The organism is Saccharolobus shibatae B12, from assembly GCF_019175345.1.
GTDB lineage: Archaea > Thermoproteota > Thermoprotei_A > Sulfolobales > Sulfolobaceae > Saccharolobus > Saccharolobus shibatae.
Genome location: NZ_CP077717.1, coordinates 1,749,295 through 1,806,965, shown reverse-complemented (window position 1 = coordinate 1,806,965; position 57,671 = coordinate 1,749,295). Strand labels below are relative to the sequence as shown.

Sequence of the window (57,671 nt, the reverse complement as noted above, 5' to 3'; positions counted from 1 at the left end):
GATACCTTAATTTTACCATAATAGTACTACCTTCTCCATACCACATCCATCTCTACAGCTAGTATAGGAAATTTAGAACGACTTTAATTTAAAAGTTACATTTTAATGAGAATGAGTTAATTTTAAATAGGAGCTATTCTAAGTTATATATAGATGAGAAAATGAGTGAAGGAAGAATTCCATTAATAGGAGAGAAATTCCCAGAAATGGAAGTAGTAACTACACATGGTAAGATAAAGTTACCAGAGGACTTCAAGGGGAAATGGTTCGTATTATTCAGCCATCCTGGTGACTTTACGCCAGTATGCACTACAGAGTTCTATTCATTTGCTAAGAAATACGAGGAATTCAAGAAACTGAACACAGAGCTAATAGGACTTTCAGTTGACAGTAACATCTCCCATATTGAATGGGTAATGTGGATAGAGAAGAACCTAAAGGTTGAAGTTCCATTTCCAATAATTGCGGATCCAATGGGTAATGTAGCTAAGAGGTTAGGAATGATTCACGCAGAATCCTCTACAGCCACAGTTAGGGCAGTATTCATAGTTGACGATAAGGGAATTGTGAGATTAATACTGTACTATCCAATGGAGATAGGAAGGAATATTGATGAAATTCTAAGAGCTATTAGAGCATTACAATTAGTTGATAAAGCCGGAGTTGTAACACCAGCGAACTGGCCAAATAATGAACTAATAGGAGACAAGGTCATTAATCCAGCACCCAGAACTATAAAAGATGCCAAAATGAGATTAGGTCAGCCCTTTGATTGGTGGTTCACTTATAAAGAAGTTAAAACGACATAACGCGAATTGATCTTTTTTAAAAAATTATTTTTTCATTCTTTCAAACACATTAGCTATTCTAAGTATCTTGTCCTCTTCAAAGTAGCTTCCTACTATCATTAAACCAACCGGTAAACCATTCGAATACCCCACAGGTACATTCATAGCAGGGTGTCCAGTAACGTCAAAAGGAGCGGTATTACTTATCATTCCTAATGCCATCATGAAATACTCATCAAAACTTGGTTCACTCCTATACCTCATGGCTTTCATAGGAGTTGTTGGCATTATGAGGGCATCATATTTCCTTAATGCTTCATCATAAGCTTCCTTTAACATTATTGATAGATTTCTAGCCTTGGCGTAATACCTATTATTATATTCCCTTATCATGAAATAACCTAGCATTAATACGCCTTTTACCGTATTAGGAAGATCTCTGGCCCTAGATTTCAAGGAGTTCCCAAACAAATCGGCAATTTGGGTCTCAAAGAGTCCTTTTCTCCCCCACCCTAGTCCACTTCCCAATATCATAGTGGCTGTAGCACCCTCAATACCAATGGGAGTCCATATATCCAATCCCATCCTATGTAGGGGTATGGAGACCTCTTCTACCTTAATCCCGTAATCCTCTAACTTCTTAGCGGAATCTGATACTAAATCATCAACGTCCTTTTCCGAGTTCGGCCAATTAAACCCTTCCTTAACTATACCTACTTTCATACCCTTTACCTCGCCATCAATAAGGTTTAAATAAGGTTTAACCGGGGGTTGAGGTAAACTATCTGGTTGTCTTGGATCTAATCCATCTCTTCCCGCTATCACCTCTAAAAGTAATGCTATATCCTTTACCGTATTAGCCATAGGTCCCAAGTGATCCAATGTGGGCTCGATAGAGAAAGCACCAGTATATGGAACTAATCCGTAAGTCGGTTTTAGTCCGTATATCCCAACCCATGAACTAGGGATTCTAATTGAGCCTCCTTGATCTCCTCCAACAGCCATATCACAATAGCCGGAAGCTACTGCTACAGCACTACCGCTTGATGATCCTCCAGCCATATACTCTGGATTTCTCGGATTTAGTACTGGCCAAGGATAAGATGTATGACTACCTCCTGAGAAGCATAGATCCTCACACGTAGTCTTAGCTACGATTTCTCCAGCCTCATCCAGAATCCTTGAAACTACAGTAGCGTCCATATTGGGGACAAAACCTTCTAACATTTTAGATCCGTTAAGCATGGGTATACCCGCTATCATCACATTGTCCTTAATGCAAATCCTTTTTCCCTTTAACTTACCCTCTTCCTTACCCTTTATCGTAGTTATCCACACTAAAGCACCATAAGGATTCTCCTCTTTCATAGGTGGTCGACCTAATGTTCTCTGATATTTAACTCTTGGAGTATAATCTGGTAAGGAGTCTAACCTCTCATAGGATTCCAACTGCAGTTTTAGTAATGACAAAAAGGATTTTAACTCCTCATCCTCTAGATCTAAATTAAATTGCCGTTGCCAACAGTTTCCGTTAGCCGTGAAATTTGTGTCATTTGCAATCATTTAACGTTTTGAGCCCCTTCAACGCCACTAAATAGGCTGAAGCCATATGCCTATCAAAACCCCTCTCCTTCATTATCCTCTCGTGTTCCTCAGAGTTAGTAGTACCCTTAGGGTTAACTAGGATAACGTTAAAGCCTAACCTTAACGCCTTAATAACACCGTGAATCAACAATTGTCTCTTAGCAAATTTTGTAATCTTCCTATTACCCTTCTTACTCTTAGTAAATTTCCTCCTCTTTATGACGAATAAGTCCTCAAAAACTACGTAATCAACACCAATTTTTGCAAGGAACTCTAGTGACTGAGACAGAGCGTTAAGCCTCAAAGCCTTAGCCCTCTCCTTAGGATAATCGTGAGAAACAACTTCAGTGTACCACCAGGTTTTGAAAGTAATAATCTCACCTTGCCTATCAACTACGACTACATTAAGCCTATCACTATTCAAATCAAAACCTGCAAAAAGACCATAACCGGTCGGTTTGGGAGATGAAAAATGTTTCAAGTAGAGCCAGAGAGGGACTTGCATGTGGATCACGGGATAATGCTTGAAAGTTATTATAACACCATAACCCTCCTCCCTCTTGTTTGAAAGCTCTTCCAACTCTTTTACCAACGATAGGTACTCCTTTCCAAAATAAGCTCTGCCCACAATCCACTCCTTACTCCAGGGATCCCTAACCTTAATTAGGACGTGGTCATCCATGACGTGGAACTTCACATTCCTATTTCCCCTATCGCTTTTGTTCCCCCTACTCGCGAACCAGAATCCCTTTATCTTTGCATGAACCATTTCTCCCTTCTCGTCTTCCCTGTCTAACAATCCTTCAACAATTGTATTTGCTTGTTTTAATGCAGTCTCCAAGTAGATATAGTTTGGCATGATGGGGTAGAGGTCTTTTGTAAGTTCTTCAATACTCTTCTCCTCGAGTAGTGGATTTATAGCACTCTTGACTACTTGTGAGTAAGCCCTAGCAATCCTAGTAATCCTCTCCTTATCATGGAATATGACTTTCCCGTTTATCGCCACAAATTGGAAGTTATCTAGTGCTTCTTTCGACCCAATTATCTTATTCGTCGTCTGGTAAGAAAACAACTACCACCACCTTCTTCCCAGCTATTTTTTCTGCCTTTTCCTTTACGCTCTTTGGTATGTATATTGCGTACCTCTTCTCACCGTATTTGTCGCTACCTGCAGAGGATATTACTCCGTGGAAAACTATCTGCTCCATATGTTGTTATTAGCAGAAAAGTTTTTAAGTTTTGCCATACATTTTTTACATGTAGAAGAGAACCCTACGATGAACCCGAGGAGCAATGTGAGGGGGAGGAAGGGTTCAATGAGGCCCCTCGTATCGTGGCTGGGAGGTATGCTCCCTAACCTAGGTACGGGGGGCCGGACAAGGGGTATGAGGGCGAGGGGTTGAATATAAATTCATGAAACTTCGATGAAAGTCCGACCCCTAGAAATCTCTCTTAAATCCTCCAATGTGGGTAACTTAATTCCCATAAAATATTTTAGTAAGGCAATCTTATAAACAAAAGTTTTAAAAGAAGTATTACATGCTTCGCATCTAACAAACCTGAGTTGCAACCGTAGGATGGAGGATAGCTTTATTTCCGCAGTTAATCACCCTTATCTAGCGTTACTCCTCATATACCTATGAGAATAACTTTTGTTAGCTAATATGCATCATCATCTTCAGCTTCTACGAAATCTACAATATCCTATGATTTCAACTCTCACACAATTCCACTTTGCCTATATCAACCCTATACTCCTCAACTGATTGATCTACACTTGATGTTATCCGGCGTGAGAAAAATTGAGAAATTGTTATAATTACAACATCTCATATTATACAATTATATATTATACTGAACTATAAAGAAGGATACAATTTATATTGACAAGGTAATATAGAAATGATTGCACGATTTTGCATAAAAATTTGTCAAAAGCCACAACTACACAGGAGAGAACTCACGTGGTAATCTTAGCTGCTACTATGATCGGAATTTGATCGAAAGATTTATTACTGAACGCCATCGCCGTTTGTAGCTGTGTGAAAGTCAGATGACTATATTCTCGTGGTACGAAACTCTCATAAGCTTAAAGGAAGTCGTTATATAACATTGGACGTTTCTTTTCAATAATCAAACTTGAGTGATAAAAGTTTTCAAGTAAAGATTTAAGTGGCTATGATTTAATTTAAATGTATGATAGATGAGGAAGCATTAAAGGAATGGATTGAGAGGTTCAAAGAGGCTAGAGAGATTAGAAGAAAGTATGCTGACTGGGACTTCATAAAATCACAACCAGTAAAACTAAGAATTGCATTGGAATACTATATAGAAACCGGAGATTATAGAGGAGCTTCACAAATGGCAGGGATGGCCGTAGATGAGTTCGTGGACTTTGCTAAAGACAAGGCAAAAATACCAACAATCTATTGAACTTATAAAATGCTGAAAAATAGCCTTTTGCAGTATACTTAGAATCGATCTTCAAAAATAAATCTATAGTGTTAACAAACATATTGTAGTTTAATTGTATAATTCTTGAGATTAGGGGAAGATTCACGGATCCCATAATGTCGTCATTTAGTTATTTACATTATCTATATTAGAAAAGGCATACAAAACGTTATTTTGCACCTACTGTTTGTAGAGATTTTCAGTAATTAATAAATTTATATCCTAATGACGACACTATGCCCACACTCATATATTGGAAAGCTTAAATATAAGATAAAGTATACAATATTAAGTGTAGAAAATTGGTTTAAAGTTAGAAATTTTTTCATCTAAGTAGAGAAGCCAAAATCTATATGTTATCTTCTTTCTCAACAGCTATTGCTTTTAGAATGCTTGATACTGTTATACAACCATATCTGGGAATTCATTTAGGGTTTACAATATCCCAAATCTCTTTAATTTTCCTAGTTTCAACAATTGTTCAAGGTGTTCTAACTTTAAGCTTAGGTATATTGGCTGATTTTTTCAATGCTTTTAACTTATTAATATACTCATTTATAGCAACGGATATAGGTATTCTTTTTCCTTATATTTTCACATAATTTTCTTATAGTTCTAGCTGCAGTCAGTTTAGCATATATAGGCTTTAATGTAAGAGTACCCTTAATGAGAGTTGTAATTGGGAAGAGAATGAGTAAAGAGGAACTTAGTACCTATTTTACAATAACTCCTTTATTTTCTATAGTATTACCTTTACTTGCAAGTTTTATTGCCCAAGAGAGCTATACAATTGATTTCGTTGTGGCAGTTATCTTTATAATAATTGTAATTCTAATCCTATTCGTAATAAAGTCTATTGTATCACTAACTGAGGAAAAACATACAACTATTACTTCTCATATTCCATTTAAGGAGTATTCTAAATTGATGAGAGAAGATAGAAGTGAATTAATCTTACCCTTGGTGTTAGCTGTGAACAGGTTTATTTTTGGAACAAGTTTTTTGTATATACCACTATATTTTACAGAGATAATAAAGGGAAGTCTACTGGAGTTGGGAATAATGCTTAGTACCGAGACTATAGCCATAAGTTTAGCCTCACCTCCATCGAAGTTCGTTTCAGATAGATTAGGTAACGTGACAACGTTAGCAATGACAAGAATTCTAGCCGCTATAACGTATGCTTTACTTTACTTTATAAAATCTCCCGTGATCTTTATAATAGTAAACTGGGTTGGGACATTATTTATAGCTATGGATAACGTACCAGAAGTAAGCCTATTTTCTAAGATGAAGACAGCTAATTTATCAATGTCATTAATAGATTCCGTATCTACATTATTGGCAATATCCTCCCCTTTGATTGCTCTCATCATCTGGGTAAATATTTCTCCAGCTTCAGTGTTCTTACTTTCCCTCCTAGTAATAATACCTTCAGCAATAATGTTTAAGTATAAACATCTTTAATACCAAGCGTTAAAGAGCTGGGATAGGTGTAAATGTGAAAATAATTAAAAACTCTAATAGTGTTTATTGAAAAACTATGTTATTCCCATTTTAAGATAGATATTAAGCTGATCAATTTAAGATAGAAACTTTATACTCTCTGAGACTTTAAAGGCCGCATAAGTTATGCTTCTAATAGATAGCAGTTGTTCTACTTTAACGTAGCTTAAAGATTTTCATCAAACCTAGTGCATCAACTAAACATATCTCAACTAATCTGAGGAGTTTATCCTCATATTTTTAATTAACTAAACACTAAACTAAAAACCTTATCGGTAGTACCGGGAATTTTGTATTGCCGAGGAAAATTAGAACAACTGCTATAATAGACCTGAGTTTGAAACCATAGAGGACAAAGGCTATTCATAGGGTCGTCATTAAGCTACAAATTCTGGGATTAGCCTTCTCTCCCATAAGACTAGTGCTATGGAGTACTTCATCATGTTTATGCTCCTATTTACAGCCTTCGTTGCCCTCTTGAAACGTACAAGCCTATCCCTTATTGAGGAGTGCCTCGTTAGGGTTAACGATGAGGCTACTGTGTGATTTTTTAACCGGAAGTAAACGTTGTAATCGTCACTAACCCATCTACCGTGGTCGGGCAAGTGAACCTTAATCTCACGAAAAGCATTCTCATCCCTATCATCCACAGAGTAAATTAGGTAAGCTCCTATCTTCGTGTACACGTAACATGTGAAGACCGACTTGAAGAAAGCCCTAGCATTCTTATACAAGTACGTCCACATCTCGTCAACAACCTTAACTCACAATACTACCCCTAACCAAATCCTTAGCCCTACTCCACAATTCAACAAGCTTCTTGTACTTCTGCCCGCCATAACGCTTTATCCAAGTAAATACAGTACCCAAAGGTACATTAAGCACTCTAGATATGGCCCTCATGCTCATGCCATTAGCATACATTCTTAAAGCCTCCTCCCTCAACTTATATGTTTAAAACTCACAATTACCTTCAATGTTGTTATTACGAAAGCCTTGTCCTTAAGAGCCTAAAGTATAATAAGTTAATATTTAAGCGTTATTCGTAAACTTTTATAGTCTTTTTTAAATCTTTCCATAAAGGGATGACGAGGTGTAATAAATTTTGTAATTATTTTTTGAGAATTTTCAACCATTTATCAAAAGTAAGCTTATAAAGTTAGAGATATATTCCAAATTAGAGAAGTATGTATGTACAACCCTTAAACCCAACTGGTAATGTAGGTTTAACTATTCTAGCATCCTTAACGCCAATAATAGTACTACTCGTATTGTTGGCTGGGTTGAGAATAACTGCGTGGTTAGCTACGCTGATAGGTTCGATAATAACTATTTTAGTCGCAACGCTAGTATGGGGAGCTCCCATAGTGCAAATCAGCTATGCATGGCTCATAGGAGCATTAGTAGGAACTTGGGCAATATCTTGGATAGTTTTCTGGGGGCTAACAATCTATAATACGTTAGTGTTAACTGGGAAATTTGACGCATTTAGGGATTGGATAGTAAGGAACTCCACCAATGACGCTAGAGTTCAAGCTATTGTACTGGCGTGGTCTTTAGGAGCGTTATTTGAAGGATTAGTAGGATTTGGATATCCTTGGGCATTTATAGCTCCACTCCTAATATATCTAGGTTTTGATGACCTAAAAGCCCTTCAAGTTTCTGCATTGGCTAATAACGCACCAGTATCCTATGGTGCATTAGGAACACCGATTATTATATTAGCATCAGTTACTGGATTACCATTACTGTTCGTATCATCTTCAGTGGCAAAGGTAGTAGCTATTTTAGCTCTATTACCACCTTGGATATTATTATATCTAGTTGATAGATGGAGGGGGATTAAGGAAGCGTGGCCAATAGCCATACTGGGCTCATTATCCTACATCTTGGGTCAATACCCAGTGGCGAGTTTTGTTGGTCCTTATTTACCTGACATTACGGGGTCCTTAATATCTTTTGTAATATTGCTTTTATTCCTAAGAGTTTGGAGGCCTAAAAGAATATTGAGCTTAAGAAGTGTTCAACCCAATGGTGGGGATAGTAAGAAATACTCTAGAAGAGACGTTATTGAGGCATTATCAGCCTTCATAGTATTGATAATAGTAGTAACACTATGGACTGGTCCTTGGTCACCGCTAACTAAGTTTTCACTAGTCACCTTATCTCAAACAGCTTACTCTTCTCTTCTCCATAAAAACGTGGCAGTGAGTTTCGCCTTTAATCCCTTTGTAGCAGGTACGTCAATTTTAGTATCATGGATAATCATTTCTCTAGTTTTAAGGGCGACACCAAGGATTATGGGACAAGCTATAAAGAGGTCTTTTCATCAATACTGGGGAGGGATACTAACTGGTGTTTTCGTAGTTGGACTTGCATATGTGTTTAATTTCAGTGGAATGGCTTACTCATTAGCTTGGAAAACTAGTGATCTAGGAATAGCGTTTATAATAGTCTCACCCTTATTTGGGTGGATTGGATGTGCACTGTCTGGAAGCAATACTTCAACTAACGCCCTTTTTGGAGCTTTCCAAGTCGCAACTGCACGTTTAACTGGTTTACCCGTAGGATTACCGCCAGCGTTAAACTCTGTGGGTGCTGAGTTAGCTAAACCAGTAGCTCCTCAGACTGCTAGTGCAGGAGTATCTACAACAAAATACGTGCGAAAAGAGGGAGTAGTAATTAGGAAAAATCTGCCTTGGGCTATAGGCATATTGATATATCTAATACTTATAGGAGTACTCTACGCGTTCTTAGCCCCATCTCTATTTGTGCATTAGTATCTATATAAACTACTTCTTTTTTTCCTATTAACTTAATTCCTAATGTTTTTACATATCTAGAGTTGTCTAACTCAATTGCTCCTCACAGATTTTTAAGTAAGAATTAAAAGGTAAAATTGTCATTAACTTTTAAGGAGTACTTAAACATTATTCATAGGATTTCATTTACGCATGAAAATTTGGTTACTTATGATATTGATCCACTGAATTGTGTACATTAATAATAATAAATTTTTAAATTTAATTTTCAAATATAGTACTACTATCTAAGCTAAAGAATTATATTTTTAACATGCTTACTTGCATTTTATGCAAGGAAATTTGATGATAGTTAGTTAAATTTTTAATATATATAGGCTAATTTTAGAAACAAAAGTTAAAACCATTTTTTACGTATAGAATGAATGATGAGCAATAAGTGGTTTGAAACAGGGGGAGTGTTCTCATGCAGTCATCTTATTCGATATCTACTAGTAAAATTATATCAGATTTTCTCTAATATTCTCTACTCCCTTCCGGTAAGCCTCATTCAAGGGAGTAATCTCCCTTGAATAGATTACAGGGTACATGACGTTCAACAAGGCAAGACTATAATCAACCATCCTCTTACTCCTATTACCACCCCTAGTGTCTCTAGCTAACCTAGCAAGGTGGGCCCTACAGTAAGAGTTATAACTCTCCACGGTGTAAGTGTACTTCTTACTCGCAATACGATTATCAAGAACTTGATAAACAGAGTAACCATCAGTGTAAATAACCTCACTCTTAGGGAGAGAATTCAAGAGAAAACGAAAACTCCCGTAATCCCTATCACCAGTAGTAAAGAAAGGAGCACCATCAGCTAGTGCACTCCAAATCCAAATATCCTCCCTCTTGGGACCGTGCCTAACCCTAAGGTAAGTCCAACTCTCGTCAAGTATCGTGACCTTTGCAGTAAAGCCCTTTAGTTGTTCTTGTAATACTAATAGATTAACGTATGCCTCTACTCCTTTTCTCTTTATTAGACTGTAAACTGTGGTTAACGGTTTTCCTTCAACCTTAGCTATTCCCCTCATGCTCATCCCGTTCAAGTACTCCTTCAAGATCCTCTCCTTTTGGTCTCTTCCCAACTTGTGATTAGGTGTTTGGTAAAACGTTCTTTTACACGTTTTGCACTTGTATTTTGTTTTTCCTCTGGACGATCCGTTTTTTATTACCTTGTTTGAGTTACATGATGGACATGTGGGTCTTTCTTCTTTTCTTCTCTTTACCCCCAATTTTTTGGTGTAGTAGTAGAGTGTTGATGGTGGTATCCCGAGTTTTGTAATTTGTACTCCCAGTAAGTATGCTGATATTGCGTAGGCAATGTCTTCTAGATTGTGCTTTCTCGGCTTAAAGTTTAAATTTCTTAGAATCAGAAGTATTAATTGTGCAAGGGTTACGAGATCCATCTCGCTAACCCTCACGTAAATCTCGTAACCCTTGCACATAAATTTTCTCAAGAAACGTATTGTGTGTTCTAATTCCATTATCCCTAGATCGAGAAGATTGTTTGAGAAAAATTCTAACTAAATATAATTTTACTATTCATTATCGAATAAGATGACTGTTTGAGAACACTCCCGAAACAGGATGGTTTAGGTGGATGTTAGTAGTAGCAGCAACTATTTCAATGGCACTTGTTAGTGTGTATGAATACTCATGGACATTATATACGGTACCATTAGGTAAAATATTTCATGTAGCTCCAGGGTCAGCCGCACTAGGACTCACGTTTACAATCTATATTATTGTCCAAGCTCTATCAATGTTTGTTGCAGGTAGGATCGCAGATAGATACGGTCCTAGACTAATTTCCATGTTAGGTGGGATAATCACTGGCATTGGGTACATTACCTCCGCCTTTGCTAATTCCCTACCACTACTATATCTTACCTATGGTTTCGGGAGTATAGGAGTTGGTATAATATACGGCACTGCAATAAGCACTGCAGTAAAATGGTTCCCAGATAAAAGAGGTCTAGCAACTGGAATTATAGAAATAGGTTTCGGTGGTGGATCATTTGCGTTATCCCCCTTAATACAATATATCATCACTTCAATTAGTTACAGTGCCGCATTCATCTACATGGGAATTGCCCAACTAATAGTTATTACTCTGTTAGCGTTCTTCTTTGCCTATCCCCCTCCCCAGTGGTTACCTAAAGGCTTTAATCCTCAGGAATATGAGAGAAAACGTAAGATGATAAAGAGGAGTAAAAATGATTTTAGCGTATCACAAATGGTTAAAACGTGGCAATGGTGGGTAATTTACATATCATTTTTCCTTATTGCCGGATCTGGTCTATCCATAATTGGGCATCTAATACCTTACGGTAGATCGCTGGGATTTAGTATAGCTGCAGTAATCGCGGTGTTCTTATTCCCCTTCGCCAATGGTTTAGGAAGATTTGTAATGGGTACGGTATCTGACTACTTAGGACGACCATATACTATGACGCTGTCTTTTGGAATTAGTGGAATTTCCATGCTTTCAGTAGCGTTCATACCAAAGATTGCACCACTATACCTTACCTTGATTTTCCTCACAGCATTCACATGGGGTCCGCTATTCTCTTTATTCCCTCCATTAGTAGGTGATTATTATGGCCCTAAACACTCTGGAGCTAATTACGGATTAACCTATACTGCAAAGGCATTAGCTGGTATATTTGCCGGTTACGGTGCGTCAATACTGTTCACCTCATATGGCATAAAGGAGACATTGGTCATAACTGGTTTAATGGCAATAGTATCTGCAATCCTAGCCTTAACCTTGAGACCACCAAAGATGCCTACTGCCCAGATAGCAAGTGCTGAGAGTCAAAGAGATAGTGTAGAGTCTAAAACCAAATAATTTCGTGTGATAAACATTTTTATTGTAATTCTTATTGTTTTTTATTTTCTAAAAAATTTCTTAATAGTCAAGTCAAACTTTCTTCCCCATATCTTGCATATTTTGCAAAAGATTCTAGAAACAACCTAATATGTTGCAAAACCTTGTATACGTAAATTAATATAGTTACAAATGAATCTATATATAACAGATTACGAAATATTCTCATATGGGAGTAAAAGATGAAGTGAAGTATGTAGAGATAGTATATAGGGGTATATTCCAGAAAAGATTGGCAAAGTATATTGCAGAAGGAATCGTGTATACTGCAAGGGAAATGGGGAGACCAGCGCTATCTTTTGGAAGATATGGAGATTCTCCAGAAAGGAACGGAGTACCGGCGAAATACTATGTTGGAATAGGAAATGGCGTGAACGAGGAAGACCTAATAGGATACTCAACAAGAGTAGAGCCAGATCTAGTAGATGCCATTATTGTATTAGACGATACCCTATTAAAGGGTGTAGAATCGTGGGCATGGCAAGGGGTACAACCAATCAACCTTAAACTAAAGAATAACGGGACAATGTTAGTAACCTCTACCAAGAGAATTAACGAATTGTTGAAAATGATACCTAAAAAGGACTTCAATTGGACTCTAGGAGTAATAAATACTGAACCATCATTTTCGGGACTATGGGCATTTAAGGATGACTTAACAATGGAGAAAGTCTGGGGAGGATTAGCAAAGTTAAGACCAGATATAATTGATTTAGATCATTTAATTAAATATGTAAGTAAAAAACAAGATGCTAACAAGAGAATATCTGCGGTCAAGGAAGCATATTCGTCAGTAGATTACAGAAGTGTGATGAAAGGTGAGGGAATAGATTTCGTATATAATCCGCCTAGACTACTAACATGGCAGGAGATGTTGGAAGGTACAGTAATTCCAGCAGTTCCTAGAGGAAAGAGAAACGAACTCTTTAAGAGAGGGACTACGAAATTTGAGAGACCTACAGTAGATTTCGACACTTGTATCAAATGTAAGTTATGTTGGATATACTGTCCGGATGAATGTTTTGATGAGACGCCGGATGGATATTACGATATAGCATATGATTACTGTGTAGGATGTGGCATATGCGCTGATGTATGTCCCGTTAAGGATTGCATAGTAATGGTAGATGAATCGATGTTCGCAGATTACAGAAGACCATATGAGATGTGGAAGGAGAATAAGGCAAAGTACAAGGAATGGTTAAAGAATGTAAGGCAAGCTAGGAAAGAAAGGGTTTACGTTCCGGGGTTAGGGAGATGACAGAGGTCAAAAAATTAGTAGAAAAAGAGGTATTAATGAACGGAACACAAGCAGTTGCTCATGCTGCAATGTATGCAGATGTGGACGTAGTTGCAGCTTATCCAATTAGACCATATACTGAAGTTATGGACACGATCTCTAAATTAATAGCAGATGGTGAATTGGATGCAGAGTTCATAGTTGCTGAAGGAGAACACGGACAGTTTGAAACCGTGAAGCATGCCTCTTTAGCTGGAGCGAGGACTTTAGTGGGAAGTAGTGGAGTTGGATGGCTTTACGGAATGGAGGCAATAGTGGTTACGGCAACAGATCGTGCTCCAGTAGTCGCAATAATAGGGAATAGGGCTCTAGATGATCCTGGAGCTTATGGAGTTGAACACAATGATGCGTTAATGGTAAGGGATGTGGGTTGGTTATTGGTATGGGTTGACACTGCTCAAGAGGCTTTCGATACTACGTTAATAGCTTATAGGGTAGCTGAAGATCAAAGGGTGTTACTACCCTTAGGCATATCTATGGATGGTGGATTTCTGACGCACTCAGAACAAATAGTGAGACTACCTCCTAAGGAACTGGTTAAGAACTTCTTACCGCCATATAATAGAGGCAAGTATTTGGTTCACCCCGATAATCCAATTACTGTGGCTCCTCAAGTTAACGAAGATTGGGTTATGGAGATAAGGAGACAACATGAAGAGGCTATGGAGAGGGCTAGGGGCGTAATAGTTGAGGCATATGAGGAATTTAAAAAGGTGTTCGGGAGATATCCAGGTTCAACCAATGAGTTACAAATGCCGGAAAACCCATTTGTAGAGCCGTATATGATTGATGACGCTGAAGTAGTGTTAATTGGAATGGGAACAGTTTCTAAACCGATGAAAGTCGCGATAAAGAATATGAGAAGACAAGGCTATAAGGTGGGAATGTTAAGGATAAGGTGGTTCAGGCCATTCCCAACACAAGATGTCATTAAGTATTTAGCAAATTCTAGGGTGGTGTGTGTTGTTGATAGGGATTACTCAATGGGATCTCCAAACAGAGGAGGGGTCGTCTATCATGAAATTAGATCTTCATTATATGATCTAGATCAGAGGCCCAGAGTTATAAACTTCATAGGAGGATTAGGAGGGAGGGAGATAACTATCCAAGACGTGGAGAAGATAACTAAGATAGGTTACGAGCATAGGGATACTCCCATAACGAAACCCGTCTATTGGGTTGGGGTCAGAGGAGACCCCTGGTAAAATTGAAGGTGATCCCACATGGTTGAAAAGGAAATAGAGGAAAAGGTGTATAAGTCAATTATTAAGACAATAAAAGATACACCACTGGAAGAGTTCTATACATCTGGCCATAGGACTTGTCAAGGATGTGAGTCGGCATTAGTCATGAGGTTTTTGGCTAAAGCTGCCGGACAAAGGACAATAGTTATAGGAGCTACTGGATGCATGTATGTGGCAAATACTACATATTATAGCACGTCATGGATAGTACCATGGGTTCACACGCAATTGGGAGGATCTGGTGCAGCTGCATTAGGTACCGCTGCAGCATTGAGAGCATTAATGAGGAAAGGAAAAATAAAGCAAGAACCTATAAACGTGATAGCCTTCTGTGGAGATCTAGGATGTGCGGATATGGGTTTGTCTGGAGTTTCAAACGCAATGACGTATGACTATAACTTACTCATAGTACTTTATGATAATGAATCTTCGGCTAACACTGATATTCAAGAGACTAGTATGACACCTTATGGAGCACAGACCTCATTCAGTAGGCCAGGTAAGCAAAGAAGGATAATGAAGAAGAGGTGGAAGAAGAGTGTAGTCCCAATGATAATAGCAGGACATAGGAACATTAGATACGCCGCCACTATGACCCCTGCCTATCCACTGGATTCAATAAACAAGATCAGGAAGGCATTAGCAATAGGAGGGCCAACGTTCATTCATTCCTTAGATCCATGCCCAAAGGGATGGGATTACGATCCAAGGTTCTCTCATGAACTGGGAGTATTGGCAGCTGAAACTGGGCTATGGCCATTATATGAGTATATTGATGGGGAGATAGTGTACAATGAGCCCACAAAGAGTATAGTGGAGGGTAGAATGAAGAGAAAACCGGTAAAAGAGTACTTAGAAAAGCAAGGAAGATTCTCACACTTTACAGAGGAAGACATCGAGCACGTACAAAGGATGGTTGACGAGATGTATGACGAATGGGAAATCCCCGGAGTAATGCCAATAAAGTCGTTAAATGTAAAGATAAGTGACAAATAATAATAATGAAGAAAAGAAAGGGATATCTTTTTCTCTTGTTACTTCGATTTTCTCATAGCAATACCGACGGGTCTATCTTATATCTCTCAATTATTCTTGAAATGGAAACAGTCTTAATTCCCTTAATATTGTACAATTTATTGGCTATAAATTGATGTGCGCTTGCATCATCTTTAAAGATCATATGTACGTGTAATCTAGGCCCATTATCTAAACCATATATTCTCACCACTTCTGGTATTTCACCTAGTTCTTGAGCTACCTTTTTTATGGAATAAGGCACAGTCTCTATTTCCATGACTAATGAAACATTTAAACCTAGATTCACTCTGTCTATTATGGCTACATACCCTCTTATTATTTGAGCGTCTTCCAGTCTCTTTATCCTATACCTCACGGTACTTATAGGAATTCCCAGTTCGTCCGACAACTCTTTTAAACTCTTTTTAGCATTATAGCGTAAGATCTCAAGTATTTTTTCATCAGTATCATCAAGTCTTATTATATTAACTCCCATCAATATACATTATACATTATCAAACATATAAGGATTATTGTAAAAATTGCAAGATTATCTACTGATTTATTGCATAAATTAAACTCTTATCTTCTTATAATTAACAATTTTGCAACTTCAAGAAAGAAGTAAATTATCAAAATTCTAAATATTTATCACTTTCTAGTTGATAATTAAAAACATTGGATTATATAGAATAGTTTATACAAATATTAGTTAAGAAATTTTTAAATTTCTTTAAGGCTGATATACTACACTAATGTTTAACGTTTGCCCATTTGATAAAGTTAGTTGTATAACGTAAATGTTACCAGATACAAAAGTGAATGAAGCTTTGAAATCGATTTTAATAGCGTTATAGCCTAAAGAAAGCTGATTAGGCGTAATATTATTCGTTGAATAATTAGTGCCTAATATTGTAGCACTTAAAATTCCTAGTTGATATTGAGAGTAAATGGTAACTTCTGCCATACCATTACTATAAAGCTTACCTATTCCGACTTGTCCTAGAGGTGTGGAAGGTGGAGGTAAATTGGGCTGTTGTCTAGGTAGATTCTCTATTACTTTTTCTAATCCAGCATATATCATGTAGAACCCTATTAAGAGCACTATCAAACCTATTATTGAAAGGATTATAGATAAAATATAGCCTATTAATGCAACTAGACCACCATCTTTTACATCCTTTTCATTATAAATCTCGCCAGTTTTCATAAAAGCTATGAATAGGAGTACATAACCTATAAGACCTATTAACCCACCAATTATGGAAATGATACTTGCCCCTACTACTGATGAAGAGGCTAATGAAGAGACAGAAGATGTGGAAGATATTAATAGCGAAAATATAAACGGTGCTGTGAACACGAGAGCTATCAATACTAATACAGTTCCGATTACTGCTAAAATTATCCCGTTAACACCGTACTTTAAGTCCCTGCCAATTGAAACTAAAGCTTCAAAGCCTTTCCTCATATTAATATATGTCAAAATTAAGAAAGGAATGGTAATTGCTAAACCAACTACTATAGTTACTATCATTGGCAGGAGACTTCTAGACGCAAATAAGACTACAATAATTACTATTGCTAAAGGAATACTGATTAATTGTGATAATATTAAATACCAAACTCCTCTTCTTACCTTTTGTAACCCTAGAATTTCATTATCTTGTTGAGACATATGTTATACTACTTCGTTTAAGTAAAAATATTTTTCCCATATGAACATATTATTTGAAATACCAGTTAAAAGAGAAATCAAAACTTGTGGGTTTGCGATACCAGATCTTACTCCTAACATCACTATCATCCCTTCCAATAGCCCATTTCAAATACTGCATTCCTTTAGTCGCATTAGTGGGATCAACGGGGAACCACACATCATTAACCTTAACCTCAACCCATGCGTGGGCTTCCTTAATAGAATATGGAATTAAACCCACAACGTACCTAGCAGGAATTCCCAATGCTCTTAGAATTCCTAGTGTAACGTGGCTATAGTTTACGCAAACTCCAGATCCCATAATTAAGGAGCCAAATGCCGATTTAACGTTACTATTGTTTTTATCGTACTTAATACTATCCCTAACAAAACTCGTGATTTTATTTAGGAGATCATCAAGTGAGGAATATGGTATGTTAAACCTCCTAAACTTATCAATATTAACATATTTGCTTGAAGAGAGAAAAACATTCTCCTCATTCTCAGATTTCGAGAAAGAATGAATTTCGACCTCATAATTGATACTAATTGAAAAGTAGTCAGAGGGATTACAGTCAAAGGATAAATACTCATTTCTAAATCTATCTTGATTTACACTAACCTTGCAAAATGAGGGGTAATCGACATCAAAAGAAAGGACCTTTTGCCCATTATCCTTATAAGGAATCATATAAAGCTTACCCATTATTTCACTAGGCCTAGAAAAGGAAACTTCAGCGGATAGCTTATATCTAGTCATTGTGGTTGCAAATAAGAAAGAAAAAAGAAAAACTTTACCACCATCTGAAATGATAACGCCGATATTGGGAATGCCAGCCAGCACGATATGATAAGGAAGCTCTACCGAAATCAGCTATTTCTAAATATTCCATATTTCCCTCAACAGTCCTTTTAGCTAATCCAGATGACATATCGAATATAATTCTTAACTCTCTATAGCATTACTTTTCGAATCTATTTTGTACGTGTTAAGGATTGGATCCTTTAAATCTTAGTCGACATTTTCGAAAACATTGTTGATTACTCCTATGACTACAAATCTTCACATGTAAAGCAAGTTTCTCTGCCTTATGTTTTTTAATAACAGTTAAGTTATCTTCAATATGTAAATAATTCGCTGAGACGTTTTTTGCAAAATGAATTCAAGTCCTATCTTAAAGCATTACATGATTTCTTAGAGAGTTATGAGATTGAATAGAATGTAAACATCGTTTCGTCTTAAGGAAATTAGTATATCTGTAATAGTATATTTATCAAATTTCTTTTTAATATTAAATGATTTATTAGATATAGTCTTGCGAAAAAATATATAATTAACCCTTTACCCTTTTCACATATGAAAGCAATACCCTTAATATTACTCTGGCCAATTAGTTTCTTTGTTTCTCCTCAACTCGTTTCTTCAAACGTTAGTTATCTCTTTGTTACTAATAATCTAATAGGAGAAGTGCATCTTTTTCAAAACACAGCACAACTTGTCTTAATGAATTTAAGTGGTTACACGATTAGGTTACCTCTAGAGGGGATAGCACATCTTTACTCTTACTCCAACTACTTGCTGGTTTTCGTAGAACCTTATTTTTATGTAGTCACGAATTTCACTAAATTTGTTAATTTAAGTAGTGGATCTATAAACTCGACGCATACAACTCCAAATTTCATGACATCTTCTCTTTTAAATGATACATTAACAGTTTATGTGATAAATACACTAACCATGAAATATTATAAGCTAAATCTTAAGGAGTTAAGTGTAAATGGAAATAATGATTATGGTAACATTGATGGAATTTATGCTTTTAATGTAGCAAGCAAAATCTTATCAACTACAAATGAAGAAGTTTATGGTTACACAGTAGTTGTACCTAAAGTTGAAATAATCATAAATGTATATAACTTAATAACCAATTCTACTAGAACAATATCATTTGTTACAACGGGTCTACCGCTGTCCTTTGAGAAGGATGGCGAAAATTTTACAGGTAAACCCTATGCTGTTCTCAATCCTAATAATAACTTCCTCTATATCATAACGTCAAATAACAACCTCCAATACATTATTAACGTCATTAATCTAACTTCTGGTGGAGTAAGCCAGTTTAATGTTAGTTTTAATGGGGAGATAGCAGATTTAACTCAAGACTACCTAACGTTCTATAATACCTCTGAAGTAATGCTCTATAATCCTGTAAATAATATTACTATTTCGTATCCGTTCTTATCTTGGGGACTAATAAATATTGCTTGTGTTCCATCTACACCAAATCTTTTTCCACTAATAACTTACACCAATGAAAGCAATAATTCCCTTGTTTCACCAATATTATCTTTTACCAATGGTGGAAAAAACATTTCCATAGCTAATGTTCCCCTTATATTATTTTGTGGAGCGATCACAGAAAATGAATTAATTGATACGAACGCACCTAAAATACCTTTTTCCACCAATCCCAACGAAATTAAATTAAATTCAGTTCCAGTAACTATTAACGGAAATGTTGTGCCGTCAGTATCTGAGATTTACATCTTCGAATCTTCAGTACTTCTAAAAACCTCAAATGGTTATTTAGTTTATAATGATGGAAAATTAATTAATGGTCAGGTAGTTTCCGGCGTGGTTATTTCCAACATGGGCAACGCGGATTATGCCTACGAAAACGTTTTAGGAGTAAACCAACCAATTATTTTAATGAGTACTATCATAATTGGAGGCAAACCTTATTATATACCTGAGGGCAAATACGTTGTTGGAAACATAGGCAATAATGTAGTTCTTTATGGAAATGGAGAGATAAGCGTTATGCAAGTTAATGAATCAGAAAGTGGAATTCAAGTTAATATGCCAGAGTCATGGCTTAATATTGGAATAGTTGTATTCATAACAATCGTATTACTAATAGTGATAATCACGCTTATTAAATTATTAAGAAAAAAAGATGGTAAGTAAAGAAATGAGAAACTTTTATACATATAATCTTTTTTCCTACTAAACGCGATGGAGATTAGAAGAGGAATTCCAAACCAATTTTAGTGGAGATATGCTAGGAATAACGAGAAAAATTTTATCCATTCTAATCTATTATTTGTTATTAAGTTCTAGAAAAATTTAACACATTAACTATAAGACTTTCTTCAAATATTTCTCTATATTTTGTATTAAAAAAAAAAGATAAACTCTCTTCTAGCTTACTAATAGAAATACCATATCATTTATTCACTCTAACTATATAATAAAATAGTAGGGCACTTATTAATGATATTGTACCGTAAATTAGTGGGTAAAGAAGTATAACTAGAAATGGGTTAATTCCAATTAGTTGTCCAATTATTTCTGCTATTTTACTAACGCCGTTTATAGGGTAAATTAGATATAGGGAAAGTGAGGATAAGAATCCTATGAGAAAACCTCCTATCGCTGAATATTTCCTGCTTAATAACCCTAAGGGTACTCCTATAGCTATTGCTGTAAACGGATACAATACAAAAATTTGCAATATATATGCTAATATTATTGACGAAACGATAAGGTAAATTGTATTTGTGCCTTTCATTACTATCACGCCTCTAATGTTATTTTTGCTATTATGATGTAATTATATCCTGAATAGGAAACATATTTGAAGGATAACCATAGGGGTAATTGATTCTCTCTAAACGCACTAACTAGACTCTCTGAAGGACCACCTGGGAATATTCCATAGAATTGTGAAGAGTACGGTGAAGCTATAAACCTAAGCGATGAACCTACTGTTACATAAGGTAAAGGAATTGTGGGAATATAAGGAGTTGATCCAACTGCAAGCGTATGAGGATCTCCAAATATTGGAATAGGTCCAACGGAAAGTGCCTTTAATCCCAATGGGTTGTAAATTTCTAAGAAATGTACTCTTCCCCAGTACCATTGACTTATATTATCTCCTAAATTATGTTCTAATAACGAGATCGCTTTAACAAACGATTGCCTAACTAAGTTAGTGAAGTTCCCATTAACCCAAATGGATGTGGGATCGTATTGTGCAATATATATGTAATCAGGGAAAATATAAGGTATGCTAGCTATATTCAATATGTCTAAACCCATATTATTAAGTATTTTCACAATGCTATTATTCACCATTTCGGCAACAACATAAGTATATATTGTAGGCGCTACCTCGTTTTGGTAAAATGTGAAGTTCCAATTACGTAGATAGTTTAATGCAGTTCCTTGAATACTGCCGTTAACGTTATTGACCATAGCCTTTATTATAAGGGGAGTAAGTAGCGATGCCCAATAATCGGTGACGTTGGATTGTAATTTCATCATATCACTAATATTAACACTTCGCTGATACATTAAATAATGATAGATATCTTCAGCTCTACCACCGGAGCTCCAGAATCCACCAATAAATGGAAATGGGTAATTTATCCAAACAGTGGGTTGATTAGGTGCAAAGGCAAACCCTCTTATAGGATCAAATGTTTGCGGCAAGTATTTGAAGGGTATATAACCAATTGGTTCGTACTTCGTAACAGTACCGTTTAATGGTGTTCTTGCACCCACTACCAATACGCTTTTACCATTAGGTAAAGTCTCATTTATAAGTGGATACAGTCCTGCTACAATTATTCCTGCATGATGCTTACTTACAATTGCCAAGTTCTGTGGAGGAATTACCCAATACTTTGCTGCATTTATTAAATCATTAAAAGACGTTGAATTGTCTAAAAGAAGTATGGAAATGACTGTAAGAATTGGCTCTTTCCACGCAGACCAATACAGACTTATTCCATAGTTCTTATACTTAGCTACTATTGGTCCATTATTAGTATAGTAAACGGTATACGTTCTGCCCATTAATGTGTAATTATACTCATTCATTTGATACCATTTACCATTATAATAATATTGACTTCCATTCACTATTTCCAGATAAGCGTCTGAAGAACTCCCTTCGGGTGTCGTTAATCCCCATGCAGTGTAGGGGGTATGTCCTATTAGCACCCCTGGTATACCAACTAATGACCAACCGGTTACGTTAAATGTGGGGGCTACAAGTTGTAATGGAATCCAGACTGATGGAGCGAATAAAGGTAAATGTGGATCGTTAGCCAGTATAGGACCTTGAGTGGAAAAGTCAGAAGTTATAACCCATGAGTTGCTTGCAAATTTCGGAAACGAGATAAAAGGATCTGAAATGTTCAGTATGGCATACTTCATTAATGGTACTAGATCTTTAAACTCATCTTTATTTATACCAGTAGCCCATGATTGATACCAGTTTAGCGACCATAAATACTGAGGCGAAATCCCTTGATCGGTTAAATTATAACCGTTAACTGTACCGTCACCAGGAATAACAGTAAGATTCCCATCTATGAAATGAGGATAATATGGATTAATTTCATTGATTTCTGTATAGTTGAAGTAAGTGTAAAGTAGTGCCGATTCAAGTTCATCATTAAACCCTGAAGTCAAACTCCAAGCCATGTATTCCCCAAAAGCTAGCGAGTATTCTGGTGACCAATAATAAGGTTTAACATTTAACAACTTGAACTCCAGGGGCAAATCTCTATAGTTTAAACTATCTATATAGTCATTAACACCTTGAGAGAAGGCTTCTAGATATGAGTAAATTGTTGGATAGTTGTGCTTTAAGTATTGAGCACTCATTATTGCGTTCTGTGGTATTCCTATTAAATGCATCGCAATATCCGAGGATAACGCTTTAGCACCAACCCAAGAGCTTAAATTTCCCATAGCTAAAAGGCCAAATAATTCTATTTCAAATAATCTTTGACTAGCTTCGTAATAACCTTCAGCGAGAAAGAGATCATGAAGATTGTTTGCGTAAATGTGAGCTATTCCATTGTTATCTATGTATATATTTACGTTACCACTTAAGCCAGGGATGGAAATGATTTCGTTTAGCGTATTTACGTTACCAGAAGAGTACCAAATCCCGAGAAAAGGATTTAAAATAGATAAAGATGTCGTAAAAATAGAAAGAATCACTAATAGCGTGACCAGTATACCTATCATGACGTAATTATATCCCTTCAACTACTACACCTCCTTTTCTTATTATACTTAAATTATGTAAATTCCATAAAAAAGTTTCCACAATAGTAGTGTTTTGCCTTAACCTTACATTTCGCAAGTTTTCAAATCTCTTTAAGTCCTTTCGAAAGTACTTTTCATCACATTTTATAAAGTACAGTCTCCTTCATAATAGCTAACAGCCTACTCTACTAGATGAGGTTTGTTAAGGATCTTAGGGGATTCTGACCTCCTCACCGTTCTGAAGGGCGATGGTTCCCCGAGGTCTCAAGGGTTACTCCCCCTTACGGGAGCTATACCATTATGGTCCACAATGAAGGAAAGAGGCCTCTTCACCCTATTAACGACCCTTCCCATAGCCTTCCTCAGAATATTCAAAGCACCATTTAAGTCACTGTGCAGTTTATGGTTAAATGGACACGTTATCACTCCCCTAGGTTTCCTCCTCACCTCAACGTTATGATAAGCACATACTCTAGACGTGTTATACTCAACTACTTCATACACCCTCAAGCCGTACTCCTGAGCCTTAAATTCCACGGCATCAATGAGCTTACGGTAAGACCACACATTCACCGTGTACTTGCTACCCCTATCTTGAGAGATGTTATAAGGATAGCCCAAGTAGATTGTGGAAACGCCCAACTTGTGAAGTTCCTCAACAATACCACTTGCTAGAGCTCTGTATAAATGAAGAAACCTCCTTTGCAACTTCTCGAATAGCCTCCTCTTCTCTCCCGTTAACTCCTCATAAGCCTCGTACTCATCCACGCTCCTAGCTTTATCTGCAAGCGATTGAACTTCAGCAATCCTCTTCTCAAAGTAAAAGTAATCCTCCTTTGCCCTAACTCCCTTGTATAACAACCAAGTACCATCATCTACTATTACGCTAGCAAGGATGTTTACACCCAAGTCAATAGAAGCTACCTTATTACCTTGTGGTAAAACTACTTGAATTGACTTCCTTTCACCATGAACTACGTGTTTTGATTGCTTACCTCTCTTAGTAGTCTCAACACCAACATCTACGGGAATGTGTACATACCACTTGTTCACATCCTCATCGTAAATAATCTCTAACCTACCTTGCTTACCGTACCACCTTAACCTACCTTCAAAATCGATCTCCATGTGAAAGTCCTTGAGGATGAGTTTCTTCCTCTTCTCATCTACCTCGTATCTATCTTGTCTGATCACTAGAATCTTCTTCCTCCTCTTGTTTTCCCTATCTTTCCAATACCTTGGTGGCGAGATGTGGGACATGTGTGGTGGTAATTTTCCCTCTTTCTTCAGTCCAAGTAGAGAGAAGAAAGAGTTCCATGCTTCATTGTTCTTTTGCATTACTGCTTGAGCATTTGCCGAACCTAGAATGTGTTTATACTTGTTATAATATTTATTCCAAGTATCCTCAAAGTCTACTTTCTCGCCATGAAAGAATTGTTGTCTTCTGTGGTAGTTTAGCTCGTTAAAGAGTTTGGCTGATGTATCCGCAAGTTTTAACAACTTCTTATGTTGATAACCGTTTGGTAGGAGACGAATGACGTTAGTCCTCCTATTCCCGAACTCGACTTCGTAGGCACCTCCTTCTGGTATTGCGGGAGTAGTAGTCGGCTCCCGCTCCTCATCCTCAGTAGGTTGACCGGAAGGAGGTGTCATTAAGAGAAGGTTGGTGAAGATGTTAAAAAGTTTTCTACAAAGGGGACTATCCATCTCCACCTTTAAAAGGCGGAGTTTTTCCGTCCCCTTTGAATCCCTATCTTTATAAGAATCTGTTAGCCAGCACAGCTATCAATATTATTATGGCCGGTATATCATCGGCTACGTCATCCGCGTGTGAGAACTCGATGAAGGTCCAACCTAATTTCATAACAAACGCTACAATGAATATACCTAGATAGATGTTACTCTGCCTAGACAGCGTTGGTTCATCCTTCCTCCTCATGAGGAAGTAGAGGAGTATACCTATGACGCCCAATATTACTGCTATAATATCGTCCACAGCAAAAAGCGGACTATCGTGAATTTCTGGAGCTATATCAGAGCCGAAAACTAGGAGTATTATGGAGGAGAAGAGGAAGACCCTTCGTCTGGATACCAGCTTTTCCAATCTTTCTGGAGAACCCATATCTCTAATTTGAAGATCCCACTATTTAAATTTTACTCTTACCCAGAACATAAATGTAATGAACAATTTTATCAGTTTAGTATTAATCATTTAACCCAAAAATTGCATAAAATTCGTCATAAAATTTAGCTAATAAGAAATGGAAAATACCACAATTTTTTAAATTTGATACGTTCTTATGTAGTCATTCCAAAAAGTATTTATAAAACTATATTAGATTCTTACTAGTCTGTCGAATCGTCCGATAGTGTAATCACTGGTCTAAAAACCTCCTTTTTGCTTTGCAAGACATTATGAGAACTTATATTTTATAATGTTACTCTGTAGGGAGAATTACTTCACATAATAGTTTATAACTCAATAACTACATTTTATCTTACGATGATAATTTTTAACAACAAGGCATGTTAAAGAGGTATAACATATGGCACATCAAGTCTTTTTCAATTTATTTGATGCTCAATATTACCGTAAACATTATTCTCCTTCATAAATTGATATTATATTATTAGAGTTATTTTATGGGGTAATTTTCGAGTATATCCTTAAAAGATAGGATTTTCTTACGAACACTAAACAGTATAACGAGATAGAGAAATAACAATCTTACGAATGTTATGATTAACATGAAAGAGATATGTTTAAAAATTTTATAAAAATAAGGGGTTCAAAGGGGACGGAAAACCTCACCTTTTAAGGTGGAGATGGATAGTCCCCTTTGTAGTTAAGTTTTTTAACGCGAAATGTTAACTTTTTTCAATATCTATCGTAACGTTTCGTTTTCGTGCCTTTACAGACGAGCAAACCTTGAGGGCGTTAAAAGCCCGGTTGAAGTTAGCATGTGAGATATACAACACGTTACGATGGGCAGACATCTACTTCTACCAAAGAGATGGAAAAGGTCTAACACAAACGGAGTTAAGACAATTAGCCCTAGACTTGAGAAAACAAGACGAGGAGTACAAACAACTATATTCACAAGTGGTACAAGAAATAGCAAATCGTTTTTATGAAGCAAGACAGAGGTTCTTCCAAGAATTAGCACGTTTTCCTAAGGAAAAGAAAATCCACAAGTGGTATTCTCTTGTCTATCCTCAAAGTGGTTGGAAAATACTATCCGCCAGAGAAATAAGGACTGGAAGTAGAAAGAATAAAAAGAAACTGCTTGTGCTAAGTTTGTCCCACTTAGGCATCTTCAAGGTCATTGTCCATAGGGACTTTCCCTTGGACAAGGTGAAGAGGGTGGTAGTTAAGCTAACGAAGTCTGAAAGAGTATACATATCATTTGTAGTGGAAGACTATGTGTTCCAGCAAGTCCCGGAAACAAGCAAGGTAGTGGCAATAGATGTTGGTATAGGGAAGCTTCTAACAACTTCAGATGGTGAGTATTTACCCAACTTCAAGTTTTACGAGAAGGCACTCCGTAAGATCAAGTATTTGCACAAGGAATTGTCCAGGAAGGAGTTCCTTTCCAAGAATTGGTTTAAAGCCAAGGTTAAGTTAGCTAAGGCATATGAACATCTTGCTAATTTGAGGAAGGATTTGTACATGAAGATAGGGAAGTACCTATCGATGAATTACGATGTTGTGGTAATGGAGGATATTAATGTTAAACAACTGGTTGGTAAGTCTCTCAGAAAGCTTAGGATGAGGTTGCATGACGTATCGTTTGGTGAGCTAAGGGATATAATCAAATATCAGATAGGGAAGTATGGAAAGAAATTTTTGTTAGTTAATCCGTTAAACACGTCAAGGACGTGTGCTAGATGTGGATATGTGAAGGAAGATCTGACTTTAGCTGACCGTATCTTTACTTGCCCTAAGTGCGGTTGGATAGCTGACCGTGACTATAATGCTTCTCTAAATATCTTGCGTAGGTCGGGGTGGGAGCTGCCCTTAGTGCCTGTGGAGCTTCACCCTCTACCAGTACTTCAGTACTGGCAAGGTGGAGTTATGAAGCAGGAAGCTTCCTCCTTCAGGAGGGAGTAGCTCACACAAAAAGAATTAATGATGCAATATATCTATTCCTATTTCCTTTAACATTGATTTCACTGAACATCTTATTCAATATGAATAATGGTATTCCTCGCATTTTCTCCTCTACATGATCAATTACTTTTGATAGGTTTTCGTGATCTCCCTTTAAATAGAAGTATACTTCAAGCGTTGGTATCAAATAATTATTAGATGGTAGTTTTTGTAATATATTATCTAAATCTCCAGTAACCGATTTGCCATTTATTCGTATACCTTCTACCATCTTATAGAATTCCTTCTTCATCTCCTCATTTCCCATTAATGCTAACGCTGCCATATAGAGAGTTGCTTCGGGCACATTAGGTATCGTTTTCTCGACTTCTCTGTTTAACAATAATTTCGATATGAGATACGCTATTGATATTCCAGCTTTTAATTTTTTACTGATTACATTAGCCTTTGATCTTAAGTCGACTATATCTTGCAATACAGATTTATAGTCATACTTCGAAGTAATAAGTGTTTTAGCCAATTTTGCCTTATATATTTCAAATAATGTAAATACGTCATCTTCATTCAACTCTTCTTTTTTGATCAAACTATTATAATTGGTCTCAATTAATGTATTTATGTACTCTAACGCATCTTTCTGATCATCCATACCATTATAATTATAAAACATTAACATTGCATAAGTGAAATTTATAATTTCCATACCTGCAGATAATATATCCAATATTTGATCCCTGCTCTCCGCTGGGAAATCTAATACTATATCAAATATAATTGTCATAATATTTTCATCAAGTTTCTTAGCATATCTAATAAATTTATTATACAAATCCTCTAGATAATCATGATAATGAATTATATCCTCTAATACATTCTCTTCTGTTGCATTCTTCTCTATAAGAAAGAATATAAGTAGTGCTGTATAAAGCTCTATGGGATCCTTTATATCTTCCACATTTATCTCGCCATTAATTATTTTATTTAATATAAATATAGGTAGGCTAGCAAATTTAGAATAATTTGAAGCCTCTGCTATCTGATTTATGTGTTCTTCGTTGGTATATATTTTACTCTGCATAATGTTTGTGAAACTCATTTTCAAATAATCACGTATTAGGTTATCGTCTTTCGCCTTCGATACAACATTATATAGCATGTTTTCAAATTTGTTAAACACATCTGAGTCGTCCCCATATATTATGTACCACTTTAGCATTTCAAATGCCTTGCTTAAACACTTTGTATCAACGTTCTGTGAAGATATTAACCTGTAAATTTTTATGTAATTGTTCACTTTAGAACTAAGGAACTCATAGGTTATTTCGACTAATTTATGGGTAATACCTACTGAATTAATTGCCTCTTCCTTAACTATATCTTCGAGACTTTTCAATGAATTACAAACCTCCCGTGATCTTTCACCTAAATCCCAGTTAAACTCATCTATTATGTCGGGATTATAGAGTAGAGTATTTACAATTGGAGAGTAATCACCATACGCTGTTTTTACGAAATCATCTATCTTTGTATCTGGAAGAAACTTAAAAATCAATAAATTATCGAAAAATACTTCTAGTAAATCTTCTTCAAGCCTATTCTCCTTAACCTCTCTTATAAGGTCCTTCCTTACTTTTTGAAATACTTCATTTTCCTTAGCCCTTATTTCTTGATCCTCGCCCATATCATAGTCATTGAAATCGAATGCTGAGAACCAATCTATAAAAGTCTCGTGGGTCTGCCTATTAAAATAGTTCAATACTATTTCACTGACCTTTGTTGGCAAAGGTAAATAGTTTTTACCTAAAATTAGAAGCGGGAGATAATTGTTAATTAATTCTTTATTATTTCCGAAAATAGTATTAATAATATATTTACTCATATCAGATTTATATTCACTCTTAATTTGTTCTTTATTCATCTTATATTTTAATCTATAAAGGTAGTAATAGTGAAGAGGCACGTCAGTTTTCACACCTCTTTTGCGTTTTGCGTTATTCTTTAAATATAGGTAATCGATGAAATCTTTAACGTAATTGTTTGAGTCTATTACATTACATTCTGGAAAAATGGAATAAAAAATATCGTCCGTTAAAACGGCAATGTATCTTTTGTTTTCTGACATTATTTTCTTACTTAAATTTAACAGATCGTAATTATTGTAATCTATAATATCAATATCTTTAGAATTAATCACAGAATATATGTAATTTGCTAGGGTGGATTTCGCAGAGCGTATCGGGCCTATAATGCAGAGGTTATTGTCATTGAGAATAATGGACTTTCCCCATTCAGCCAGATCCACAAAGAATGGGTCTATATCAACTACGCTTACCTTATCTCCTAACGACTTTACATCCCTTTGACTAATTATCTTTTCTGCGCTACCGGGTAGAAGTCTTAATACGGAATCTAGCCTATAATATATTAACTCTTTCCATGTCTCACTTAACTCATTCCATGCCGTTTTAAAATCTATATCCCTAGGTAGGACCAGTCCTAAAGCATATACTATACTATCTTCTCCGCTTATATCTGCTTTAGGAAATGAAGAATATAACCTCTTTAATCCTAATACAATCTCCAAAACTTTATCGAGTTTACCTTGCTTATATAGTTCTATTCCCTCATTCACTAACTTAGGTATTATGGTATAGTAATTGGGCATGGCGATAGTTGAATACATTAAAATTTTGGATATTGCCTTATCATCCCTTATATCATTCTCGTATATTCTCTTAATCGCATCTATACTCCTCATACTTACTACATTTCCTCTAAAATCCAAATAGGGAGATTGGAGAGAGGGTTTATCAGCTATCGATACCTTACCTAATATAAGCTCTATTATGTAATTTCTTCCCTCTATTATAGCCTTAGGGACTTCCTTTATCTTCTGCTTCCATTCATTCAACTCATTAATACTATTAAATTTCTTAGGTAATTCGATTACTTGTATTCCATTTTCATTGCAGTAATCCTGACAAGCCTCCCTAATTAAGGTGGTTTTTCCACTGAAGGGAAGACCTCCTATTAGTACCTTATCTCTATTATAAATCATCTTTTCAATTTGCTTGCTCTTTAAAATTTTCCTCATATTATAGTTAGATCTAAGAACCAGAATTTAATCATATTAGTTCCATTTTAAATAAGACTAAGTTAAATGTACGCTAGACCATTCTACGTTAGAACGTACTTAATAACCAAGTAAGATCATATTTAGCCTTTAGCACTCGATAAATATCAGCTTAATTTAGAAACTCATACTTCATCTTTCAAACAGTGATAGCAATATTGCTAATTCACCATAAATTATATGAGACGCTAATTAAACTTCAACGGTCCCCTTAATTGAGAATAAAATCCTTAACTATTAACTGCAAATATAACCAGTTTCCTAACATCTTCCTTAAGTCTTTTAACTTCCTTTTCGTTTAAACTAAGCTCATGGAATCCTTCCACATGAAGAGTCCATGCACTTTTCCATAGAATTGGTATTTCAGGGTTATTGCTTCGTAATAATTTGGAAGCTTTAAACAAGTTTTCGCTTTCCCATCTTCCTTTGTTCTTAACGTCATTTGTTATTTCTTTTAGGTTATTTTCTATAACGAGAAGCTTTATAGCTTCCTCAGCAGCCTTATAATACTTCTCGCAAGCTTGAACAAGATCACCCTTAGATAAAAACTCCTCAGCTTCATTTAAGAACCTTAATACTAAATCTTTGCTTGGCCTCCTCAATTAGCGTCTTAATGTCTTTCTTATAATTCTCTATTAAATCTTTATCCATAAATTTCCTTGCAGTAAAAAGTGTTACTGCTGATGCCCACATATCTATTATATTATCTCCAAGCTTATAAGACAGTTCAGTTACCGCATCATTTAATGTCTTAGAATCCCACCCGTACTCTTCTGCTTCCTTTGTTATTTCTTTTAGGTTATTTTCTACAACGAGGAGCTTTATAGCTTCCTCAGCAGCCTTATAATACTTCTCGCAAGCTTGAACAAGATCACCCTTAGATAAAAACTCCTCAGCCTCCTCGTAATATACTTCTGCACTAGTACTTATACTCATTGTTAATAAACATTATAAAACACACTTTTAACTCTTTCTGACAAAACGAACAACAAGCCTTGTCGATCCACTATAGCTTGTAAATGACTTCTCTCCCTTTTAACATGATCTTGAATCTCTTGAGGAACCTGTACTTCGCGTAATCTTTCCTTACTTATCTTCTTACCCCTCACGTGCTTTGGGCTAGTCTCATCAGCTTCTTTTAAGGCTATTTTCTCGATTTCCTTGACCGATTTGTTTAATAAGGCGTTTTCAGATAGTATATTGGAGGACGAGCGTGAGGTTCCCCCCGTTGAGACGTGTAAGCTTTTCTATGATCTCACTTCGCTGAGTGAGGTTGTAGAGTGCTTTCTCGTCAATTGGTATGGACTCCATGATATTACCTCACGCTCGTCTCTTATTAGTGTTACCGAAAATGTAGAATCAATTATTCTTATCTGTTTTTAGAGAAATAAATTGAAATTGCAATGGATCCGTGAATCGCCCTCTTAGCGTCATCATTGAGCTATTTATATTTCTATATTAGAATAAGGCATACAAAACATTGTTTTGCACCTACTATTTGTAGAGATTTCCCTTGTTTAATAAATTCATATACTAATGGCAACACTATGACTACACTCCCAAATTCTATAAATAATCATTTAAATTGGTTATTGTATAAATTGTTTAAGAGTAGGCTGTTGTGTTAAATTCTTTAATTTTCTTAGATGTTAAGCTAATTAATTTTGCTTAAAATCAAAATCAGAGGTTGATCTAAAGTAAGTTTAGCGTATTTTGATGGAAGAAGTTGAAGCGATGCGCAAAGCGAATCTGCGTATTATTAACATGAAATTAATAGAATTAACCAATTAACTATTTAATGTACTCTTTTAATTTTTCTCTCAGATCAGAAGGAATTATGGCAACTCTGTAATTTTTACCTTTTATGTTCATTTTTCCTACAAATACAATGCAATAAAATCTTAAAATGCCTAAAGGAGTCTTATTATTGTGATAAAAATAAGTGGTATCATCCATGAATTTCCTCGAAAGTTCACCATATTTTATAACACCACCTTTATTCAGAACTACTCTTAATATTTCTAGAGCTTCGTCAGGTAATTTTTCCAATACTTTTTCTGTTTCTTTAAGGTATACCTCGGCTATTTTGTCTATCTTTTCTTTCTTTACTCTACCTTTAATATTTAATGCATCACAAATCTCATTTATCCATGTTGCAGGATATTTAGCCAAGCACTGCTTCAATGTTGTCCTTTCCGTTACATTTGCACTCTCAATTTCCTTGAGTCTCATATTATCTATCCTTTCCATAGCCTTATCTATAAACGCAGGTGTGAGAAAACCATTTTCATTTAGAATGGGAATGTACTCTACTACACCGAATAGATAATACTTTCCTCCGTAATATATTATATGGCATCTTAGTACGTGAGTGTTCTTGACTTCCTTTATACTTTTCCACGTGGACGGATCTACTTTAACTAGAAATTCCCCTATATCTTTATTGAATAATTCAACAAAATATTCATTATTAATCTTTTGCAAATCCCTTATACTGAAGTCCCCAGAAATTATTTTCATATTCTTAACTTTATCTATGGTTTCCTCATCAAATTTCTGTAAAACTTCTTCAAGAATTGTCATATTAGTTTTGGGATTTCTATAATATAGTCCATACCATATCAGAAAGTCTAAGTAAAAACCATTAGCATCAGTATATTGCTTTAAGGAGAAGTCTGACCTAAAAAATTCCTTAAAAATTTCCTCAATTTCATCTTTTCGCATTGCGGTCATCGCATTCTCAGATTTCTCTAAAACTTCATTAATGACATCTACTAGGAGTACCACATAAAAACTTATTTAGAATCTTTATAAATAATTTTTTGTTCTTTTAAGATTGTGAACACCGTATCATCGTTTACCTATAAATCTTGGAATTAGCTTTCTTGCTATAAGACTAGGGCTATAGAGTACTTTATCGTGTTTAAACTCCCATTAATAACCTTTGTTACTCTGTTGAACCTATTTGCTTGTCACCTCAGTGGAGAGTATTACGGTTCGTTAGGATTAACTAGAGAAACAGAAATGTGGTTCTTCAGCAAAAAGTAAATCATCACTTACCTACCTTCCTCCTACTGGGAATTCACGCAAAACTAGAGAACGAGTAAACCAAATTATGAGAAAAACAAATAAACAAGTAAGATGATCATGAAGAATATATAGTGTCACATGGTTAACATCTACATATTCTCGATTCCCAGGTTTGTTAGAGGCGAGATATGCGATACCTCTTGACTTCACTAAAAGTTCTCTCAGTGATCCTCGTTATACAAAAACAAATAGGTTAATAACGGCACATTTCCACACTCATATGGAGTGAGAAACGCATTAAAGATTTTGTTTTTATTATCACCACTGCTTCGTAAGTTCCTTCAATTTTTTATATAAATCATGTTATTTATTTTTAAATCTTAAACTATTTTAAATTCAGAAAAATTTAACAAGTCTAACGTTTAAATAAATTGAAGGACACAACAAAGATTTCCGTAATTAATCTTTATATATCTTTATGGTATTACACTACATAATGAAAGCTCTTAATGAGAGTAAGATTATAGAGCGATTTGGATATTCTACGTTTGATAAGGGAAAGGAATATTATAACGAAAATAGAGTTTTGTCAGCTTTTATAAACGGTGATCTTTTAGAAGGTGTAGTAGTAGGAACCAACGTATACCGAACAAGTGTCTTACTCTCAGACCTCTCCAATAAATGTAGCTGTCCATTAGGAGGAGATTGTAAACATGTAGTTGCTCTTCTTTTATTCTATTTAAAGAATAGTGATGAAGTTATCGATATACCTAAGCTAAAGGATAAATTAAGAGAGAAAAGTAAAGAAGAGTTAATAGATATAATAATCAAAGCCTTAGGAGGAGAAGAGATATTACCGTTAATAGAACAAAAGGAAAAGAACATTAAAATAAGGTCCATTCTGAGAATTTTCGAACGTGGTGAAGTCGATGAGAGGACTGTGGAAAATATTTCAAATATTATCAGAAATTTTAAAAATAATATTTCTAAGGAAGATCTATTAATGCTATTGGAAAAGAGAGTGTGGACAACAATTTTGTTAATTCAAAACAAATTATATGAACTGTTCGTGTTCTATTAATAGAATGCGACGTAATACCTTTTTAGGGTGAGCACGGGAGTATTAATTGGGTGATACTACGGGAACTAGGTGGAGAGTTCCCGTGCTCACCCAAGTGATATTAGTTTTAATGGAGTATATTAATCTTAAGCCTAGGTTTTACACTAGTGAGGTAATAGCCTCGGCTTTGGCTAGTTACCTCTCGGGTTTGTCTTCTTGGAGGACTTCTTTGCCTCATTCTACCTTATTGTACTACTTGAGGAGGTTGAGCTGCATTAAGTACGTAGTGCCAATTAGTGGTTTTTATGCGGTAGACGAGACTAAAATTATGGTAATTAAGGGGCAGTATTATTACGTGTGGATTGTGAGGGATGTAAAGACGGGTGCAATACCTTTCTTCATGGTGACGAGCTCGAGGAGTGGAGTGCACGTACTGATAGTCTTGACGAGTGTGAAGAATGCGGAAAAGGAGGCTGAGAAAGTGCTCAAAACGAGGATAGATAAGGTAATCTACCTACACGATGGGGCAACAATCTATAATGCATTCACTTGGCTAAACGTGGAGCACAAGAGGGTAACGTTCAACGAGAGGGACTACGCAGAACAAGGGTTTAGGAGCTTAAAACACAGGATATCCTCAATGGATTTTCACTTCCCGTGGAACACTAATAGGTTCACGCTCACGAGGTGGTTATCAGTGTTCTTCCTAGCTTATAACGCGCTTTACGCTCCAGTATATTTGCCAGATAGGGGAGTGATAATAAATGTAAATATTCCAAATGAATGAAATTGTTGTCCACACTCGGAAAAGATAACACTAGACTGTGAGAATTTTGGATGCTTCTATGATGATTACGGAGATTACTATTATAATGAGTCTATCTTCAAGGCTATCGGTGAGGCTCTAGTAGAGAAAGATCTAACATCTGAAGATATTGAGAAGCTGAAAGAGATATTAGATCGAGATCAATACGAGCTAAGTGAGCCATTAATTGACGTTTTAGCTAATAAAGCCGAGGGTGATGAGAAATTCTTTAAATTAATTCAGAAAATTTTACCTCCTACATATAGGGCAGATATCGTTATAAAAAATAAAATGTATGATGAGGCTAAGAAGATGCTTGAAAAAGAAACTCTTGATCCTTCACTAAGAGTAGAGCTATTAAAGCTTATAGATCCAAGAGAAGCAATAAGAGTCGCTGAAGAAAATAAAGAATACACTTTAATAATACAGTATTACATAGAAATGAAAGACTATGATAAGGCTAAGGTATATATCAATAAGGCGATTGAGGAGAACCTCCGAACTGAGGTATTCCATATACTCTCAAAGTATAAGAACTTCATTTTACAAGATAGAGAATTATCTAATAAAATTGTAAGATACTTATTAGATATAGGTGATATATTATCTCTATTGAAGTTTTATGGTAATATTGATGATGATCTAAAGGATCTTTATGCTGAAAAGATATTAGAATCAGGATATGAATTCTATTTTGCAGAGTTTTTAGATGTCATATGCCAGAGAAAGCCAGAGAAAGTAAAAGAGTTTTTGCTTAAATCCGTTGAAAGTATGATCAACAGAGGATCTAGAGAATACGACTACGTAGCCTTTATGCTAACAAATGCGAAGAAATGCATGAGTAAGAAAGACTTCAACGAACTTTTAGATGAGATTGAAATTAAGCATTATAAGAAACGCAAGTTAATTGAAAAATTAAGTGTGCTACGAGATTGAAATATACTAATATTTAACTCAGTGGCTTCATCTTTTTATATATAATATAGCATTGTATAGAGTAAATTTCTTGAAAAGTACTAGATATCCGTCTTCATATATCATGAACTCAACATATTCCTTATTAATTCTTCAAATTATTATATTGCAAATACAAATCTTATGGATTTTTAATTAGATAATCTCGACAAGTTAATATATATCGTAAAAAAGTCTGATCCAATAAACTTTCTCTTCACAATTTTACAGAGGGGCCATTCAGGTTTCCATTGCAAATTCACTATGTTTCAAAAACTATGACGAATTTAATTGTGTAACAACGGTTAATAAAGGGAATAAATGCTTAATCGTGTTAACACTTTCATATTTATATTGTTCATAAATTACAATTAGCAATGGAAACATGAATCGCCCTACTGTGGTTACGCTTTAAGTATAAAACGACACGTTTATTAGATTTTTAGGATTTATATATTATATGATTAGGGAGCCTTATGCTACGTTGCTCAATAATATGATTAAAATAATGAAAGAGGAGTTTAAAGATGACTTGATATCTGTGGTACTTTATGGAAGTGTTGCTAGGGGAGATAATAGAAACGATAGTGATGTGGATATATTGATAGTTATGGACAATTTGCCTAGGGACAGCATGCTTAAAAGAATTAGATTGTTTGAGACCAAGGTTGAGGATAAGTTAAATTTAGATGAGTATTGGAATAAGGGTTATTACGTATCACTTTCTCCAATTCTTAAAACTCCCGAGGAAGCGGGAAAAATTTCACCTCTTTATCTAGACATGGTATACGACGCTGTAATTCTCTATGATAAGGATGAATTCTTTACTAAGATATTGCAAAAATTAAAGGAGAGGCTTACGGAATTAGGTGCTGAGAGAGTAAGAATGGGTAAGAAATGGTATTGGATACTTAAAAAGGATTCGAGATTTGGTGAAACAGTTGAACTTTGATTCCTTAGCATTTTCATATATTTCCCAAGCCGAGGAAAGATTAAATTTAGCTAAGACAGAGTATGAAAGAAATATAACATTGTTGTAAGACTTTGTCAAGAAGCTGTAGAGCTCTCTCTTAAAGCATGTCTCAGGCTGGTTAATATAGAACCGCCCAAATTTCATGATGTAGGTCCAATATTAAAAAATAATTCGGACAAATTTCCACAATGGTTTAAAGAAAAAATAGATGTTTTTGCATCATACTCTAGATCTCTGAGGAAAGAAAGGGAACTATCGATGTATGGTGATGAGGAAACTAATACTCCTCCTGAACTCCTCTATTCAGCTTATGATGGCCAGCAATCAATCAAAATTGCCGAGGAAGTATTAGAATACGCAAAGAAGCTATATGAAGAGAAGAAGAATAGATAAAATTTTTATAGAAAAGATATAAAAATTAGAAGTTATTTTGTAGTCATTATATTCTATATTTATTAGTAAATTTGTATCAGATTATCCTTAATATGCTTAATATTTCCTACGGCGATAACATTGGGTTTGTTAGCTTCTGGTATATAGTCTTTTTCTTCCCACGGTTACAAAATTCATATCTGTTATTAGAGGTGAAGTATGTAGTGCCTAGTAAATACGAAGGTGAAATGAGATTTGTCAATATACAGATTTGTCCAGTTATTTTCATTAAATAGCTCACCTTCAACCTCTTAATAGCACTTGTTCTACTTTAACGCAGCTTAAAGATTTTCATCAAACCTAGTGCACCCCCTAAACGTATTTCAACGAACCGGAGAAGTTCCTCCACACTCTTCAGGCTCTTAAGTTAAAATTAGACCTTTGCAACTCCTACGGGGAATTTACGCAAAACTAGAGAGCGAATAAAAACAAGTATTACAAGAGAAAAAGAAATAAGCAAGGAAGGGAAAAAAACAACATAAGTCCATAATAAACATGGGGACAAAACCCGTGTAGGAGTGTGCAAGTAAATTTTTCTAGGGGCTGAAGGTAGTTAGTATTATGCAAGAAAAACAAGGTATTATAATCACAAGGGTTATATAGGGGTTACATGTTTGGCACATACAGATTCACGGTTCCCCCAGAAGTGCTAGAGGCGAAGCATGTGGAGCCTACTATGAAAAAAGACTCTAGACTTCTAGGTAACTTTAGGATCTATCTGAATCCTCATCACCTGGAAGGATGAGGTTCCCTTTCAGAGTGGTTCATCGTTCCCACCATCGATTCGGGATCTCATTTGGTGGGTTGTAGGGGTAGTCAGAGAACCCTCACTTGAGGAGATCCGTCATTCACGTTGTCTGGATCCCGTGAAAGAAAGTGTGAAGATGATAGATGTCTCTCCCTCAGTCCCATTAAGTCCTCAATCGAATTGAGGAGGAGTGTCATCAACATCACTAAAAGATATCTCGACAAAGAAGTATTTAGATATAAGGGGACTATCTATCTCTTTGGCGAGGCTTTCCGCCTCCTTAACCCCCTACTTTGTAATTACCCCTCTGATCCATAAAACCTTATATTATCCACGGGAGATATTCAAATTATGGAGGAATTGATTAAGAAGGCCGAAGAACTAGGAGTAGACGTTGAAGAAATTCTGATTCAAGCTATATCTAGAAATGATCCAAATGAGGAGATAAAGATTAGGCTGGAGCTTGCTAAGAAGTATATGGCAGAATGTGAGGAGTATATTAAGAAAGGCGATGCTGCTCAAGCCTCCGAAAAAGCTTATAAAGTTGCCGAAGAGCTAGTTAAGGCTTTGGCAGAGAGATTTAATCTTGAGGAATATCAGAGGGCTAAGAAGGAAGGTAGGTGGTACACATATTTGCTAGGTTCAGCTTCTGGCAAACTTTCAGCTAAGTTAGGCACTTGGGTTTTGAATGGATGGGATTCTGGATACTCTCTTCACGTTTGGGGCTTCCACGAAGTTAAGTGGAATGTTATTGATATTCTCCCTAGAGTTGAGATTGTAAGAAAGATGCTGGAGGAGGCAGAAAAAGTATTACACTAAGTCGTTGAATATGACGTTTCAGTCTGATTTCTATATAAAGGAGATATTGACATCATTTTCATATATTAATTGTGGAGAATCTCCATGTAGAGTATCTGCTCAAGACTGTATTTTTAGATACACTATTTAGATATATAATTTGCTAGTTTGTTCGATTGATTTCATAAAAATAAAACGATATAAGAAGAGCTTTTCATTAATTAATATTTATTTTGATCTTCTTCTCAAGCTTACACTTGAATATCAGCAGCTTTACCAAATATGGAATCCACCAAGTGAACCATTCACGCATAAGCCCAAAACTAGACAAGGAGATGGTGGAGCTCTTTGTATACGTTATTGCGTTGATCTACAACTCCTCGATCTATGCCTCAGTCTTATCGCGTGTTCCCGAGAGGCAGTTAGCCCACTAATTTTGTACCGCGAGAGTTGGTCGAGGTAGGGTGGGCTATGTGGAAAATTCTGTTTTTCTCTACTACTGGTTATTTTCTCTTACAGTATAAGTTTAATCTCACGTTATACTGAAAGATATAATTGTATTTCATTCCTTATGGTTCGTAATACAATATTTCTCTTTCTATATTTTTATTCAATTATTTGCGTTTGGAACAGTCTCTCAAGCTTAGGTATAGCATAAATACGTTAAAAAGGCTAAATCTTTCTTAAAGTCTTAATAATCTGCTATAAAATACAAATGGGTTTTTAATATTACTGAATTTTATATCAAGAGAGCATTTTGAAAAGTCTTGTCAAAGGACAATTATTTAAAGAACATTTCACTCAATAACGAACATGGACAACTTCACAAGGATAATCAAGGATAAGACTAGAAGGGAAATATTGATTTATCTCTACAATAAGGGTAAAGCTACGTATTCAGATATTCTACATGATTTGAACCTATCTACAGGAAAATTAAATTATCATCTAAAAATTCTTGAGCCATTAATATTAAAAGAAGAAGAATATTATAAACTCAATGAAAAGGGAAAGCAGTTAGTGGAAATAATGTTGAGCTTAAGTAATGATAAAAGGGAGATTGAATACAGTAGATACTTACCTCAATTTCTAGCTATCGCCTCTCTCATTTTTCTATTTATCTCTGGAGGTTTTTTGGCTCATGAAGTAAATATCTACAATGAACCAGTCATCTCTAACCCTCAAGCATTTTACACTATTTATTCCATTTCGATAATAGCATTACTAGCCTCTTCATTTTTACTTTACACGCAGGAAGCTAAGGGTTTAGAGAACGCGATGTTATTCTTATCAATAATTTTCCCCTATGCAATATACCTTAACTGGCATTTAGTCTATTTAGTTTTACCAGCTTACTTAATTGTAACATCATCCGTTACTTTTCATTATTATATTTACGAGCTAATACCTACGTTGATATATTATTTTGGCATATTACCTAAGTTTATTAACTATAATATAAGGTTGATGACGATTTTATGGGGAATCTTGATTATATTTGGAGCACTAGTAAATTTTTCAGCAGCTTATTTAATAGATCTTTCACCGTTACTTTTAGGCTTATCTATAATGACAAGTAGGGATTCTTTGAAGAACTACAAAATACTCTTTATGATAACTTTAGCAATAATAGTGGGTGGGATATTGTTTAAGATGTTCATTATATACTAATCAACAATTTATCGAATAGCATTCTCTAACAATATCCCTCTTGATATCTTAGTGAGGAGATATCTTAAAAAGTAGAGAAAAGTGATGATTTGTGGATTGTTTCAATTTTTATAACTATATATGCAAAATATATAAACTTCACATTTTATCGGAAACTGTTAGCGACGGCAATAATACCCTAAAAGTACGCAAAAATCTTCTGTGTATTAAGATGAACAACCTTATCTTTTAAAATCTTAGGAAGTATAACAGAGTTCGGCCTTTCATCGTAACTAGTAGTTACTTTTTATCACTACTAGTTACTCAGCCTCATCACTCCTTCTTTCTCCCCGTGCCTAGGTTAGGGAGCCTACCTCCCAGCCACGACATGGGGAGTTTCATCGAGTGCACTCCTCCCTCTCTCAACTGCTCATAGAGTTCATAGTGATACTCTCTGATTAATTAACTATAAAGATTTTAAGGTTTGGGTTATAAACCTAGGGTAACTTGATAAGCATATGTTATCAACTTACCTAATAGCTTTAAGAGGATTAGAAGTAATTAAAAATAACTAAAAGTTAAGTAAATACATTACAGACAAAGTCATTTTACTCTCACTGCATCTCTGAGAAAGAACTTGTATGGTGGTAATTCTTTCTCATCTTCATAAATTACTTTAACGTCAAACAGATATGATGCTTTCTCCCCTAGTTTGCTCTCGACCTCATCGAAGAAGCCTATTAGCGCTTTATTCCTATCTTCACCGCGTTTAATAACTAAGATTAAGTCAATATCACTTGCCCCAGTTATCTTCTCACTAACTACAGAGCCAAACACAAATACTTCTTCAAATCTTTCAAGGTTAAGCTTTCTAAGTGCTTCCCTCCAGTTTCGTAATAACTTTATCTTCTCTAAAGGTTCCATAGTGATTCTACAAGTTTTAGTATTTCCTGCGCAGTAATTAAAGCTATTTCGGCCTCGTCCCTAGACACTGGAGGTAAACCGTACTGTGACTTTCCTCTTACGTTCTCTAGAATAATAAGCTTTTCTCTATTCTCCTTCGTAAAGTCACTTATCCTTTTATCTCCAAGTTTCGCATATATTAATGAAAGTAACTCTCTAATCCCGTGAGTTCGGGGAGGTTCTATTCCTAACTTGAAAAGTAGTCCTTTTAAGGAGAGTTGGGCTGAAACTTCACTGTTTAATGCCGAGGCCTCATAAAAGCTGTGCTCAAATGATAGTTCAGAAGCTTTTAAGTAATCCTTTGCCTTCCTCAAAAATTCCTCAGCAATGTTGTATGACACGGTTAGTACTAATGTAACATAAATATTAAGCTTATTTTCAAACGACCGTTTATTATAATCTTTTTGATAATAATTACAAAGGAGTAAAGGGAATAGTTTTAACAAGATATTGAAAGTAAGCTAGTTAATGAAAGTAACAAGATATATTTTGTATCGACAAAAGTTATATTCTCTTCTCAATCATAGGTACTACACGCTTCGCCTCTTATATAAAATATTTTAGTAAGTTTGAGTAGTATATATTTGACTGGATGAGGTCGTTTCGTCTCTTGGGCTCAAAGCTCGGTTGTTAGCTTGGCCACCTCCAATTCGGACCGGAAGTTGGGCTTGAAGCCCGAATAAAACATAAGGGTATATTTGGAGACCCATTTATCTGTATAACTAAACCATTAGATACTAATGAGAGAAGAGACGCGCCATTTATATAAGTAGTTGAGACTATACTCAATTTTGATGGAATGATTTTTATACCGGAAGCTAACAAACCTAAGTTTGCGACCGTGGGAAGAAAAAGACTATAACAAATCTAATGTTGTAACGATAGGAAACATCCTTTTTCCTTTAGACTAGTAAAGTATACTATTTATTATTAAGATATTTTGGCAAGCTAGGAAAAATCTTTTTAAAATATTTCTAACGTAGAAATTAAAGAGGTTTTCCAATAAGCTTTACCATAATTTGCCATTATCATAAAAATCGATCTCTAACAACGGACTAGAAGCGCGGTAAAAATTTGTTAAAAACTCAAATTCTTTTCATCAAACCTTATACGTTACCATAACTCTTATACTCTGCCCGTTAGATAACGTGAGAATCACGTTATAATTATTCCCAGGTATCATTCCGCTTAATGGATTAAATGCTACAATCACATTATTATTGCCGGGATTTAACGATATGGGAGCTATCGTATTTGAAGTATAAGTTGTTCCTTCTAAAGTAGCGGTTACTATGTTAACGTTACCAGAACTGTAAAGTACGAAGCTGGCTACTCCATTAGGCCTCATTTCTCCTATTCCTATTTGGTAGACATTAACAAACGGTTGACTGGGGACTGTTGGTGAAGGTTGCCCATATCCCCCAATTTGTCCTTGAGGGTATGGTATAACTCCTCCAGTAAGTCTTCTAACTATCTCATCTACGCTAACGTAAACCAATATCCAACCTATAAAAGATATTACCGGAATTATCTCAATAATACCTCCAATCTTAAGTAGATCACTATTATAGAATTTACCTATATTATATAACGCTATACCTATCAATAAAAACGCTATAAAAACCAATATATCACCTATTACCCCGATAGCACCGCCAACAATAATAAACAGTATTAATCCTCTGAGATTAAAGGGAGAAGCGAGACCAAATATTAAGCCTAACACTGCAATTAAAGCACCAATAAATTCGATTATTATTCCAACGGGAAGTATTCTTAATCCAGTAAATCCTAAACCCACGTCCTTTCCTCCGTTTGAAAAGGTTTGAAGTGCCTGCCTTAGTTTCGGTATGCCTAAGACGAATAATAGTATCAGTGAGACTATCGCTGCGATACCAGCCACACTTTTTACAATCCCTATATCTACGAGGAGACTTATCACTATAAACCATAAAGCCGCGTCCTTTAACTGTTGAAGTGCTTGTACATCTGTATTACTCATTAAGACATAATATTTTTTGTAGATAATAAATTCTTTGTAGATAATATTTCTTATAGTCTTTTTCTTAGTAGGTACATATGCTCCGCCTCTAATATAGATGGTGCGATGTTTCCCTCCGAACGATGTTTTCAAAAATCCTCTTTTTTCCGCTACCGTTGGTAAGTTTATATATTTTTATGAAATTTACGTAGTATTACCATCATTCAATTCTCTCTTTTAAAACTTTTTTGTTAACCTTTCCAGTGCTGGTTAGTGGTAAATCATTTACAATAACTATATCATCTGGAATCCACCATTTTGGTATCAAACCTTGAGTTGAAGCACTTCTTAAACGGCCGATTATGTTTTCTTTTAAATTTGATCCATTTCCTTTAACTAGAGCTATAGGTCTTTCTCCCCATTTTTCATCTCTTCTACCTATTACAGCAACTAGATCTACTCCACTTACTTCAGATATTATTGATTCAATTATACTAGGTATTATCCACTCTCCTCCACTCTTTATTAAGTCCTTCTCCCTATCCAAGATTCTTACAGTATGGTACTCATCTATAATCATAGCTATATCTCCAGTTTTGAACCAACCATCCTCGTATGAAGATTTAGTATTCTCAGGATCGTCAAGATACTCACCCGGTAGCCAAGGTGTTTTAACCCATAAATGTCCTATCTCTCCTACTTTAGCCTCTTTACCGTCTGGCTTAACTACTTTCAATTCCACGAAGGGAAGAGGATGAGTATATACTCTCGCGTAATCTTCGATATTTTGTATATTTATATTTGCAGGAATGATAGTAATTGAAATTGCTAACATATCTGTTCCACCATATATTGATGCAAAAGATACTCCACTCTCTTTTAACTTCTTAGCTAGATTGGATGATATTGGAGAACCACCTATCAAAGCCTTTAAACCATTTAGTTGCCCTTGTTTAGCTACGCTTAGTAGCATATACATTATTGTAGGCACAGTGTTAAACCAAGTTACCTTTTCCTTTTCTATTATTTCCAATGTTTTTATTGGCTCAAATTTTCCACTTGTAACATATTTAGCGCCAAGGTAAGTAGCGTGAAATAGTGAGCCCCATGACCATAAATGATAAAATGGTATAAGACCTAATATGACATCGTTATTCTTCAGTGAAGAAGGGCTATTGTAAAGTGATAGCTGGTGCACCATACCTATTGCTCCATGAACCGTTTTATCATTAGTGTACATAACCGCTTTAGGTAATCCTGTTGTACCTGACGTAAATAAGATGGAGTATGGATCACTTCCTTTAACGTAAATTTCGGGTTCTTTAACTAGTTTTCTATTTACCAAATCATCATATGTTATCTTAGTATCATTGGAATCTATGCTAATAATTTTCTCCTTAGTGAAGTCCTTAAATAAGGATATAAAATCTTTTGAAGAGAATAACCATTCTACCTTAGCGTGATTAATTGTATAAAGTAATTGATCATAGGGTAGTCTGACGTTAACCGGATATATTATTGTACCTATTAAGCTAGAGGCGAATAGTAGCTCAACGAATTTAAGGGTATTATAATCTGCAACTCCTATTATACTTCCCTTAGATATCCCAATCGATAGCATTGAGTTAGATATACCTATTATTCTTTCATAAGTCTCTTTATATGACAGTCTAACATTGCGAAAAGGATCTACTATTTCCTTATCTGGTGCTATAGTTACAGCCCTTTTAAGAAGCGAGAATACGGTAAAGCCCTCTTGCATTACCAAAAACCTCTATTTCATCTCTTCTATATTTATAAGCTTACGTATTTCAGATATATAATCTCGTAGAATACTTCTACCCATTAGAAATCTCTCATAGTAAATCTTCGACAACATTGTGAATCGCTCAATACCCAACTTACGACCCATATGGGATAGTAATATCACGGAAATACCATGTCCTAAAGTTGATAGTAAATCTTTTGAGTAAAACTGCATCTCATATTCTCTGTAACTTAGGAGCGTGATGACCTTATCTTTGATGAAATCAAGAGTTTTGGAAGCTATCTCATCCTTTGCTTCATTTACAATCCCTTCTAGGTCCCTTATTAATTGTCTATGTGCTTCCTTCTTTACCATGGCTTCGAGCATCTCTAAAGCCTGAATGTTTCCAGTCCCTTCCCAAATTGGAGTTATAAGTGCTTCTCTGTGAAGTCTTTCTATAGGAAACTCTTCGAGAAATCCAATTCCTCCATGAATCTCCATTGCCATTCTTGATACATGAGATGCTATTTCAGCTGTAATATACTTAGAAATGTGAGTTAATAGACGCGCATAATGGTACTCCTCATTATAAAATGGTGGCATAGCTTTCCAAGATTTTTGGAACTGATCTATTGCCTTAAAAGTTACTATCATACCTCCTTCTATCATAAGCTCCATTTCGAGTAAATCTTTCTGAATTAGGGGGTGTTCAATTAATGCCTTACCAAAAGCTTTTCTGGACTGCGAATAATAATAAGACTCGAGAAAAGACTTCCTCGCTATACCTAAAGCCCCTACAGCATTGGCTAATCTTGATACCATAAGATCCTCAGTTATATAATATATCCCATATTCCTTTTCTCCAATGAGATAAGCCTCTGAACTGTTAAATTCCACCTCTCCAGTTGGCACACTATTTGTTCCACTTTTTCTCTTAAGTCTTCTTATCAAAAAATTCTTCTCCCCTTTATTGTTCTCTTTAGGAACTAGGAATAGGGAAAGACCTTTAGCCCCACTCTTACTTCCCATAGGTCTAGCACTTACCAACGCTAAATCAGCCAACCCGACACCGCTGGCGAAATATTTAGTATTCCCTTTTAATAACCAATACTTACCGTTAAATTCAGCCTCCACTAAATTAGATCCTAGGTCACTTCCACCTTGAATCTCAGTGAACCACGTAGCTCCGAAAAGCAATTCATCCGAATCTCCTATTAGATAGGGAACGTATTTCTTTAGTTCCTCGCTACCGTATTTATAGAGAGCGTATGCTGTCTGATTAGTAATTGTAAGTATGCATGCGATACCTGGATCAGAAACCAGATATATTGAAGCATAATGCTTATGCCAATTTTCCTCTTTATATGGAAATTTATTAATATGGAAATCTTTAATTAATCTTTTAATAGCTGTCCTTAGAGAAGGGTCAATCCATACTTCATCTACTCTCTCCCCATTTACGCTCCACATTACGTGTATGGGTCTAGCTCTCTTATCCACATGCTCCGCAATTTCATATAACTCTCCCCCTGCAAACTCACCTAATTTTGAGAAATCTGCTTTCACATCGAAATATTCTAAAATCTTTTGTAGTGGTTTATCAATAGTAAAATGATTTTTGCCATACGCACTAGATATATATGAGAAGGTACTATTACTCTTACTCATAATCTATATTTATTCTTATACAACTTATAAGCGTATAGTACTTTAAGAATGCTAACTACTCTGCCCTCACGATAGACCCAAAAATCACCTCCTTAAAAATAAATTTCTAATATTAGTAAGCATTTAATCTAATTCGTTTGAATAAGTCTCATTAGATATATTATTGATTAATGAAATTAATGATGATTTTAACATTCTCGTGCTTCTTTGTGGATTGATCCAAAAGTTATCTAAAAACATCCAATTTATTTTCACCACATATCCTTTAATTTTAAATTTAAGAGGGATCAACGAGATTAGCATAAGGAAATTGAAGCAATCCAAAAAGCATATTTCTAGTTAATTGTGGTACGAAACCTTTAGAAAAAGTCGAAGAAGTAGAGATAAGGTGAGTAAAATATTGGAGAACAAGAGAGTAGCTCTTGATTTCCTAGATTAAATATAGTAGTTTCTATAAAATTTGAATACAACTTAAAAATTTATAAGACCCTTAAAACTTACCAACTTGTCTTAATAGTTAAAGTAAATATTAGGCTTTTTAACTTTATTAGCAATATTATTAAAGCATATAAGAAAAAGTCCTAAAAATATAATTATTGATTCTTTTTAAGATTCTTCAATATCGCTATCATAGCAGGAAAATAGAAATTTCTGATTACGAAGGTATCCAGCACTATAGCTATTATAAAAGCTATTCCCAATTGCTCCAAAAACCCTACTGGTATTAATGCCAAAACTCCTAGAGATATTGCTAAAATTATTCCTAATGAAGTTACAATCTTACCGGTCTTAGAAAATGCCTTAGGTATTGCCTCCCTAAGATCCTTAGAAGATTCCTCTTCGACAGTAGAAATAATGAATACACTATAATCACTTCCTAATGACATTAATATGACAAATAATATGACAGGAATTAGATATATTAACTGTTGATGTAGTAGTGTTGTTGAAATAAGATAAAGCAATACGGTAGACCAGCTAATGCTTATTATAACACCGGAAATTGAAATTAATATGTATTTTATAGATTTAAATGAAATCCCTATAACTAAAGCTGCAACAATGGTTATAAGAATTTCTAGAAGAGGATAATACACTCCATTTATTCTCTGCTGATCTATTATACTAGATGTTAACCCTCCCACTATTATATCACTATTCTCCCTTAAGTGTCTAACTAGATTTATGGCACTATCAGAGTAAGGAGAGTAATTCGAATAGAGTACATAATAATAATAATTGCCAATTTTAAAATCGGAAATATTATTATTGACAATTGAGTTTCCTTGCAAGAATGGGCCGAATCCGTCAGTTATTCCCTTTATGGTCAGAAGGTAGTTAGATATGTTCTTTAGCTCGCTAGTATTATTGGTAATTACAAATATTGGAAAAATGAAATTAGAACCGAATTTATTCTCAAGATAATTTAACCCTTGAATACTTGGTAGACTATTGGATAAACCTGCTTGAATGTTATACGTAGTAGGTAGATTTATGAAAAACAAAATGGAGGGGATAGCAAAGATTAGAATAATTCCTACAATCAGAAACTTATGTTCAACTGAAGATTTAGCTGTTTTATAGAAAAAAGATTTCTCAAATGGTTTATTTTCCTTAGTTTTCACATTACCAAAAATTTTCGTTCCTAATAAAGAGATTAATGAAGGAAGAAATGTTACTATAAACGTTACAGCAATTAAGACTGAAATTACTAGCACTATACCCCAAGATAGGAAGCCTGGAATCAATGAGAAAGTTAACAAACTAAATCCTACAGTGAATCCACTAATTAATACCGTTTTTCCAGCTCTCCTACCAGTTTCTAAAATAGCTTCTTCATTCGATTTGCTTGCTGAAATCTCACTCTTATATCTACTTAATATAAACACTAAATAATCCGTGGTGATTCCTATCAGTACGGCAGTAAGGGTATAATTCACTATATAATCTACGGAACCTATTAATAACCCTGCTATTACTATTCCCAAATATCCTATTAATGTAGATATGGAAACAAAAATTATCGTTAACAACGAAGCCCTATAACTATACAAGGTTATTCCCACAGCTATTGCTAACACTATGAAAATCAAACCAAAGGCGAATCCACTTTGTGATGTTAAACGTTGAGTATCATATAATACTCCACCATTTCCAGTTATATAAAAGGAATTATTGAAGTAGTTAGATGCTATTTTCTTTATTTGTGGATAATCGTATTGAGAGACTATTTCTCCATTAGGCAGGTAATAATTACTGGATACGTTAAATACAATAAATATAAGAAAAGTAGAATTATCGTTACTTATATATCTATCTTTAATGAAGGCTGGAATACTTTTTAAACCATTCTTTTCAACATATAGGGTCGCTAGGGAATTATTATGCATAATATCCGATAGGAAATTTATGTAATCCGAGAAGGGAGATTCCACCTTCGATACATAAGGTAGTTTTTCAATCTCTTGCTGAAACTGTAAAACCATGCTAGTTGATGTATTGTAGGGGTTTTGTTTAACTATTAAAATTAAAGTATCGTTATTTATGGGTGATAATATTTTATCTGCAACATAACTTTCACTGTTTTGTAGAGCTGGATTATGTTGATTATAAGTTATAAATTTATTATAATTCAATGCTGGGATTACCATCAAGAAAAGGACTACTATCCAGATTATTATTATCAGTCTACTTCTTTTGATTACACTATTCCAAGTCATAAGATATAAAGTTATAGTTATATGAAAAGAGCTTACTAGTCAATAGTTAGAAAAAGCTTTTATACCCCTAATTGTGTAGTCGTAAACTAACATAACCTGAGCATATGGGTCGATTCTCCTAACCAGATCAACTATGTTTTTAGACTCTTTAATACCGCCAGTAAAGCATATTTCAACACCTTCACCCTCTTCATTATCTATGGTGATTACTGAACAGTGAACAGTAAAACGCTTGATTTCCTCAAGTTTCTTGGTAAATATACCTAAAAGTAACGAATCAGCTTTTATCAGATCAACCTCGGGGACTATTCTAACGATCTCCTTTAATTTCAATAATATTCTTCTTATTTTTTCTGCTTTATAACCAGTTTTTAGCGCAATTTCCCTAATTTCTGCCCTTGGATTTTCTGAGAGAATAGACAAAATTTTAGCTATATTTTTCTTTATAATAATGAGATTTTGACTAGGGGCATATTTCATTATGGGACTTCCTAACGTCAGGGAAAAACCTTCAATTACTCTATCTAATTCAGATAGATTCTCAGCCTCTATTCCATAAACGTTAAAGTTTTCTAGACATCTAAATTTGACGAATATCCTATCGTCTTCCATATCTCTCAAATTCGGAAATGCAACATACATAAAGTATTTTCCATAAATATTAGGATTCACAAATAATTTGAAATCTCTTAATATTCCTTCTTCAAGCAATCTTCTGAACCTAGCATTAATACTAGGTGAGGAAATATTAAGGAGCTTGGCTAGCTTATTTTGTGAAATTCTACCATCTTTAAGCAAATAGAAGAGTATCTTCCTATCAATCTCATCCATAAATAGAAGACAGTTAAATCTTTTAAAAACATTGTTAAGAGACTGTCAAGAGTACAAATAATTGAATAAATCTATATATAATTGTTCAAGAGAGAACGTAAAATCTTGAGAAATTTTGAATTTTAACTTTAAGTGAGAGCTTTAACAGAACATGAATCTACGAACTTATTAATTACTAAGACCAGTATATGTTATGAGTACGGGAAGTATAGATGTACAAGCCCTTCGACAGTTAAAGGATTCTGCCCTTTGGTTTACAGTGATAATTTTTCTATCGACTATATTTATTTCGGTTGATGGATTTATGCCTCTTCTAATCGTTTCAACGATCTTACTTTTTATAGTTGGCTTATCGAAATTAAGACATGCATTTGAAACCTTTGAGATAGCAGGGAAGAATGTGGGTTACGGATTCGCCGGATTGGAAATAATTCTCGTAGGATTTATAATCGAGGTTATCGGCTCTATACTTCCGATAGTACGGCTTGTTCTTGTGGGTAGAGTGATTTCCGTATTTGGAGGAATATTGGTGTTTATCGCTTCTTTATTAATAGGTATAGCCTTATATAATTTAGGCAAGTTTTACAATAGTGAACTGTTAAAGGTTGGAGGTATTATTGAGATAATTCCGGTAATATCTTTTATAGGTTGGATATTGGTTTACGTCAGTGTAGATGAGATAGTTAGAAGACTTACTGGAGGATTTATCACATATCCTCAAAGACAATTTGGAGGATATGGCGAATCTCTTTCAACCCTTCAAAATCAGTCTTTTGTTGAGGTTTATCAGATAGGAATAGGAGAGATGAAAGCTAATGGAGAAGTCAAATTTACATTATATAGTTCAACTAATATTAAGATAGTTAGCGCTTCCCTTGAGGGAACAAACTATACTTCAAATTCGATAGTTCCAGAATCTTTAAACCCTGGTAATAATAATGTAACAGTGATCTTTCCTCCACTAAGTGGAATGATTCCTAATAATAATTACAATTTAATCCTAACATTGTCTAACGGGCAGAGTGTGAAAATCATAGTAACATATAAAAATTGATGAAATTGTGGAATTTTACGCAATCATATTATTATGATAGGGAAATTTGTTAATGACGTCATTGAGGTATAAATTATTTTCGTGTAAAAAATTATGGATTATGGCTCTCTATGCTGAGAACTACACTAATTCATGAAAGTAGAATTTGTAGTTTATAACAACATTATCGATGTTAGTAATAATATTGTTACCCCAGTATAAATTATACTTGGAATATTAGAAAGAAAATTTATAGCTTAGCGTTAACACCATGTTCACACTCCTATCTTTTGACAATAATTTAAAGCTTGATTCATTCATATTCTGAATATTTTAATGCTTATATCGAATCCGATATCTAAACTTTTTAAATTTTACTCTGGATCAATTTAACGTTACCATTCTCTAATATAACGTAACCCCTATCATTGTATAAATTGATTACATTAGACAAAGTACCTGCATTTACGCAATTAATCATCTTAAAAAACCTTAATGCGTGAGAGTGACCTAATATTATCGTGTCTTTGAAATTTCTAAGTGCGACTCTAAAAAATATACAGAAGAGTAAAGGTGGAATATCGTCGTCAATTTTCTTTAAAATTTTAGCTAGACTATATTCATTATTTTCATTAAAGTATTGATGGCCATGGAGGAGAATGAAACGTTTACCATTATTTTTAATCTTAACTAAATCAAAATCTCCTCTAAACTTGTCCTCGTCACCTTTAACGTAGATTATATTCTTTCTAATTTTCAGGCTGTTAATAAAGTTTCTATAATCCTCACTTTTAGAGACAATTATATCCCCTAAAAGAACTGTTAGTGAGGGTCTCTCAGATAGCATTATTTTATTTATCTCATCCATATTACAATACGGGTAATGAATGTCAGATAGTACCAAAATCTTACCGTCCCATTCAATGGAAATTTCTCTCAAACTTTTTATCCCTACGGTATAATTTTAACCGGTGGTAAAAAATGAAAGTGTATTTAGAAGATATATACGTCTCGACAACAAGACAGTTTGAATTAGTCGACATTACTGACCAGGTTGAGGAAATTGTAAAGAAGAGTGGTATAAAAAATGGGATTTGCCTAATTTTTGTAGCACATTCAACTGCATCTATAGTTGCTAATGAACATGAGAAAGGACTGATGGAAGATATTTTAACAAAAATAAAGGAGTTCACTGAACCCTCGCGAAGTTGGAAACATAACTTAATTGATGATAATGCTCATGCACATTTAGGGGCAACCTTCCTAGGTGCAGAAAGAGTATTCCCAGTTAGGGATGGTAAATTAGTTAGGGGGACATGGCAAAATATATTTCTAGCGGAATTAGATGGGCCCAGAAGTGAGAGACATGTCACAGTTGAGGTTTTAGGAGAGTAACAACCAAATCTCCGAGTGTGGTCAACAATTTCATTGATTTAAAATTTAGTTAAAATTCCCTTAGAGTCTCCTCTTTTAAACACTCTGATTAACAATAAAGATTCTTGGACACGATTAAAATCACAATATAATCATTTTATTAACAGATAAACCTTGTGATGAATTGAAACTAGATTTACACTTTATATGATTTATACCGAATTAATAAAATCGTCGTCAATACTCATAAGAAGAACCATCACAGTCTACTAATATTCTCGTCATAGGTGTTCCTTCTTTCTTCTAAACATTCTATTAAATACTCTTCAGCTATAAAGGAGAAAATTAAGATAAAATCATTTAAAATTTCTAAATTATAATTGATAGAAAAGCTATAATTTTTATTAGAAAAAATTATCTAAGATGGTAAAACCTTTATTGCTTAATTAATATTGTTATTGGAGATGACAGACTCTCTACTTCTCCTTTCTGTGACACTAGATCTCCCCCCTTAAATTTTATCTCTACAATATTTCTCTCATCAGATAAAATTACGACTACCGTCGAATTAACGCTTTTAGCCATTGCCATTTCCAGATACTTTTCTAACTCATCCTTGTTTATTTTGCCCGAAAATATTGTTTTCATTTTGTAAATTGGTACTTCTCCATCTTCGCCATTCTGTCTTTCTTGAATTACTATTCTTTTTTCCTTTGTCATTTCAGTCTTAAATACCTCCTTTCCTCTTTTATAGAACACATTAGCCTGTCCCTTAACTATGCTTTCAAATGGTCCCTCGTAAAAGAACACTAATCTTACTATAATAATTCCTCCTTTTGAGGGAAAAACTGTAAATCGTAAACTGGATTTTATCTTTATTAAACCTTCACTTTTTTCTACTAAATAGATGATATCGGTATTAGTGAAAACTCTCTTAACTTTTAATTTTATTGTAAATAACCAGTTTACATATAATTCCCAGCCATTGTCGACTCGTTTTAAATCCTTAAAGTGAGGCACATATTTCATTAAGTTTTCAGGATTCATGAGGTAATCTCTAACCACTTCTGGAGGAGCTTCTACCTCAAAGTCATAAGCTTGTTCCATAATTATAATTTAAGACAACAATATAATTAGACATCCACATTGGAAAGCCACGTTCTATGATAAATTTAAGTCTAATGGAAAGTTTTTAAAAAGAACCCGTAAGAAAATGATGGGGACAATAGAAATGATTTCGTATTATTGATAATTAATTATAATTATTTTTTTAAATATCAAAAATGGGAAAACCGCTGGGATATTGAAGTAGTAATTAGGGAGCTAAAGGCCTTGGGCCTAGAGAAGAGCTCTTTCCTCACATGGATTAGGAACAAGGGTTTCATAACCATGAAAGCCCTCTCCCTCCTCTTAGTTCTCTTGTTCAAGTATTCTCTAGGCTTGAAGTTGGAAGCCAAGAGGATATCAAGGCTGATAAAAAGTATTTATTGGTCTTTGGGTGGGATTAAGAAACTGTTTAAGAGAAGGAAAAAGACGTAAACTGCTAACCATAATACTTGTCAGCCCTCAATGATTCAACTTTAACACCTATAAGACTTTGAGGCTATTTCATAAGCTTCCTTCTCAATCTTTAGCGAATAACCATAAGCTATGATTAGGTTGCTAGCTAGGTCGAAAAGGAGTATACGAAACTCTTCTTTCACCTCCTCTCCCGATTCCTCTATTTCACTCCTATCTGGTGATCACTACTGAGTAACCCGTGCATGTTGCATCAACTGATAATCCCTCAACAATCTGTGATAGTAGGTTGTAGAGTATGACGAAGACGTCTGAGAATAGTCTTTCCACAGTCTTGTAACTTATTTCTTGTTAAGTTGATGCTAGTCCTGCTGTCTCCCTATTTGTCACAAGTATTCCTTGACTTATGTATGCTTTTTCTTGTGGTCTTAGTCTGCTCTTCCTTCCCTAACTTTCACGAATTTTGAAGCTTTTTCCAAGTCTTCCTTCAACTCTTGACCAAATCTCCTTAACGTTGCCAGCCTTTCCTCCTCACTCATCTAAGCAGTTTTCTCTTTGTCAAGCTTGCTCTCCTTATACAGCTTAATTAAATCTTCTATCGATGCCTTAAAATTATCAAAAGCCTTTTGAGTTAACTTCTTATTCATACGCTATTATATACAAAATGGAGGGTATGTAAAGTTTTTGTCCCAGATTCTAGAAGAACGCCCGTTGCGGAATTAAAAGTAAGGATAAGTTACGCCACGGGTAAACACTATTTCTATTAATGTTTTTAACATAGTATTAAGTGATGAAACAACAGAGGTCTAAAACAGCTATAGTTAAATTCTGCTTTCGAGATATGAATATGTCTTAAGTGGGATTATATGACAACGTATTTTTTATTTCTCAAGATTCATAGTTCTCTCTATAGTGAATATATACGTAAAGATTTTAACCATATTGTGCTAAAGTTTTAGTATGCCATCTGTTGCCGAAATAATTGTAAAAACCTTAGTGAAGGCTGGAGTGAAGAGAATATACGGTATTCCAGGGGACTCCATAGACCCCTTAATGGACGCAATAAGGAGAAACAAGGAAATTAAATACGTTCAAGTCAGGCACGAGGAAGGAGCTGCCTTCGCTGCGTCAGTTGAAGCTAAACTAACTGGGAGCGTTACAGCTTGTATGGGCACTTCCGGTCCCGGATCCATCCATCTATTAAATGGCTTATACGACGCTAAAATGGATCACGCACCAGTGGTAGTGCTTACCGGACAAGTTGAGAGCGATATGTTAGGCCACGACTACTTCCAAGAGGTGAACATGGTTAAGCTATTTGATGACGTTGCAGTTTACAATCAAATAGTTATTAACCCTAAGAACGCTGGGTACCTAATTTGGAGGGCAATACATGAGGCCAAGAGTAAGAGCGGGGTTTCTCATCTCAACTTACCAGTGGACATTTTGCGAATGGATGGGGAGGAATACGATGCTGATTTAGATCCCCCAAAAGTGAGTTACGATTATCCAGATATTGATAAGGCTGTTGAACTCATTGATAAAAGCAAGTCTCCAGTGGTCATGATAGGGGGAGGTACCAAGGGGTATTCGCAGTTAATTAGTCAATTCAGTGAGAGGATTGGGGCACCCGTAATATATGCCCTTAACGGGAAGGGCGTGTTATCGGATTTCGATGAGAGGGTTATGGGAGGAATAGGGTTACTTGGAACTAAACCATCAGTTGAGGCTTTAGATAAGACCGACTTGTTAATCCTATTGGGAACGTCTTTTCCCTACGTTAATTTCCTACCTAAGGGAGTTGATGTAATTCAAGTTGATAGCAATCCCTCCAACATTGGTAAAAGGGTTAGGGCTACTGTGGAATTCGTTGGAGACGTTAGCGATTTCCTATCTAAGATTTTGCCTAGAGTTAAGGAAAAGGACGATAAATTTTACGTTAGGATGAAGGACTCGAAGGAGAAGTGGTTTAATGAGTTGAACAAGAAGGAAAGCGATATGTCTAAGCCAATGAAGCCTCAAATGGTAGCTTATGAGTTATCTAAAGTCTTCACAGAGGGAGTTGTTGTTGTAGATACTGGAAACGTGACTATGTGGGGTGCGAGGAACTTTAGGGCATCTGGCAATCAGAGATTCGTTTTCTCAGCGTGGTTGGGTTCAATGGGTATAGGAGTGCCTGGAGCAGTAGGTGCGTCATTCGTTTATGATAAAGTCTTAGCGTTAGTGGGAGATGGAGGATTTGCTATGACCATGATGGAGTTGATAACTGCCAAGAAGTACTCCAGACCGATTAAGGTGGTAGTGTTTAACAATTCGAAACTGGGTATGATCAAGTTCGAGCAAGAAGTTATGGGATATCCAGAGTGGGGAGTTGATTTATACAATCCAGATTTCAGTAAGTTGGCTGAAGCCATAGGGATAAAGGGTATCACAGTTGAGGACCCTAAGGATCTACCCTCAGCTATTAAGGAGATGAGCGAGAGTGAGGAACCCTTTGTACTAAACGCTATTGTTGATCCCAATGAGAGACCAATGCCACCTAAACTAACCTTCACACAGGCTAAGAACTACGTGTTGTCTGTGTTTAGGGAAAAGCTGGAACCATCTGAAGAGGAGTGAGGCGATGAGAGTTGTGATAATTGGAGGAGGGTTTGCTGGAATAGCTGCTAAGTGTAAATATCCTAAGGAGTCAATTTTAATAGATAAAAGTGATAGGTTTCTGCTGACTCCTAAACTCATTGATACAATAGCCTATGGAGAGAACTCAACTCATTATAGGAAGCCAG

46 protein-coding genes and 6 pseudogenes (1 of these 52 running past the window's edge) are annotated in these 57,671 nt (G+C 35.2%); 23 read left to right on the top strand and 29 right to left on the bottom strand.

Going from position 1 to position 57,671, the window contains the following annotated elements:
• The first annotated feature begins 161 nt into the window (after positions 1–161).
• Positions 162–809: a peroxiredoxin gene (locus tag J5U23_RS09485; protein WP_218266018.1), complete on the top strand. Its 648-nt coding sequence runs from the start codon at positions 162–164 to the stop codon at positions 807–809.
• A 24-nt stretch (positions 810–833) separates the two neighbouring features.
• On the opposite strand, the gene J5U23_RS09480 is transcribed toward J5U23_RS09485, so the two are convergent.
• From J5U23_RS09480 to J5U23_RS09470, 3 genes are read right to left on the bottom strand one after another with little or no spacing between them, the layout of a single operon-like run.
• Positions 834–2,351: an amidase gene (locus tag J5U23_RS09480; protein ID WP_218266017.1), complete on the bottom strand. Its 1,518-nt coding sequence runs from the start codon at positions 2,349–2,351 to the stop codon at positions 834–836.
• Positions 2,338–3,444, bottom strand: a complete 1,107-nt coding sequence (locus J5U23_RS09475; protein ID WP_218266016.1) for a hypothetical protein — start codon at positions 3,442–3,444, stop codon at positions 2,338–2,340. Before J5U23_RS09475 ends, J5U23_RS09480 begins: the two co-directional genes overlap by 14 nt.
• Entirely contained in the window at positions 3,419–3,580 is a 162-nt protein-coding gene (locus J5U23_RS09470) for a hypothetical protein (RefSeq protein ID WP_218266015.1), read from the bottom strand. The genes J5U23_RS09475 and J5U23_RS09470 overlap by 26 nt, the downstream gene beginning before the upstream one ends.
• 988 nt (positions 3,581–4,568) lie before the next feature.
• On the opposite strand from J5U23_RS09470, the gene J5U23_RS09465 reads away from it, so the two are divergent.
• On the top strand, positions 4,569–4,805 hold the full coding sequence (locus tag J5U23_RS09465) for a hypothetical protein (RefSeq protein WP_009991906.1): 237 nt from the start codon (positions 4,569–4,571) through the stop codon (positions 4,803–4,805).
• Between the two features lie 609 nt (positions 4,806–5,414).
• The gene (locus J5U23_RS09460) at positions 5,415–6,293 is read left to right on the top strand and encodes an MFS transporter (RefSeq protein WP_218267533.1); all 879 of its coding nucleotides are present in this window, start codon (positions 5,415–5,417) and stop codon (positions 6,291–6,293) included.
• Between the two features lie 416 nt (positions 6,294–6,709).
• Here J5U23_RS09460 and J5U23_RS09455 read toward each other — a convergent pair.
• Positions 6,710–7,280 (bottom strand): annotated as a pseudogene (locus tag J5U23_RS09455) (helix-turn-helix domain-containing protein); the annotation flags it as partial.
• 239 nt (positions 7,281–7,519) lie between these two features.
• Between J5U23_RS09455 and J5U23_RS09450 the strand changes: the two are divergent.
• Entirely contained in the window at positions 7,520–9,112 is a 1,593-nt protein-coding gene (locus J5U23_RS09450; RefSeq protein WP_218266014.1) for an L-lactate permease, read from the top strand.
• A 482-nt stretch (positions 9,113–9,594) separates the two neighbouring features.
• On the opposite strand, the gene J5U23_RS09445 is transcribed toward J5U23_RS09450, so the two are convergent.
• Positions 9,595–10,545 carry an IS1 family transposase gene (locus tag J5U23_RS09445; RefSeq protein WP_218266013.1) on the bottom strand — a complete coding sequence of 317 codons (951 nt, stop codon included), beginning with the start codon at positions 10,543–10,545 and terminating at the stop codon, positions 9,595–9,597.
• A gap of 194 nt (positions 10,546–10,739) precedes the next feature.
• Between J5U23_RS09445 and J5U23_RS09440 the strand changes: the two genes are divergently transcribed.
• From J5U23_RS09440 to J5U23_RS09425, 4 genes are all read left to right on the top strand, one after another.
• The gene (locus J5U23_RS09440) at positions 10,740–11,990 is read left to right on the top strand and encodes an L-lactate MFS transporter (protein WP_218266012.1); all 1,251 of its coding nucleotides are present in this window, start codon (positions 10,740–10,742) and stop codon (positions 11,988–11,990) included.
• Between the two features lie 208 nt (positions 11,991–12,198).
• The gene (locus J5U23_RS09435) at positions 12,199–13,290 is read left to right on the top strand and encodes a 4Fe-4S dicluster-binding protein (RefSeq protein ID WP_218266011.1); all 1,092 of its coding nucleotides are present in this window, start codon (positions 12,199–12,201) and stop codon (positions 13,288–13,290) included.
• Positions 13,287–14,534 carry a pyruvate ferredoxin oxidoreductase gene (locus J5U23_RS09430; protein ID WP_218266010.1) on the top strand — a complete coding sequence of 416 codons (1,248 nt, stop codon included), beginning with the start codon at positions 13,287–13,289 and terminating at the stop codon, positions 14,532–14,534. The genes J5U23_RS09435 and J5U23_RS09430 overlap by 4 nt, the downstream gene beginning before the upstream one ends.
• Positions 14,535–14,552: 18 nt before the next feature.
• On the top strand, positions 14,553–15,569 hold the full coding sequence (locus tag J5U23_RS09425; protein ID WP_218257952.1) for a thiamine pyrophosphate-dependent enzyme: 1,017 nt from the start codon (positions 14,553–14,555) through the stop codon (positions 15,567–15,569).
• A gap of 52 nt (positions 15,570–15,621) precedes the next feature.
• On the opposite strand, the gene J5U23_RS09420 is transcribed toward J5U23_RS09425, so the two are convergent.
• From J5U23_RS09420 to J5U23_RS09410, 3 genes are all read right to left on the bottom strand, one after another.
• On the bottom strand, positions 15,622–16,086 hold the full coding sequence (locus J5U23_RS09420) for an Lrp/AsnC family transcriptional regulator (RefSeq protein ID WP_012710499.1): 465 nt from the start codon (positions 16,084–16,086) through the stop codon (positions 15,622–15,624).
• Between the two features lie 237 nt (positions 16,087–16,323).
• A complete protein-coding gene (locus tag J5U23_RS09415) occupies positions 16,324–17,268 on the bottom strand; it encodes a DUF973 family protein (protein WP_218266009.1) in 945 nt (314 codons plus the stop codon).
• A 49-nt stretch (positions 17,269–17,317) separates the two neighbouring features.
• Positions 17,318–18,112 (bottom strand): transglutaminase-like domain-containing protein, encoded by a 795-nt coding sequence (locus J5U23_RS09410; protein WP_218267532.1) that lies wholly within the window; start codon positions 18,110–18,112, stop codon positions 17,318–17,320.
• A gap of 534 nt (positions 18,113–18,646) precedes the next feature.
• Between J5U23_RS09410 and J5U23_RS09405 the strand changes: the two genes are divergently transcribed.
• Complete coding sequence (locus J5U23_RS09405; protein ID WP_218266008.1) at positions 18,647–20,257, top strand: hypothetical protein; 1,611 nt, start codon at positions 18,647–18,649, stop codon at positions 20,255–20,257.
• A 259-nt stretch (positions 20,258–20,516) separates the two neighbouring features.
• Here J5U23_RS09405 and J5U23_RS09400 read toward each other — a convergent pair whose 3' ends face one another.
• The 4 genes from J5U23_RS09400 to J5U23_RS09385 all read right to left on the bottom strand — a co-directional run bounded on the left by J5U23_RS09400 (position 20,517) and on the right by J5U23_RS09385 (position 25,478).
• Entirely contained in the window at positions 20,517–20,861 is a 345-nt protein-coding gene (locus tag J5U23_RS09400) for a hypothetical protein (RefSeq protein ID WP_218266007.1), read from the bottom strand.
• Positions 20,862–20,866: 5 nt separating this feature from the next.
• Complete coding sequence (locus J5U23_RS09395; protein ID WP_218267531.1) at positions 20,867–23,335, bottom strand: penicillin acylase family protein; 2,469 nt, start codon at positions 23,333–23,335, stop codon at positions 20,867–20,869.
• A 285-nt stretch (positions 23,336–23,620) separates the two neighbouring features.
• Positions 23,621–25,009: an RNA-guided endonuclease InsQ/TnpB family protein gene (locus J5U23_RS09390; protein ID WP_218266006.1), complete on the bottom strand. Its 1,389-nt coding sequence runs from the start codon at positions 25,007–25,009 to the stop codon at positions 23,621–23,623.
• 103 nt (positions 25,010–25,112) lie between these two features.
• On the bottom strand, positions 25,113–25,478 hold the full coding sequence (locus tag J5U23_RS09385) for a hypothetical protein (protein WP_218257946.1): 366 nt from the start codon (positions 25,476–25,478) through the stop codon (positions 25,113–25,115).
• 759 nt (positions 25,479–26,237) lie between these two features.
• On the opposite strand from J5U23_RS09385, the gene J5U23_RS09380 reads away from it, so the two are divergent.
• Positions 26,238–27,467, top strand: coding sequence for an RNA-guided endonuclease InsQ/TnpB family protein (locus tag J5U23_RS09380; RefSeq protein WP_218267530.1), 1,230 nt, complete (start codon positions 26,238–26,240; stop codon positions 27,465–27,467).
• Position 27,468: 1 nt separating this feature from the next.
• Here J5U23_RS09380 and J5U23_RS09375 read toward each other — a convergent pair whose 3' ends face one another.
• From J5U23_RS09375 to J5U23_RS09355, 5 genes and pseudogenes are all read right to left on the bottom strand, one after another.
• Entirely contained in the window at positions 27,469–30,561 is a 3,093-nt protein-coding gene (locus J5U23_RS09375; RefSeq protein ID WP_218267566.1) for a transcriptional regulator, read from the bottom strand.
• Between the two features lie 269 nt (positions 30,562–30,830).
• A complete protein-coding gene (locus tag J5U23_RS09370; protein ID WP_218266005.1) occupies positions 30,831–31,202 on the bottom strand; it encodes a PaREP1 family protein in 372 nt (123 codons plus the stop codon).
• Positions 31,159–31,536, bottom strand: a complete 378-nt coding sequence (locus J5U23_RS09365; RefSeq protein ID WP_218266004.1) for a PaREP1 family protein — start codon at positions 31,534–31,536, stop codon at positions 31,159–31,161. The genes J5U23_RS09370 and J5U23_RS09365 overlap by 44 nt, the downstream gene beginning before the upstream one ends.
• Before the next feature lie 73 nt (positions 31,537–31,609).
• A pseudogene (locus tag J5U23_RS09360) lies at positions 31,610–31,911 on the bottom strand (IS256 family transposase); the annotation flags it as partial.
• A 480-nt stretch (positions 31,912–32,391) separates the two neighbouring features.
• Positions 32,392–33,387 carry a hypothetical protein gene (locus tag J5U23_RS09355; RefSeq protein ID WP_218266003.1) on the bottom strand — a complete coding sequence of 332 codons (996 nt, stop codon included), beginning with the start codon at positions 33,385–33,387 and terminating at the stop codon, positions 32,392–32,394.
• 739 nt (positions 33,388–34,126) lie between these two features.
• On the opposite strand from J5U23_RS09355, the gene J5U23_RS09350 reads away from it, so the two are divergent.
• The 5 genes and pseudogenes from J5U23_RS09350 to J5U23_RS09330 all read left to right on the top strand — a co-directional run bounded on the left by J5U23_RS09350 (position 34,127) and on the right by J5U23_RS09330 (position 37,815).
• Complete coding sequence (locus J5U23_RS09350; RefSeq protein WP_218266002.1) at positions 34,127–34,711, top strand: SWIM zinc finger family protein; 585 nt, start codon at positions 34,127–34,129, stop codon at positions 34,709–34,711.
• A gap of 109 nt (positions 34,712–34,820) precedes the next feature.
• Positions 34,821–35,477, top strand: a complete 657-nt coding sequence (locus J5U23_RS09345; protein WP_218267529.1) for an IS6 family transposase — start codon at positions 34,821–34,823, stop codon at positions 35,475–35,477.
• A gap of 330 nt (positions 35,478–35,807) precedes the next feature.
• A complete protein-coding gene (locus J5U23_RS09340; RefSeq protein ID WP_218266001.1) occupies positions 35,808–36,431 on the top strand; it encodes a hypothetical protein in 624 nt (207 codons plus the stop codon).
• Between the two features lie 478 nt (positions 36,432–36,909).
• Entirely contained in the window at positions 36,910–37,401 is a 492-nt protein-coding gene (locus J5U23_RS09335; RefSeq protein ID WP_218266000.1) for a nucleotidyltransferase domain-containing protein, read from the top strand.
• A pseudogene (locus tag J5U23_RS09330) lies at positions 37,391–37,815 on the top strand (HEPN domain-containing protein). Before J5U23_RS09335 ends, J5U23_RS09330 begins: the two are co-directional and overlap by 11 nt.
• Positions 37,816–38,125: 310 nt before the next feature.
• On the opposite strand, the pseudogene J5U23_RS16160 reads toward J5U23_RS09330, so the two are convergent.
• Positions 38,126–38,215, bottom strand: a pseudogene (locus tag J5U23_RS16160) (transposase); the annotation flags it as partial.
• A 455-nt stretch (positions 38,216–38,670) separates the two neighbouring features.
• The gene (locus J5U23_RS16015) at positions 38,671–38,799 is read right to left on the bottom strand and encodes a hypothetical protein (protein ID WP_280638374.1); all 129 of its coding nucleotides are present in this window, start codon (positions 38,797–38,799) and stop codon (positions 38,671–38,673) included.
• 154 nt (positions 38,800–38,953) lie between these two features.
• Between J5U23_RS16015 and J5U23_RS09320 the strand changes: the two genes are divergently transcribed.
• From J5U23_RS09320 to J5U23_RS09310, 3 genes and pseudogenes are all read left to right on the top strand, one after another.
• The gene (locus J5U23_RS09320; RefSeq protein ID WP_218265999.1) at positions 38,954–39,421 is read left to right on the top strand and encodes a PaREP1 family protein; all 468 of its coding nucleotides are present in this window, start codon (positions 38,954–38,956) and stop codon (positions 39,419–39,421) included.
• 305 nt (positions 39,422–39,726) lie between these two features.
• Positions 39,727–39,834 (top strand): annotated as a pseudogene (locus tag J5U23_RS09315) (IS5/IS1182 family transposase); the annotation flags it as partial.
• Between the two features lie 379 nt (positions 39,835–40,213).
• The gene (locus J5U23_RS09310; protein ID WP_218257936.1) at positions 40,214–41,071 is read left to right on the top strand and encodes a winged helix-turn-helix domain-containing protein; all 858 of its coding nucleotides are present in this window, start codon (positions 40,214–40,216) and stop codon (positions 41,069–41,071) included.
• Between the two features lie 582 nt (positions 41,072–41,653).
• Here J5U23_RS09310 and J5U23_RS09305 read toward each other — a convergent pair.
• The 7 genes from J5U23_RS09305 to J5U23_RS09275 form a co-directional block, all read right to left on the bottom strand.
• Positions 41,654–41,974 carry a nucleotidyltransferase domain-containing protein gene (locus tag J5U23_RS09305; protein ID WP_218257937.1) on the bottom strand — a complete coding sequence of 107 codons (321 nt, stop codon included), beginning with the start codon at positions 41,972–41,974 and terminating at the stop codon, positions 41,654–41,656.
• Positions 41,962–42,354 carry a HEPN domain-containing protein gene (locus J5U23_RS09300; RefSeq protein WP_218257938.1) on the bottom strand — a complete coding sequence of 131 codons (393 nt, stop codon included), beginning with the start codon at positions 42,352–42,354 and terminating at the stop codon, positions 41,962–41,964. The genes J5U23_RS09305 and J5U23_RS09300 overlap by 13 nt, the downstream gene beginning before the upstream one ends.
• A gap of 758 nt (positions 42,355–43,112) precedes the next feature.
• On the bottom strand, positions 43,113–44,015 hold the full coding sequence (locus J5U23_RS09295; RefSeq protein WP_218265998.1) for a DUF973 family protein: 903 nt from the start codon (positions 44,013–44,015) through the stop codon (positions 43,113–43,115).
• A gap of 199 nt (positions 44,016–44,214) precedes the next feature.
• Positions 44,215–45,756 carry an AMP-binding protein gene (locus tag J5U23_RS09290; protein WP_218267528.1) on the bottom strand — a complete coding sequence of 514 codons (1,542 nt, stop codon included), beginning with the start codon at positions 45,754–45,756 and terminating at the stop codon, positions 44,215–44,217.
• A 12-nt stretch (positions 45,757–45,768) separates the two neighbouring features.
• Entirely contained in the window at positions 45,769–47,409 is a 1,641-nt protein-coding gene (locus J5U23_RS09285; protein WP_218265997.1) for a DNA alkylation response protein, read from the bottom strand.
• Positions 47,410–48,002: 593 nt separating this feature from the next.
• Entirely contained in the window at positions 48,003–50,129 is a 2,127-nt protein-coding gene (locus J5U23_RS09280; RefSeq protein ID WP_218265996.1) for an MMPL family transporter, read from the bottom strand.
• Positions 50,130–50,168: 39 nt separating this feature from the next.
• The gene (locus tag J5U23_RS09275; protein WP_218265995.1) at positions 50,169–50,960 is read right to left on the bottom strand and encodes an Lrp/AsnC family transcriptional regulator; all 792 of its coding nucleotides are present in this window, start codon (positions 50,958–50,960) and stop codon (positions 50,169–50,171) included.
• A gap of 193 nt (positions 50,961–51,153) precedes the next feature.
• Here J5U23_RS09275 and J5U23_RS09270 point away from each other — a divergent pair, with 193 nt between their 5' ends.
• Positions 51,154–52,014 carry a DUF973 family protein gene (locus tag J5U23_RS09270; protein WP_218265994.1) on the top strand — a complete coding sequence of 287 codons (861 nt, stop codon included), beginning with the start codon at positions 51,154–51,156 and terminating at the stop codon, positions 52,012–52,014.
• A gap of 346 nt (positions 52,015–52,360) precedes the next feature.
• Here the strand turns inward: J5U23_RS09270 and J5U23_RS09265 are convergent, their stop codons facing one another.
• Positions 52,361–52,933, bottom strand: a complete 573-nt coding sequence (locus J5U23_RS09265) for a metallophosphoesterase family protein (protein WP_218257909.1) — start codon at positions 52,931–52,933, stop codon at positions 52,361–52,363.
• Positions 52,934–52,974: 41 nt separating this feature from the next.
• Between J5U23_RS09265 and J5U23_RS09260 the strand changes: the two genes are divergently transcribed.
• Positions 52,975–53,388: a secondary thiamine-phosphate synthase enzyme YjbQ gene (locus J5U23_RS09260; protein WP_218265993.1), complete on the top strand. Its 414-nt coding sequence runs from the start codon at positions 52,975–52,977 to the stop codon at positions 53,386–53,388.
• 414 nt (positions 53,389–53,802) lie between these two features.
• On the opposite strand, the gene J5U23_RS09255 is transcribed toward J5U23_RS09260, so the two are convergent.
• Complete coding sequence (locus J5U23_RS09255) at positions 53,803–54,474, bottom strand: SRPBCC family protein (protein ID WP_218257907.1); 672 nt, start codon at positions 54,472–54,474, stop codon at positions 53,803–53,805.
• Positions 54,475–54,651: 177 nt separating this feature from the next.
• Between J5U23_RS09255 and J5U23_RS09250 the strand changes: the two are divergent.
• Positions 54,652–54,906, top strand: a pseudogene (locus J5U23_RS09250) (ISNCY family transposase); the annotation flags it as partial.
• 41 nt (positions 54,907–54,947) lie between these two features.
• On the opposite strand, the gene J5U23_RS16010 reads toward J5U23_RS09250, so the two are convergent.
• On the bottom strand, positions 54,948–55,070 hold the full coding sequence (locus J5U23_RS16010; protein WP_261310011.1) for a hypothetical protein: 123 nt from the start codon (positions 55,068–55,070) through the stop codon (positions 54,948–54,950).
• A gap of 775 nt (positions 55,071–55,845) precedes the next feature.
• Here J5U23_RS16010 and J5U23_RS09240 point away from each other — a divergent pair.
• Both J5U23_RS09240 and J5U23_RS09235 read left to right on the top strand, forming a co-directional pair.
• Positions 55,846–57,504: a thiamine pyrophosphate-dependent enzyme gene (locus J5U23_RS09240; protein ID WP_218265992.1), complete on the top strand. Its 1,659-nt coding sequence runs from the start codon at positions 55,846–55,848 to the stop codon at positions 57,502–57,504.
• A gap of 4 nt (positions 57,505–57,508) precedes the next feature.
• Positions 57,509–57,671 carry the beginning of an NAD(P)/FAD-dependent oxidoreductase gene (locus tag J5U23_RS09235; RefSeq protein WP_218265991.1) on the top strand. The gene runs 860 nt beyond the window's last position, so the window shows 163 of its 1,023 coding nt (coding positions 1–163); its start codon is at positions 57,509–57,511; its stop codon lies beyond the right edge, outside the window.

Excerpts from the sequence above, each read along its gene's own strand:
- J5U23_RS09340 (WP_218266001.1), top strand. The coding sequence starts at position 35,808 with ATGCTTGAAAAAGAAACTCTTGATCCTTCACTAAGAGTAGAGCTATTA.
- J5U23_RS09400 (WP_218266007.1), bottom strand. The coding sequence starts at position 20,861 with ATGAAAGGCACAAATACAATTTACCTTATCGTTTCGTCAATAATATTA.
- J5U23_RS09440 (WP_218266012.1), top strand. The coding sequence starts at position 10,740 with ATGTTAGTAGTAGCAGCAACTATTTCAATGGCACTTGTTAGTGTGTAT.
- J5U23_RS09450 (WP_218266014.1), top strand. The coding sequence starts at position 7,520 with ATGTATGTACAACCCTTAAACCCAACTGGTAATGTAGGTTTAACTATT.
- J5U23_RS09425 (WP_218257952.1), top strand. The coding sequence starts at position 14,553 with ATGGTTGAAAAGGAAATAGAGGAAAAGGTGTATAAGTCAATTATTAAG.
- J5U23_RS09480 (WP_218266017.1), bottom strand. The coding sequence starts at position 2,351 with ATGATTGCAAATGACACAAATTTCACGGCTAACGGAAACTGTTGGCAA.
- J5U23_RS09260 (WP_218265993.1), top strand. The coding sequence starts at position 52,975 with ATGAAAGTGTATTTAGAAGATATATACGTCTCGACAACAAGACAGTTT.
- J5U23_RS09290 (WP_218267528.1), bottom strand. The coding sequence starts at position 45,756 with ATGCAAGAGGGCTTTACCGTATTCTCGCTTCTTAAAAGGGCTGTAACT.
- J5U23_RS09320 (WP_218265999.1), top strand. The coding sequence starts at position 38,954 with ATGGAGGAATTGATTAAGAAGGCCGAAGAACTAGGAGTAGACGTTGAA.
- J5U23_RS09470 (WP_218266015.1), bottom strand. The coding sequence starts at position 3,580 with ATGGAGCAGATAGTTTTCCACGGAGTAATATCCTCTGCAGGTAGCGAC.
- J5U23_RS09365 (WP_218266004.1), bottom strand. The coding sequence starts at position 31,536 with ATGAGTATAAGTACTAGTGCAGAAGTATATTACGAGGAGGCTGAGGAG.
- J5U23_RS09295 (WP_218265998.1), bottom strand. The coding sequence starts at position 44,015 with ATGAGTAATACAGATGTACAAGCACTTCAACAGTTAAAGGACGCGGCT.
- J5U23_RS09420 (WP_012710499.1), bottom strand. The coding sequence starts at position 16,086 with ATGGGAGTTAATATAATAAGACTTGATGATACTGATGAAAAAATACTT.
- J5U23_RS09350 (WP_218266002.1), top strand. The coding sequence starts at position 34,127 with ATGAAAGCTCTTAATGAGAGTAAGATTATAGAGCGATTTGGATATTCT.
- J5U23_RS09485 (WP_218266018.1), top strand. The coding sequence starts at position 162 with ATGAGTGAAGGAAGAATTCCATTAATAGGAGAGAAATTCCCAGAAATG.
- J5U23_RS09415 (WP_218266009.1), bottom strand. The coding sequence starts at position 17,268 with ATGTCTCAACAAGATAATGAAATTCTAGGGTTACAAAAGGTAAGAAGA.
- J5U23_RS09445 (WP_218266013.1), bottom strand. The coding sequence starts at position 10,545 with ATGGATCTCGTAACCCTTGCACAATTAATACTTCTGATTCTAAGAAAT.
- J5U23_RS09435 (WP_218266011.1), top strand. The coding sequence starts at position 12,199 with ATGGGAGTAAAAGATGAAGTGAAGTATGTAGAGATAGTATATAGGGGT.
- J5U23_RS16015 (WP_280638374.1), bottom strand. The coding sequence starts at position 38,799 with ATGACACTCCTCCTCAATTCGATTGAGGACTTAATGGGACTGAGGGAG.
- J5U23_RS09335 (WP_218266000.1), top strand. The coding sequence starts at position 36,910 with ATGATTAGGGAGCCTTATGCTACGTTGCTCAATAATATGATTAAAATA.
- J5U23_RS09395 (WP_218267531.1), bottom strand. The coding sequence starts at position 23,335 with ATGATAGGTATACTGGTCACGCTATTAGTGATTCTTTCTATTTTTACG.
- J5U23_RS09275 (WP_218265995.1), bottom strand. The coding sequence starts at position 50,960 with ATGGATGAGATTGATAGGAAGATACTCTTCTATTTGCTTAAAGATGGT.
- J5U23_RS09405 (WP_218266008.1), top strand. The coding sequence starts at position 18,647 with ATGAAAGCAATACCCTTAATATTACTCTGGCCAATTAGTTTCTTTGTT.
- J5U23_RS09310 (WP_218257936.1), top strand. The coding sequence starts at position 40,214 with ATGGACAACTTCACAAGGATAATCAAGGATAAGACTAGAAGGGAAATA.
- J5U23_RS09285 (WP_218265997.1), bottom strand. The coding sequence starts at position 47,409 with ATGAGTAAGAGTAATAGTACCTTCTCATATATATCTAGTGCGTATGGC.
- J5U23_RS09385 (WP_218257946.1), bottom strand. The coding sequence starts at position 25,478 with ATGGGTTCTCCAGAAAGATTGGAAAAGCTGGTATCCAGACGAAGGGTC.
- J5U23_RS09270 (WP_218265994.1), top strand. The coding sequence starts at position 51,154 with ATGAGTACGGGAAGTATAGATGTACAAGCCCTTCGACAGTTAAAGGAT.
- J5U23_RS09465 (WP_009991906.1), top strand. The coding sequence starts at position 4,569 with ATGATAGATGAGGAAGCATTAAAGGAATGGATTGAGAGGTTCAAAGAG.
- J5U23_RS09390 (WP_218266006.1), bottom strand. The coding sequence starts at position 25,009 with ATGACACCTCCTTCCGGTCAACCTACTGAGGATGAGGAGCGGGAGCCG.
- J5U23_RS09345 (WP_218267529.1), top strand. The coding sequence starts at position 34,821 with ATGGAGTATATTAATCTTAAGCCTAGGTTTTACACTAGTGAGGTAATA.
- J5U23_RS09255 (WP_218257907.1), bottom strand. The coding sequence starts at position 54,474 with ATGGAACAAGCTTATGACTTTGAGGTAGAAGCTCCTCCAGAAGTGGTT.
- J5U23_RS09305 (WP_218257937.1), bottom strand. The coding sequence starts at position 41,974 with ATGGAACCTTTAGAGAAGATAAAGTTATTACGAAACTGGAGGGAAGCA.
- J5U23_RS09375 (WP_218267566.1), bottom strand. The coding sequence starts at position 30,561 with ATGAGGAAAATTTTAAAGAGCAAGCAAATTGAAAAGATGATTTATAAT.
- J5U23_RS09240 (WP_218265992.1), top strand. The coding sequence starts at position 55,846 with ATGCCATCTGTTGCCGAAATAATTGTAAAAACCTTAGTGAAGGCTGGA.
- J5U23_RS09430 (WP_218266010.1), top strand. The coding sequence starts at position 13,287 with ATGACAGAGGTCAAAAAATTAGTAGAAAAAGAGGTATTAATGAACGGA.
- J5U23_RS09280 (WP_218265996.1), bottom strand. The coding sequence starts at position 50,129 with ATGACTTGGAATAGTGTAATCAAAAGAAGTAGACTGATAATAATAATC.